At 71.1% G+C, this 55,719-nt stretch carries 53 protein-coding genes, 1 tRNA gene and 1 pseudogene (1 of these 55 only partly in view); 35 read left to right on the top strand and 20 right to left on the bottom strand.

Annotated features, from left to right (window positions below):
- Positions 1-388: the 5' end (the start) of an RNA repair transcriptional activator RtcR gene (gene rtcR / locus LZ198_RS36835; RefSeq protein WP_253976822.1), read on the bottom strand. Its footprint begins 1,247 nt before the window's first position; 388 of the gene's 1,635 nt are visible here — the first part of the coding sequence; the start codon lies at positions 386-388; its stop codon lies off the left edge, out of view.
- A 147-nt stretch (positions 389-535) separates the two neighbouring features.
- Between rtcR and LZ198_RS36830 the strand changes: the two genes are divergently transcribed.
- From LZ198_RS36830 to LZ198_RS36810, 6 genes and pseudogenes are all read left to right on the top strand, one after another.
- Positions 536-1,771 (top strand): RtcB family protein, encoded by a 1,236-nt coding sequence (locus tag LZ198_RS36830; RefSeq protein WP_253976821.1) that lies wholly within the window; start codon positions 536-538, stop codon positions 1,769-1,771.
- Between the two features lie 185 nt (positions 1,772-1,956).
- Entirely contained in the window at positions 1,957-2,973 is a 1,017-nt protein-coding gene (gene rtcA, locus LZ198_RS36825; RefSeq protein ID WP_253976820.1) for an RNA 3'-terminal phosphate cyclase, read from the top strand.
- Positions 2,974-3,053: 80 nt separating this feature from the next.
- Positions 3,054-3,173, top strand: a pseudogene (locus LZ198_RS43070) (formamidopyrimidine-DNA glycosylase); the annotation flags it as partial.
- 72 nt (positions 3,174-3,245) lie between these two features.
- Positions 3,246-3,380, top strand: coding sequence for a zinc finger domain-containing protein (locus LZ198_RS43065; RefSeq protein ID WP_256560249.1), 135 nt, complete (start codon positions 3,246-3,248; stop codon positions 3,378-3,380).
- Between the two features lie 108 nt (positions 3,381-3,488).
- A complete protein-coding gene (locus tag LZ198_RS36815) occupies positions 3,489-3,731 on the top strand; it encodes a hypothetical protein (RefSeq protein ID WP_253976819.1) in 243 nt (80 codons plus the stop codon).
- 23 nt (positions 3,732-3,754) lie between these two features.
- Positions 3,755-5,131, top strand: a complete 1,377-nt coding sequence (locus tag LZ198_RS36810; RefSeq protein ID WP_253976818.1) for a sigma-54-dependent transcriptional regulator — start codon at positions 3,755-3,757, stop codon at positions 5,129-5,131.
- Between the two features lies 1 nt (position 5,132).
- Here LZ198_RS36810 and LZ198_RS36805 read toward each other — a convergent pair whose 3' ends face one another.
- Positions 5,133-5,849 (bottom strand): hypothetical protein, encoded by a 717-nt coding sequence (locus tag LZ198_RS36805; RefSeq protein WP_253976817.1) that lies wholly within the window; start codon positions 5,847-5,849, stop codon positions 5,133-5,135.
- Positions 5,850-5,954: 105 nt separating this feature from the next.
- Here LZ198_RS36805 and LZ198_RS36800 point away from each other — a divergent pair, with 105 nt between their 5' ends.
- The 5 genes from LZ198_RS36800 (at position 5,955) to LZ198_RS36780 (ending at position 11,002) form a co-directional block, all read left to right on the top strand.
- Positions 5,955-7,235, top strand: coding sequence for a response regulator (locus LZ198_RS36800; RefSeq protein WP_253976816.1), 1,281 nt, complete (start codon positions 5,955-5,957; stop codon positions 7,233-7,235).
- A 58-nt stretch (positions 7,236-7,293) separates the two neighbouring features.
- Positions 7,294-8,043: a YebC/PmpR family DNA-binding transcriptional regulator gene (locus LZ198_RS36795; protein ID WP_253976815.1), complete on the top strand. Its 750-nt coding sequence runs from the start codon at positions 7,294-7,296 to the stop codon at positions 8,041-8,043.
- Between the two features lie 23 nt (positions 8,044-8,066).
- A complete protein-coding gene (gene ruvC / locus LZ198_RS36790; RefSeq protein ID WP_253976814.1) occupies positions 8,067-8,642 on the top strand; it encodes a crossover junction endodeoxyribonuclease RuvC in 576 nt (191 codons plus the stop codon).
- On the top strand, positions 8,639-9,250 hold the full coding sequence (gene ruvA / locus LZ198_RS36785; protein WP_253976813.1) for a Holliday junction branch migration protein RuvA: 612 nt from the start codon (positions 8,639-8,641) through the stop codon (positions 9,248-9,250). Before ruvC ends, ruvA begins: the two co-directional genes overlap by 4 nt.
- 279 nt (positions 9,251-9,529) lie before the next feature.
- Positions 9,530-11,002: an ELWxxDGT repeat protein gene (locus LZ198_RS36780; RefSeq protein ID WP_253976812.1), complete on the top strand. Its 1,473-nt coding sequence runs from the start codon at positions 9,530-9,532 to the stop codon at positions 11,000-11,002.
- 13 nt (positions 11,003-11,015) lie between these two features.
- Here the strand turns inward: LZ198_RS36780 and LZ198_RS36775 are convergent, their stop codons facing one another.
- Complete coding sequence (locus tag LZ198_RS36775) at positions 11,016-12,095, bottom strand: MBL fold metallo-hydrolase (RefSeq protein ID WP_253976811.1); 1,080 nt, start codon at positions 12,093-12,095, stop codon at positions 11,016-11,018.
- Between the two features lie 432 nt (positions 12,096-12,527).
- Here LZ198_RS36775 and ruvB point away from each other — a divergent pair, with 432 nt between their 5' ends.
- From ruvB to LZ198_RS36745, 6 genes are all read left to right on the top strand, one after another.
- The gene (ruvB, locus tag LZ198_RS36770; RefSeq protein ID WP_253976810.1) at positions 12,528-13,559 is read left to right on the top strand and encodes a Holliday junction branch migration DNA helicase RuvB; all 1,032 of its coding nucleotides are present in this window, start codon (positions 12,528-12,530) and stop codon (positions 13,557-13,559) included.
- A gap of 14 nt (positions 13,560-13,573) precedes the next feature.
- The gene (locus tag LZ198_RS36765; protein WP_253976809.1) at positions 13,574-15,073 is read left to right on the top strand and encodes a hypothetical protein; all 1,500 of its coding nucleotides are present in this window, start codon (positions 13,574-13,576) and stop codon (positions 15,071-15,073) included.
- A gap of 485 nt (positions 15,074-15,558) precedes the next feature.
- Positions 15,559-16,515, top strand: coding sequence for a UDP-3-O-acyl-N-acetylglucosamine deacetylase (gene lpxC, locus LZ198_RS36760; protein WP_253976808.1), 957 nt, complete (start codon positions 15,559-15,561; stop codon positions 16,513-16,515).
- A 48-nt stretch (positions 16,516-16,563) separates the two neighbouring features.
- The gene (locus LZ198_RS36755) at positions 16,564-17,652 is read left to right on the top strand and encodes a thioredoxin domain-containing protein (RefSeq protein ID WP_253976807.1); all 1,089 of its coding nucleotides are present in this window, start codon (positions 16,564-16,566) and stop codon (positions 17,650-17,652) included.
- Positions 17,653-17,676: 24 nt separating this feature from the next.
- Positions 17,677-18,912: a DUF4388 domain-containing protein gene (locus LZ198_RS36750; RefSeq protein WP_253976806.1), complete on the top strand. Its 1,236-nt coding sequence runs from the start codon at positions 17,677-17,679 to the stop codon at positions 18,910-18,912.
- Positions 18,913-18,968: 56 nt separating this feature from the next.
- Complete coding sequence (locus LZ198_RS36745) at positions 18,969-19,604, top strand: hypothetical protein (protein WP_253976805.1); 636 nt, start codon at positions 18,969-18,971, stop codon at positions 19,602-19,604.
- 125 nt (positions 19,605-19,729) lie between these two features.
- On the opposite strand, the gene LZ198_RS36740 is transcribed toward LZ198_RS36745, so the two are convergent.
- Positions 19,730-21,325 (bottom strand): leucyl aminopeptidase, encoded by a 1,596-nt coding sequence (locus tag LZ198_RS36740; RefSeq protein WP_253976804.1) that lies wholly within the window; start codon positions 21,323-21,325, stop codon positions 19,730-19,732.
- A gap of 138 nt (positions 21,326-21,463) precedes the next feature.
- On the opposite strand from LZ198_RS36740, the gene LZ198_RS36735 reads away from it, so the two are divergent.
- The 3 genes from LZ198_RS36735 to LZ198_RS36725 all read left to right on the top strand — a co-directional run bounded on the left by LZ198_RS36735 (position 21,464) and on the right by LZ198_RS36725 (position 23,754).
- Positions 21,464-22,357 carry a hypothetical protein gene (locus LZ198_RS36735; RefSeq protein WP_253976803.1) on the top strand — a complete coding sequence of 298 codons (894 nt, stop codon included), beginning with the start codon at positions 21,464-21,466 and terminating at the stop codon, positions 22,355-22,357.
- Between the two features lie 126 nt (positions 22,358-22,483).
- Positions 22,484-23,266, top strand: a complete 783-nt coding sequence (locus LZ198_RS36730) for a sulfite exporter TauE/SafE family protein (protein ID WP_253976802.1) — start codon at positions 22,484-22,486, stop codon at positions 23,264-23,266.
- The gene (locus LZ198_RS36725; protein WP_253976801.1) at positions 23,263-23,754 is read left to right on the top strand and encodes a hypothetical protein; all 492 of its coding nucleotides are present in this window, start codon (positions 23,263-23,265) and stop codon (positions 23,752-23,754) included. Before LZ198_RS36730 ends, LZ198_RS36725 begins: the two co-directional genes overlap by 4 nt.
- A gap of 64 nt (positions 23,755-23,818) precedes the next feature.
- Here the strand turns inward: LZ198_RS36725 and LZ198_RS36720 are convergent, their stop codons facing one another.
- The 3 genes from LZ198_RS36720 to fabF form a co-directional block, all read right to left on the bottom strand.
- The gene (locus LZ198_RS36720) at positions 23,819-24,691 is read right to left on the bottom strand and encodes a tetratricopeptide repeat protein (protein WP_253976825.1); all 873 of its coding nucleotides are present in this window, start codon (positions 24,689-24,691) and stop codon (positions 23,819-23,821) included.
- 2 nt (positions 24,692-24,693) lie between these two features.
- On the bottom strand, positions 24,694-26,325 hold the full coding sequence (locus LZ198_RS36715) for a helix-turn-helix domain-containing protein (protein WP_253976800.1): 1,632 nt from the start codon (positions 26,323-26,325) through the stop codon (positions 24,694-24,696).
- Between the two features lie 338 nt (positions 26,326-26,663).
- Positions 26,664-27,908: a beta-ketoacyl-ACP synthase II gene (fabF, locus tag LZ198_RS36710; protein WP_253976799.1), complete on the bottom strand. Its 1,245-nt coding sequence runs from the start codon at positions 27,906-27,908 to the stop codon at positions 26,664-26,666.
- Positions 27,909-28,097: 189 nt separating this feature from the next.
- Here fabF and LZ198_RS36705 point away from each other — a divergent pair, with 189 nt between their 5' ends.
- From LZ198_RS36705 to LZ198_RS36680, 6 genes are all read left to right on the top strand, one after another.
- Positions 28,098-28,622 (top strand): PaaI family thioesterase, encoded by a 525-nt coding sequence (locus LZ198_RS36705; protein WP_253976798.1) that lies wholly within the window; start codon positions 28,098-28,100, stop codon positions 28,620-28,622.
- Positions 28,623-28,636: 14 nt separating this feature from the next.
- Complete coding sequence (locus LZ198_RS36700) at positions 28,637-29,236, top strand: TetR/AcrR family transcriptional regulator (RefSeq protein WP_253976797.1); 600 nt, start codon at positions 28,637-28,639, stop codon at positions 29,234-29,236.
- Positions 29,237-29,476: 240 nt separating this feature from the next.
- A complete protein-coding gene (locus LZ198_RS36695) occupies positions 29,477-30,895 on the top strand; it encodes a hypothetical protein (RefSeq protein ID WP_253976796.1) in 1,419 nt (472 codons plus the stop codon).
- Positions 30,896-31,072: 177 nt separating this feature from the next.
- The gene (locus LZ198_RS36690; protein ID WP_253976795.1) at positions 31,073-31,333 is read left to right on the top strand and encodes a hypothetical protein; all 261 of its coding nucleotides are present in this window, start codon (positions 31,073-31,075) and stop codon (positions 31,331-31,333) included.
- Between the two features lie 120 nt (positions 31,334-31,453).
- Entirely contained in the window at positions 31,454-32,299 is an 846-nt protein-coding gene (bufB, locus tag LZ198_RS36685; RefSeq protein ID WP_407667495.1) for an MNIO family bufferin maturase, read from the top strand.
- The gene (locus LZ198_RS36680; RefSeq protein ID WP_253976793.1) at positions 32,296-33,021 is read left to right on the top strand and encodes an HvfC/BufC N-terminal domain-containing protein; all 726 of its coding nucleotides are present in this window, start codon (positions 32,296-32,298) and stop codon (positions 33,019-33,021) included. The genes bufB and LZ198_RS36680 overlap by 4 nt, the downstream gene beginning before the upstream one ends.
- Before the next feature lie 34 nt (positions 33,022-33,055).
- Here LZ198_RS36680 and LZ198_RS36675 read toward each other — a convergent pair whose 3' ends face one another.
- Genes LZ198_RS36675 through LZ198_RS36660 form a run of 4 tightly spaced genes read right to left on the bottom strand, consistent with a single transcriptional unit; the run spans position 33,056 to position 37,212 of the window.
- Complete coding sequence (locus LZ198_RS36675) at positions 33,056-34,147, bottom strand: carboxypeptidase-like regulatory domain-containing protein (protein WP_253976792.1); 1,092 nt, start codon at positions 34,145-34,147, stop codon at positions 33,056-33,058.
- A 17-nt stretch (positions 34,148-34,164) separates the two neighbouring features.
- Positions 34,165-35,805 carry a caspase family protein gene (locus LZ198_RS36670; RefSeq protein ID WP_253976791.1) on the bottom strand — a complete coding sequence of 547 codons (1,641 nt, stop codon included), beginning with the start codon at positions 35,803-35,805 and terminating at the stop codon, positions 34,165-34,167.
- Positions 35,806-35,817: 12 nt separating this feature from the next.
- On the bottom strand, positions 35,818-36,630 hold the full coding sequence (locus LZ198_RS36665; RefSeq protein ID WP_253976790.1) for a hypothetical protein: 813 nt from the start codon (positions 36,628-36,630) through the stop codon (positions 35,818-35,820).
- Between the two features lie 6 nt (positions 36,631-36,636).
- Positions 36,637-37,212, bottom strand: coding sequence for an RNA polymerase sigma factor (locus LZ198_RS36660; RefSeq protein ID WP_253976789.1), 576 nt, complete (start codon positions 37,210-37,212; stop codon positions 36,637-36,639).
- A gap of 163 nt (positions 37,213-37,375) precedes the next feature.
- On the opposite strand from LZ198_RS36660, the gene serC reads away from it, so the two are divergent.
- The 4 genes from serC to LZ198_RS36640 all read left to right on the top strand — a co-directional run bounded on the left by serC (position 37,376) and on the right by LZ198_RS36640 (position 39,744).
- Positions 37,376-38,464: a 3-phosphoserine/phosphohydroxythreonine transaminase gene (serC, locus tag LZ198_RS36655; RefSeq protein WP_253976788.1), complete on the top strand. Its 1,089-nt coding sequence runs from the start codon at positions 37,376-37,378 to the stop codon at positions 38,462-38,464.
- A gap of 40 nt (positions 38,465-38,504) precedes the next feature.
- Positions 38,505-39,062 (top strand): chalcone isomerase family protein, encoded by a 558-nt coding sequence (locus tag LZ198_RS36650; RefSeq protein WP_253976787.1) that lies wholly within the window; start codon positions 38,505-38,507, stop codon positions 39,060-39,062.
- A gap of 183 nt (positions 39,063-39,245) precedes the next feature.
- On the top strand, positions 39,246-39,494 hold the full coding sequence (locus tag LZ198_RS36645) for a GlsB/YeaQ/YmgE family stress response membrane protein (RefSeq protein WP_253976786.1): 249 nt from the start codon (positions 39,246-39,248) through the stop codon (positions 39,492-39,494).
- A gap of 177 nt (positions 39,495-39,671) precedes the next feature.
- Positions 39,672-39,744 (top strand) — tRNA-Gly (locus LZ198_RS36640).
- 45 nt (positions 39,745-39,789) lie between these two features.
- Here the strand turns inward: LZ198_RS36640 and LZ198_RS36635 are convergent.
- From LZ198_RS36635 to LZ198_RS36625, 3 genes are all read right to left on the bottom strand, one after another.
- Positions 39,790-40,338 (bottom strand): biotin transporter BioY, encoded by a 549-nt coding sequence (locus tag LZ198_RS36635; protein ID WP_253976785.1) that lies wholly within the window; start codon positions 40,336-40,338, stop codon positions 39,790-39,792.
- Positions 40,339-40,589: 251 nt separating this feature from the next.
- Positions 40,590-41,072, bottom strand: coding sequence for a hypothetical protein (locus LZ198_RS36630; protein ID WP_253976784.1), 483 nt, complete (start codon positions 41,070-41,072; stop codon positions 40,590-40,592).
- Between the two features lie 283 nt (positions 41,073-41,355).
- Entirely contained in the window at positions 41,356-43,089 is a 1,734-nt protein-coding gene (locus LZ198_RS36625; RefSeq protein ID WP_253976783.1) for a SulP family inorganic anion transporter, read from the bottom strand.
- A 237-nt stretch (positions 43,090-43,326) separates the two neighbouring features.
- On the opposite strand from LZ198_RS36625, the gene LZ198_RS36620 reads away from it, so the two are divergent.
- The 3 genes from LZ198_RS36620 (at position 43,327) to LZ198_RS36610 (ending at position 47,364) form a co-directional block, all read left to right on the top strand.
- Positions 43,327-44,835, top strand: a complete 1,509-nt coding sequence (locus tag LZ198_RS36620; RefSeq protein WP_253976782.1) for a HAMP domain-containing sensor histidine kinase — start codon at positions 43,327-43,329, stop codon at positions 44,833-44,835.
- Entirely contained in the window at positions 44,832-46,259 is a 1,428-nt protein-coding gene (locus tag LZ198_RS36615) for a sigma-54-dependent transcriptional regulator (RefSeq protein ID WP_253976781.1), read from the top strand. The genes LZ198_RS36620 and LZ198_RS36615 overlap by 4 nt, the downstream gene beginning before the upstream one ends.
- A 67-nt stretch (positions 46,260-46,326) precedes the next feature.
- A complete protein-coding gene (locus tag LZ198_RS36610; RefSeq protein ID WP_253976780.1) occupies positions 46,327-47,364 on the top strand; it encodes a PA0069 family radical SAM protein in 1,038 nt (345 codons plus the stop codon).
- Between the two features lie 48 nt (positions 47,365-47,412).
- Here the strand turns inward: LZ198_RS36610 and LZ198_RS36605 are convergent, their stop codons facing one another.
- Entirely contained in the window at positions 47,413-49,386 is a 1,974-nt protein-coding gene (locus tag LZ198_RS36605; RefSeq protein ID WP_253976779.1) for an ABC transporter substrate-binding protein, read from the bottom strand.
- A 200-nt stretch (positions 49,387-49,586) separates the two neighbouring features.
- Between LZ198_RS36605 and LZ198_RS36600 the strand changes: the two genes are divergently transcribed.
- Entirely contained in the window at positions 49,587-50,426 is an 840-nt protein-coding gene (locus LZ198_RS36600; protein WP_253976778.1) for a discoidin domain-containing protein, read from the top strand.
- 40 nt (positions 50,427-50,466) lie between these two features.
- Here the strand turns inward: LZ198_RS36600 and LZ198_RS36595 are convergent, their stop codons facing one another.
- The 4 genes from LZ198_RS36595 to prfA all read right to left on the bottom strand — a co-directional run bounded on the left by LZ198_RS36595 (position 50,467) and on the right by prfA (position 54,255).
- Complete coding sequence (locus tag LZ198_RS36595; RefSeq protein WP_234065168.1) at positions 50,467-50,856, bottom strand: zf-TFIIB domain-containing protein; 390 nt, start codon at positions 50,854-50,856, stop codon at positions 50,467-50,469.
- Positions 50,857-51,001: 145 nt separating this feature from the next.
- Entirely contained in the window at positions 51,002-52,273 is a 1,272-nt protein-coding gene (gene murA, locus LZ198_RS36590) for a UDP-N-acetylglucosamine 1-carboxyvinyltransferase (protein ID WP_253976777.1), read from the bottom strand.
- A 12-nt stretch (positions 52,274-52,285) separates the two neighbouring features.
- A complete protein-coding gene (prmC, locus tag LZ198_RS36585; protein WP_253976776.1) occupies positions 52,286-53,167 on the bottom strand; it encodes a peptide chain release factor N(5)-glutamine methyltransferase in 882 nt (293 codons plus the stop codon).
- A complete protein-coding gene (gene prfA, locus LZ198_RS36580; protein ID WP_253976775.1) occupies positions 53,164-54,255 on the bottom strand; it encodes a peptide chain release factor 1 in 1,092 nt (363 codons plus the stop codon). The genes prmC and prfA overlap by 4 nt, the downstream gene beginning before the upstream one ends.
- Before the next feature lie 165 nt (positions 54,256-54,420).
- Here prfA and LZ198_RS43060 point away from each other — a divergent pair, with 165 nt between their 5' ends.
- A complete protein-coding gene (locus tag LZ198_RS43060) occupies positions 54,421-54,543 on the top strand; it encodes a hypothetical protein (RefSeq protein ID WP_256560240.1) in 123 nt (40 codons plus the stop codon).
- Between the two features lie 8 nt (positions 54,544-54,551).
- Here the strand turns inward: LZ198_RS43060 and LZ198_RS36575 are convergent.
- Positions 54,552-55,719, bottom strand: a 1,168-nt coding sequence (locus tag LZ198_RS36575; protein WP_253976774.1) for a CapA family protein, incomplete at its 5' end; no start/stop codon positions are given.

Raw genomic sequence — 55,719 nt, 5'->3', positions numbered from 1 at the left:
GCAGGAACATGCAGATCTGCACGATGTGCGTGCCCGTGGTGATGTGGACCAGGTAGTCCTCCTCCTCGGGGTTGAAGGGATAGGCGCGCGCGTAGTCGAGCAGCGCGCCGTAGGTCTCCTCCAGGTCCCACGGGTTCGCGATGTCCAGGGGCGTGGGGCGCACCTGCGTCTCCGGGGAGATCTGCCGGATGTCGGCCAGGACCGTCGTCACCAGCCCCGAGGACTTCGGCGAGTGCAGCAGCTCCAGCCGGTCCACCACCAGGTCCTCCTGCTGGCACAGCGCCACCGTGGGGCGCCACTTCGTCCAGCGCTGCGGCCCCTGACCCGTGTCCAGCGTCGTCCCGAGCATCCCCAGGACCACCGTCGGTTTCCTGCGCGTCTTCGCCATACAGATAGGAACCTTATCTCAGGAGATAGATTCGAGCACGCCTCGAGTGTCGGTTCCCTCTGGAACCGGGTTGGCACGCCGGCTGCTTTGGGTCCCTGCGTGCCTGGGACATCGAGCCTGGGCGGACGACCGGAAAGGTGAAGGGCCATGGAGCGCAACAACGCGAGCTACGAGGTGCTGTCGGACGAGGCGGGTCGCCCCATCAAGTCGTGGACGGTGGGCGTGCCGTTCGAGGACGAGGCCAAGAAGCAGCTGCGGAACCTGCGCGGGCTGCCCTTCATCCACAAGTGGGTGGCGGTGATGCCGGACGTGCACCGCGGCTACGGCGCGACGGTGGGGAGCGTGGTCCCGACGGTGGGCGCGGTGGTGCCGGCGGCGGTGGGTGTGGACATCGGCTGCGGGATGATCGCCGTGCGCACGACGTTGCGCGCGGACCAGCTCCCGGACTCGCTGCGCGGGGTGCGCTCCGCCATCGAGCGGACGGTGCCGCACGGCCGTACCGACAACGGCGGCCGTAACGACGTGGGCGCGTGGCGCGTGGCTCCGGCCTCGCATCAGGCGGAGTGGGCGCGGCTGCAGGTCGGCTACGACCGCATCGTCGGGAAGCATCCGCGCATCGGCCGTGGGCCGGACCTGGCGCACCTGGGTACGCTCGGCACGGGGAACCACTTCATCGAGATGTGCCTGGATGAGTCGGACGGCGTGTGGCTGATGTTGCACTCCGGCTCGCGCGGGGTGGGTAACCGCATCGGGAGCCACTTCATCGAGCTGGCGAAGGAGGACATGCGCCGCTTCTTCATCCACCTGCCGGACGCGGACCTGGCGTACCTGCCGGAGGGCTCGGCGAACTTCGATGACTACGTCTTCGCGGTGGAGTGGGCGCAGGACTACGCCGCGACGAACCGGGCGCTGATGCTGCGCGGCGTGGTGGATGCGCTGCAGTTGAGCGGTGAGCTGCCGCCGTTCGAGCTGTCCGACTCGGCGGTGAACTGCCACCACAACTACATCTCCCGGGAGCATCACTTCGGGAAGAACTGCTTCGTGACGCGCAAGGGCGCGGTGCGGGCGCGCGAGGGTGACCTCGGCATCATCCCCGGCAGCATGGGGGCGCGTTCGTACATCGTCCGCGGGAAGGGAAACGCCGACGCCTTCCATTCCTGCAGCCACGGCGCGGGCCGGGTGATGTCGCGTGAGGCGGCGAAGAAGCGCTTCACGCTGGAGGACCACGCGAAGGCCACCGCGGGGGTCGAGTGCCGCAAGGACGTGGACGTGATTGACGAGACGCCGGCTGCATACAAGCCCATCGACGCGGTGATGGCGGCGCAGGCGGACCTGGTCGACGTCGTCCACACCCTGAAGCAGGTGGTGTGCGTGAAGGGGTAGTCCAGAGGCACTGACGACAACCCTTTCTCGCGAGGTGGCCATGCCGGGATGAAGACACCGAGGCGCCCGCTCTCCCCAAGAGGCCGAAAGGCCGCCAGCGTGGGAGGGCGGGCGCCGCTATTTCGTGGAGAGGTGTCAGGATGTCCGGACGGGTCCGTGGGTCGCGGCAACGCGGGAGGCAGCACATGGTGCGCATCGATGGTTCCAAGGGCGAGGGCGGAGGACAGGTGCTGCGTACGTCGCTGGCCCTGTCGTTGGTGACGGGGACGCCCTTCACGATGACGAACGTCCGCGCGGGGCGCGCGAAGCCGGGCCTGTTGCGACAGCACCTGACGGCGCTCAAGGCGGCGGAGGCGGTGGGGGCGGCGGAGGTGTCCGGCGCGGAGCTGGGGTCGAAGGAGGTGACGTTCCGTCCGCGCGCCCTGGCCGCGGGCAACTACCACTTCGCCGTGGGCTCGGCCGGCAGCGCGACGTTGGTGTTCCAGACGGTGCTCCCGGCGCTGTTGATGGCGTCCGCGTCGTCCACGCTGATGCTGGAGGGGGGGACGCACAACCCCGCGGCGCCGCCGTTCGACTTCCTGACGAAGGCGTACCTGCCGCTCCTGCGGCGCATGGGCCCTTCGGTAGAGGCGACCCTGGAGCGCCCGGGGTTCTTCCCCGCGGGTGGCGGGAAGTTCCGTGTGGACGTGCGGCCGGCCCCGCTGGCGCCGCTGACCCTGTTGGAGCGTGGGCGCGTGGTGCGCCGCGACCTCAAGGCGTCGGTGGCGATGATTCCCTTCGACGTGGCGAAGCGGGAGATGGACCGGGCCAACGCGCTGTTGAAGTGGCGCCCCGACGAAGTGCGCTCGGAGGAACTCAAGCGCTCCACCGGTCCGGGCAACGTCCTGGTGGCGGAGGTGGAGAGCGAGCACGTCACGGAGGTCTTCACGAGCTTCGGCGAGCGCGGGAAGCCCGCGGAAACCGTCGCGGAGGAAGTGGCCTCCGAGGTGAAGCGCTACCTGGACGCGGAGGTGCCGGTGGGCGAGCACCTGTGCGACCAGCTCCTCCTGCTGTTGGCGCTGGCGAAGGGGGGGACGTTCAGGACGCTGCCGTTCGACGGGCACGCCCAGACGCAGGTCGACACGATGGCGCACTTCCTCGACGTGAAGGTCGACGTGCGCCAGGTGTCTCGCGAGGTGTGCGAGGTCGAGGTCCGGGGTTGAGTCCACGCGTCCTCCAGGCGCTGGCGCTGGAGTGACCTGCTGGAGGACGCGGAAGGGCCCCCTGGCCCGGCAACCGGGACGCGGATGAGAGCCTGTGGCAGGCGGGGGTCGACCCTCGGAGGCTCGCGACCTCCCTGTCCACCGGTGAGCTGGCGCGGCTGCACGTGGCCATCCGCGCCGTCCTGGACGAAGGCCTCCGCCTGCGCGGAACCCAACGCGACCTGTTCGGTGTCCGGGGGCGTGCCCGACACCGGCGCAACGTCTTCGGTCGGATGGGCGCACCCTGCCCGCGTTGTGGAACGCCCATCGCGCACACGCGGGTCGGAGGGCGCAACACGTTCTGGTGCCCGACGTGCCAGCCCGAAGAGGGCATGCCCTCCGGTCCGTTCCAACCGTCCCTGCTTTGAAATCCACCTCGGACCCGGATGCCTCCCCCTCCTCACGGGCAGCAGGAAGGCCCGTGCCCCCGGAAGGGGCCGGTGCGCGACGGGGCCGACGGCTGTTATGAAGCGGGGGTGTCCGACGTCTCCGAGCCCACACCGTCCGCCCTCGACTCCGCGCTGGCCCGCGCCAGCGAGGAGCTGGGCTTCCCCAGCTACTATCAGTCCTGTGTGCGTCCGCTGTTGCGCAATCCCGAGGGGCGCTGGCCGCGCTGCTGTGGAGGTGGCTGTGAGCCGTGCGCCCAGACGCTCATCCAGGTGGCGCAGCGGACGCTGGAGCTGCTCGGGACGCCTCGGCAGGCGCCCCTCCCGGACTGATGTCAGGAGGCCGTGAGCCGCGTATGTCCCCCCCGCTCCCGTTGCTGCTCGTGGATGACGATGCCGCCTTCCGGAAGGTGTACGGCGGGCTGCTGCGAGGCGCCCGCTACGAAGTGGTGGAGGCCGCGGACCGGCCGGCCGCGCGCGCCGCCTTCGACGCCCGCGCCTTCCCCGTGGTGCTGCTCGACCTGATGCTTCCGCCGGACGGCAGTGTGTCGGCGGGGCTGGAGGGACTGGCCGCGCTGCTCGAGGCCCGGCCCGACACCAAGGTCATCGTCGTGTCCGGAGCGGGCGACACGCGCCACTCGCTGGAGGCGGTGCGGCTGGGGGCCTACGACTTCCTCACCAAGCCCGTGGACCCGGACGTGCTGCTCGTCGTCGTGCAGCGTGCCTTCGCGCGCGTGGCGCTCGAGCGGCAGGTGGAGTCGCTGCGCACGTCCCTGTCGCAGGCGGGGGCGGACGTGTCGCTGGTGGGCCAGAGCGCGTCGTTCCTCTCGGCCGTGTCGCTGGCGGAGCGCGTCGCCGCGAGCGACCTGCCGGTGCTCGTCACCGGAGAGAACGGCACGGGCAAGGAGCTGGTCGCGCGCACCGTCCACCTCAAGAGCCGCCGCCGCTCCGGGCCCTTCATCCCGGTCAACTGCGGCGCGCTGCCGGAGACGCTGCTGGAGAGCGCGCTCTTCGGCCACGTGAAGGGCAGCTTCACGGGCGCGACGAGGGACCACCGCGGCCTCTTCGCGGAGGCGGACGGCGGTACGCTCTTCCTCGACGAGCTGGGCGACATGACGCCGGCCCTCCAGGTGAAGGTGCTGCGCGCGCTGGAGACGGGTGACATCCTCCCGGTGGGCATGGACCGGCCGGTGCACGTGGACGTGCGGCTCATCTCCGCCACGCACAAGGACCTGGGGCGGATGCTCCAGGAGGGTACCTTCCGCGAGGACCTCTACTGGCGCGTGAAGGGCGTGGAGGTCCGCCTGCCGCCGCTGCGCGAGCGCGCGGTGGACCTCCCGCTCCTGGCGAAGCACTTCCTCAACCAGTGCGCGCACCTGACGCCGGATGGCCGGGCGCGCCTCCTGTCGGACGCCGCGGCGGACGCGCTCGTGTCGCATGCCTGGCCGGGCAACCTGCGCGAGCTGCGCCATGAGATGCAACGCGCCACCGTGCTCGCGGGCGAGCGGCGCGAGGTCCAGCCCGAGGACCTGTCCTTCACCGGCAGCGAGCGGCCCCGCGCCAGCGCCGCCCCCGGCGCCACCACGCTCGCCGCGAAGGTGGAGGCGCTGGAGCGCCGCGAAATCGAGGAGACCCTCAAGCGCTGCGGCGGCAACCGCACGCACTCCGCGGAGGCGCTGGGGCTGTCGCGCCAGGGCCTGCTCAAGAAGCTGGAGCGCTTCGGCCTGACGTGAGTCAGAACAATCGCGCGCCCAGGCCCACCCTCAGGTTCCAGCCCAGCCGCGTATCGGACACGCCCTGCCGCTCGCGGAAGGACTCCACCCCGAGCTGTCCCGCGACGAGCACGGACAGGTCGTTGCCCAGGTAGACCTCCGCGCCGCCGCCGCCCAGCACCTGGACTCGCCGCGAGTCGGACTTCGACAGCCCCACATCCACGGGCACGTCGACGAGCCCCAGCACCGTCACGGTCTCCGCCACCCGCCACCCGGTGATGAGCCCGGGAGACAGCCGCAGCAGCACCCCGGAGAAGTTGTCGTCGTCCATGTACGTCGCGCCGGAGTTGAACACCACGCCCAGCCCCAGCGTCGGCGCCATCGTCAGCGCGCCGCGCTCCAACACCTTCACCCGCATGCCCAGCTCCAGCGCGGCGGACAGTTGGAACCAGTTCATCCGGGCCCGCGCCTCCAACTCGAAGCCGGAGATGCCCTGCCGGAAGCCCACGCCCAGCTCCGGCGCGCCGGCATAGCCGTAGAGCGACGTCGCCCCATCCGGCAGCGTCACCGGCGCCAGCACCGCGCCCAGTCGATCCTCCGACGACGGGGGCTCCAACCCCGCCTCCCTCGTGCCGACGGCGCCGGACTCCCCGGCCGTCGCGGGCGGCTCCTGCGCGACGGAGGGGGCGGCGAACAACAACGCGGGGAGCAGGGAGGCCAACGAGGCAGGGCGCGTCATGCCGTGCACCCTAGCGCGACGGATGTGTGACGGAAACTCAACGATTCCAGGGACTTGTGTGCATGTTGCGTGTCTGGCAGGCTTCACTGGAAGAATTCGATATTCATGGTTGCCGCGCTTCCACAGCCGCTCGCGCGCGAGGACGGTCCGGGGCTCTCGGAGGCTCCCGGGGGCCATTGCGGTCCGCGGGTTCGACGCAGGCCGCCACGGGTGCTGGTGGTGGACTCGGACGCGGAGGCGCAGTCGGCGCTGGCCGCGGGGCTGGTGGCGGCGGGCCTCGAGGTGCTGCTCGTCGCGGGCTTCCAGTCGGCGATGGAGGCCCTGGCTCCGGAGGCGGGGCGGCCCGGGTTGGTGCTGTCCGAGGTGGAGCTGCCGGACGGTGACGGCTTCAGCCTGTGCGGCCAGATTCGCGCCGAGGCGCGCACGGCGAAGCTGCCCGTGATGTTGCTGGCGCGGCGGCCGGAGGACTTCCACCGGGACCTCGCGGGCGGGGTGGGCGCGGACGACTACCTGGAGCGGCCGGTGCCCGTCGAGGACGTGGTCGCGCTGGCGCGACTCCAGGTCGGAGGGCGGACGGGGGACGCGACGTTCGAGTCGCACACGGAGGTGCTGCGCCTGCCGGACGTGGCGCGGGCGCTCTTGTCGGGTGTTCGCTCCGGCCGCGTGGCGCTGGCGGAGGGCGCGGGCTGGTTCGCCTTCCGGCACGGGCTGGTGGTGGACGCCGTCTTCCACGGCGAGCGGGGCAGCCTCGCCTTCCGCCGCATGCTGGGCTTCGGCGCGGGGGCGTTCGCGGTGACGTTGGGGCCGGAGCTGCACAAGGGCTCCTTCACCATGGACCGCGCCTACCTCCGTGACACGGTGCTGCCGGGCCTGGCGCGCTTCGACGCGCTCCGGGAGCGGGGACTGCCCCTGGCTTCGCGACTGACGGTGGACTTCGCCAGGCTGGCGCGGGAGCTGCCCTCGCTGCCGGAGGACGTGGGCGAGGTGGTGCGGCTGTTCGACGGGCGGCGCACGCTGCGCGCGGTGCTGCTGGAGTGCCGCTATCCGGAGGCCGTGGCGTACGAGGCGGCCACCCGCCTGTTCTCGCTCGGGGTGTTGGTGCCCGCGTGCCTCGTCGAGGAGCGGGAGCGCGTGCGCGGCGGCGTCGCGGTGCCTGGCTTCTTCGAGCCCTCGCCGTCCGTGGCGCCGGTCGCGCCCGCGCGCCTGGAGGTCTTCGTCCCCACCGAGCCGGGCTACACGCTGGAGGCCGCCCCGCTCCGTCCTCCGCCCCGGCCCCTCACGCTGGTGGAGGTGTCGTCCTCGGCGCCGCTGGTGCTCGCGTTCCCCGGCCCGTCCACGCGCGCGCCCCGGACGGCCGACGAGGACCCGGACGAGCGCGAGGGCTGAAGGGTTTGACTCCGCGCCCCGGGCTGGGCGACAAGGCCGGCCAGAGGGCGACACCTTCATGTCCGGTCACAATCGGTGGTCGAAGATCAAGCGCCAGAAGGCCGCGATGGGCGCGACCAAGGGCAAGCTCTACTCGAAGGTCATCAAGGAGATCACCGTGGCCGCGCGGCTCGGTGGGGGTGACCCGGCGGGCAATGCCCGGTTGCGCGTGGCGCTGGCGGCGGCCCGCGAGGCCAACATCCCCAAGGACACCGTCGAGCGCGCCGTCAAGAAGGGCACGGGCGAGCTCGAGGGCGAGAGCTACGAAGAGGTGATGTACGAGGGCTACGGCCCCGGCGGCGTCGCGGTGCTCGTCGAGTGCGTCACCGACAACCGCAACCGCACCTCGGCGGACGTGCGCTCCGCCTTCGGTCGCCACGGCGGCAACCTGGGCGCCGAGGGCGCGGTGGCCTGGATGTTCCAGAAGAAGGGCATCGTCACCGTCAAGCCCGGCCCCGAAGAGGACACCGTCATGGAGAAGGCGCTCGAGGCGGGCGCCGAGGACGTGCTCACCCAGGGCGCGGACGGCTTCGAGGTGCGCACCGCGCCGGCGGACCTGCACACGGTGGCGGTGGCGCTGGAGGGCGCGGGCCTGGCCCTGGGCGAACAGAAGTGGGGCTACCTGCCGCAGAACACCGTCCAACTCGACGGCGACAATGCGAGGAAGATGCTCAAGCTGATGGACGCGCTCGACGAGAACGACGACGTGCAGAACGTGCACGCCAACTTCGAGATCGACGAGTCCCTGATGGAGTCCCTGTCGCAGTAGCGACGGGTGGAACGGAGCGAATCGTGCGCGTGCTCGGGGTGGACCCCGGTAGCCGCTTCATGGGCTACGGCGTGGTGGAGGAGAAGCGAGGCAAGCTGGTGCACGTCGGCCACGGCGTCATCAAGGTGGACGAGTCCGCGCCGCTCGCCGCGCGCCTCAAGGACCTGCACGCGGCGCTGTGCATCGAACTGGAGCGCTTCCGGCCCCAGGCGGTCGCGGTGGAGGGCGTGTTCACCTTCCGCAACGCGCGCAGCGCGCTGGTGCTGGGGCATGCCCGGGGCGTGGCGCTGCTGGCGGCGGCCCAGGGCGGGCTGCCGGTGTTCGAGTATCCGCCCGCGAAGGTGAAGAAGTCCGTGGGCGCCGGCGGCGCGGATGGCAAGGACGCGGTGGCGCGGATGGTGCGCACGTTCCTGGGCCTGGAGGCGGCGTCGCTGGGCCGCGCGGACGCGAGCGACGCGCTGGCGGTGGCGCTGTGCCACCTCAACCACGGCCGGGCCGCGGTCCCCTCCGTGGGCTCGACGGGCAAGAAGCGCAAGGGCGCCGCGGCGCTCCTGGCGGACAGACTGGCGCCGTCCTACCGGCGCCCGGAGGCGGGATGATCGCGCGGCTGCGGGGAGTGGTGCTGGAGAAGGACGCCGAGGACGCCGTCGTCGACGTGCAGGGCGTGGGCTACCGGGTGAACCTCTCCACGCTGACGCTCGGAAAGCTGCCCGTGGAGGGGCAGCCGGTGGAGCTGCGCATCCGCACGGTGGTGCGCGAGGACGCCTTCGAACTGTTCGGCTTCCTCAGCAAGGCAGAGGAGGACGTCTTCCTGCTGCTCAACGGCGTCTCCCGCGTGGGGCCTCGCATGGCGCTCGGCGTGCTGTCCGGCATGGAGGTGCCGGAGCTGGTGGCGGCGCTGTCGCGCGGCGAGGTCTCCCGCCTGGCGAAGATCCACGGTGTCGGGAAGAAGACGGCCGAGCGCCTCGTCCTGGAGCTCAAGGACAAGATGAAGACCGTCCACCTGGAGGCCGTGTCCCGCGGCACCGCGCCCGCACCGGTGGAGGGTGGGACCCAGTCGGACCTCGTCTCCGCGCTGCTCAACCTGGGCTACAAACCCCCTCAGGCGGAGAAGGCGGCGGAGCTGGCCACCAGTCGCCTGGGCGCCGACGCCTCCTTCCAGGCCCTGTTCCGCGAGGCCCTCAAGTCCCTCAGGGCCGGTGGATGACGGGCCTGGAACGTTCCCTCCTCCCCACCGACTGATGTGGCCGGGAAGCGGTTTTCCCGGAACTGCCCGCACAAGCCTCTCTCCTTTGAGAAAGCGAAACGGTCGGGGGCGCGACGACCCCGGTGTCGGCCTGGCATCAAGGGTCGGCCCGCGTCGCAGGATGGAAGACATCTCGGGGCGAAAGCTCACCTCTCCTGGCTGGTCGATTCCGCCAGTGGTGACACTTTCCAGCCACAGCGGTGGAAGCAAAGTCCCCACCCAGGACAAGGAGTTGCTCACATGAAGGCAAGGCATGGCATCCGGATGCTCGCGTTCGTTCTCTTGGGGAGCGTCGCGGGTGGGTGTGGCCCCGTCCCCGAGGGGAGGGGCGGGCAGGCCGAGGTGGAGGCGCTCCCGGTGGAGGCCGTGGCGGAGTCCGGGGAGGGCGTGCAGAAGGCGGCGCGCCAGGGGCCGTCCGGGCTGAAGCCGGAGGGCCTGGTGGGACACGACGGGCGGGTGTTCTTCAGTGGAGACGACGGCGAGAGCGGGCGCGAGCTGTGGATGAGCCCGGGCGAGTCCGCGTGCGCCGTGTTGGTGAAGGACATCCGTCCCGGGGCGGCGGGTTCGGTGCCGCGCTTCCTCACGCCGCTGGGCAAGTGGGTGTACTTCGTCGCGGACGACGGCGTGCACGGGCCGGAGCTGTGGCGCACGGATGGCACGGCGGTGGGCACGACGCTGGTGAAGGACGTGCTGCCGGGCGCGCTCGGGGCGGCGCCGAGGGGGCTCACGGCGGTGGGCGAGCGGCTGTACTTCACCGCGGAGGACCGGGAGCACGGCCGCGAGCTGTGGCGCACGGACGGCACGCCGGAGGGCACGGTGCTGGTGCACGAGTTCGCGCCGGGGCCCGCCTCGCTCCCGCTGCTGGAGCTGACGGCCTGGGAGGACCGGCTCGCGCTGACGTCCTACGCGGATGACGAGGCGGTGCTCTGGACGGTGGAGTGGGACGACACCGCGCGCCGCGTCTTCGCGACGCAGGTGGGCGTGCTCGTCTCGCTGCGCCCCGCGGGGGGCCGCCTGTTCTTCCTGCGCGACGCGGGGCTGGACGAGGGCGAGCTGTGGGTGACGACGGCGCAGGAGGGCGGCGCGCAGCGTCTGCGGACGTTCCCCGGGGAGCTGCCCTCGCAACTGACGGTGATGAAGGGGGTCGTCTACTTCCTGGCGGGTGCGGAGGCGGGGCTCGGGAGGCTCGGGGACGCGCTCCACGGCGGCGAGCTGTGGCGCAGCGACGGCACGCCGCGGGGCACGCGCATCGTCCGCGACATCCGGCCCGGGCCGGCGGGCTCGATGCCCTCGAACCTGGTGGTGATGGACGGGGTGCTGTACTTCGCGGCGGACGACGGCTTACGCGGGCGCGAGCTGTGGCGCACGGACGGCTCGCTGCTGGGCACGTGGCTGGTCTGGGACATCGAGTGGGGGGCGGGGAGCAGCGCCCCGGACCAGTTGGTGGCGCGCGACGGTCGACTCTTCTTCGCCGCGACCACCGCGCGCTACGGGCGCGAGGTGTGGACGAGCAACGGCTGGTTCTGGTGGACGTACCTGCTCACGGACATCGCGCCCGGCGCGGCGTCGTCCGACCCGCGCTCGTTCGTGTTCGTCGGGCCGGAGGTCTTCTTCCTCGCGGGGGACGGCATGAGCGACGTGTCGCTCTGGGCGCTGCCCCTGCGCAGCGGGGACTCCTGCGCGCGGCCGTCCCGGATCCAGGCGGAGCAGTGAGCCCGGCCGGGACTCAGGCGGCGCGCCGCGCCGACGCGGTGGGGCGCACGTCGCCGAAGTTGGGGGCGGGCAGGACGATGGTCGGCGACAGCCCCGGCGCGAGCATGCTGGCCGTCAAGAGCGACGACGGGTGGAAGTTGACGAAGGTCGGGTCCACGGACGAGGGGCCCGCGAAGAGCTTCTCCACCACCATGGAGCTGTACTGTTCGAGGGAGTCCTCGCGCGTGTTGCCGTTGAGGACCACCTCCCAGCCCATGTGCTCGGCGAAGCGGCGCACGCCGGGGATGGACGACAGCAGGGGCGTGTAGCTCTCCGTGGCCACGCCGTTCTCGCTGGTGACGAACACCTCGCGCGAAGTCGCCACCGCCAGGGACATGTTCCCGCGCGTGTGGCCGGGGGTGCTGAGGATGGCGGCGCCCTGGCCCAGCCACGTGTCCCCGTCGAGCAGCACCACGCGCTCGGCGGGGATGTCGGCGCCGTTGGGGACGAACCACACGGCCTGCATCGGGTGGAGGTCCTTCACCATCTCCCACTCGGCGCGCTGCACCAGCAGTTGCGCGCGGGGGAAGTAGGGCGGAGCGCCGTCGCCCCCCAGCCACCCGCGCAGGTCCTGCACGTGGAGGTGGTCGAACGCGAGGTAGTCCACGTCCGCGGGCGTCAGGCCGAGCGACGCCAGGTGGCTCTGCACGGTGCCGTGCCGGGTGGACATGAGCTTGTCGGAGACGAAGGCCCCGTAGCGCTCGCGCAGCGAGCTGTAGAAGGGCGCGGCCATGCCCCGCTCGTAGTCGCTCGGGTTGAAGAGCAGGGTGCGGCGGTCGCCGCGCGCGTCGACGAACTGCACCACCTGCATGCGGTTGGTCATCATCACGTAGGGCGCGGGCGAGAGCGCCGCCCCGCTGAAGGCGAACAGGGCGGGGTAGGGGAAGGTGATGAGGTCGCAGGTGGCCACGGCCGCCACGGGGCCCTGTTGCGTGAACTGCTCGCGGGCCTGGAGCGCCGCGCGACGCAATTTCTGCAGGCGGGGGCCGGGCAGGGACTCCGCGCGGGCCTCGGCGAGCAGGGGGAGGGGACGGAACGCGGGGCTCTGGCTCATGGGGTTCACCGTGTCAGCGAGAGGTCGGACACCGTCGAGGGGCGAGCTGCAGGTCCATCGTAGGAGGGAGGCGGCGCTCGCGCATGTTCACCCGCCCGCGAGGTGGGGTGCCCGTCCTCGTCGCGCCGGCGCACCCGAGCGTCCGCCAGTCCACACGTCCTGGCGCGGACCCAAGGCGGGCGGGGCTCAATCCGGCGTGAGGGCGTCTGCCGCCGCGAGGCGGTCTCCGGTCTCCAGTCTCCGGGGCGCGCGGGCGGCTCGGGGGGAGGAGGTCGGGGGCGGCGCGGGCGCCGGGAATCCACTGACTTCCCCGGTCGGGGACGCCTGCCCCGTCGTGGGGCGAGGAGGAAGGCCGGTCATTTGGACCGCGAAGCAACCCGTGTGGCGTCGGCGGATGTGGGCGACACGCGCGGGCTTCCTGTATAGGGTCGCATGGTCATGGCGAGGAAGTCCGACACTCTCTCCGAAGAGGTCCTCCCGGAGGACGTCCGGCTCGAGGCCTCCCTGCGTCCCCGCTCGTTCGACGAGTACGTGGGACAGGGCGCTGTCGTCGAGAAGCTCAAGGTGTACGTGCAGGCGGCGCGTGCGCGTGGCGAGGCGCTGGACCACTGCCTGTTTTCCGGCCCGCCCGGTCTGGGCAAGACGTCGCTGGCGCACATCATCGCCAACGAGCTGGGTGTGGGCATCTACGTCACGAGCGGCCCCGCGCTGGAGCGCAAGGGCGACCTGGCGGGGCTGCTCACCAACCTGAACGCGCGCGACGTCCTCTTCATCGACGAGATCCACCGCCTCAACGCCGCCGTGGAGGAGTACCTCTACCCGGCCATGGAGGACTTCCGGCTGGACATCACCATCGACACCGGGCCGGCCGCCCGGGCGATGAAGATCGACCTGCCGCCCTTCACCCTCATCGGCGCCACCACGCGCACGGGCCTGCTCACCTCGCCCCTGCGCGACCGCTTCCAGATCCAGGAGCGGCTCGAGTACTACGACTCGGAGTCGCTGGAGCTCATCCTCCACCGCTCCGCGCGCATCCTCGGCATCCCCATGGAGCGGGACGCGGCGCACGAGGTGGCCACGCGCTCGCGCGGCACGCCCCGCATCGTCAACCGGCTCCTGCGCCGGCTGCGCGACTTCGCCCAGGTGGAAGGCAACGGCCGCATCACCCTGGGCCTGGCGAGGAAGTCGCTGGACCGGCTGGGCGTGGACGCCAGCGGCCTGGACGCCATGGACCGGAAGATACTGCTCACCATCATCGACAAGTTCGGTGGCGGCCCGGTGGGCGTGGAGACCATCGCCGCCAGCGTGGGCGAACAACGCGATACCATCGAGGACGTGTACGAGCCGTTCCTCATGCAGGAGGGTTTCCTCCAGCGCACGCCCCGGGGACGGGTCGCCACGCATCGCGCCTACCAGTACTTCAAGAAGCAGCCACCGCCCACGCCCCAGGGCAGCCTCTTCTGACCCGCTAGAGAGCCATGAGCCAGGCCCCCACCCCCGCCTCTCCCGCTTCCGGCACCCCTCCCCCGCGCGTCGCGCGTGACTTCTACGCCGACCTGATGCGGGCCTCCCAGACGTCGCGCGCGGGCTTCCTCGCCGAGCGCGAGCGGTGGCTGCGCGGCGTGCCCGTGGAGGGCCGCGAGGAGCTGCTCTTCGAGTTCGAGATGCTGCTGCGCGCGGTGGAGCGCTACCTCAACCTCACCACCGTGGTGGACGCGAAGGACCGGCCGCTCGTCACGCGGGACTTCCACGAGGAGCTCGTGGACGTGCGCGACGCCATGGACCGCGCCATCCGCGTGGCCCGCAACCTCCAGGACCCGGACAGCGACCAGAAGATGGTCTTCCGCAAGTACGTGGAGACGCAGCTCGCGGACGACCGGGTGCGCCGCGCCCTCATCGAGGAGGAGCTGGACCAGGAGACGCCGCCGGAGAGCCTCTTCGTGTTGCGCGAGGCGCTCGACGCGCTCCGCAACCTGCTCGACCACCTGCTGCAACTGCCCACCGCCCGCCTCAACCTCTTCCAGGACGTGGGCAAGCTGGCCCTGCGGGAGATCATCCTCAACCGCTACTTCCGCCCCTTCCGGCCGCTGGAGTTCCGCGTCGAGTACGACCGGCTGCGCTCGGTGCGGCTGCTCGACACGCTGGGCGCGCTGGGGGAGGAGGCGCGCACCGCCTTCACCACCGCGTTCCTCGGCCTGTTCCGCCTGCTGCACTACCTGGCCTACGTGGACCCGGAGAACCAGCCCACGCCGCCCCGGCGCGTGCGCGTGCTGCTCGCGCTGGTGCGCAGCGAGACGCATGCCCTGGCCGCGTGGATGCACTCGGACCTGTCGCCGCGCGCGGGCGCCAAGCCGCTCCAGGCCGCCGCGCTGCGCGCCGCCCGCGACCTGGCCCGGGAGACGGAGCGCATCGGCCGCGAGGTGCTCGCCCAGGTGGACCGGGAGCCGGACGCCGCCGCGCGCGCCGCCGGCGCCTTCACCACGCTCCTGCGCGCGCAGGTCGTCGCGCTGGTGGAGGCCCTGGCCCCCAACGGCGGGCTGAACGAAGGCGTCTTCGACGGCCTGGTGAGCCCCCAGGACGCGGCCCTGCGGCTGCGCAAGGACCTGTGGGTCTACGCCCAGCTCTGCCGCGTCGCCGAGGGCCACCTGCGCAACGACGACGTGCCCGCCGCCGAGCGCGCGCTGGACGCCATCAAGTCCTTCCTCACGTACTTCCACGACGGCGGCTACCAACTGCTGCGCTACGCGGACTACGACGCCTTCGACCGCTTCACCGCGCTGCTCGTGGAGCTTCCCTGGCCCCCGGAGGGCCCCGGCATCCGCGCCCGCCTCGCGGAGGACCTTCGCCGCTTCGGCCAGACTCTGGAGTCCACCTTCCACGCCGTCAGCCGCCGCACGCTGCTCCAGGGCCGCGGCTTCGACCGCCAGGAGGCCGAGGCCCTGCGGGACCGCTTCTTCCCCGCGCCCTCCGCGCGCTGAGGCCCGCCCCAGCCACGCCGCCCGGGTCCGCTCACGCCCCGCGTGTGGCGCAACCCCGGGCGGGGAACACTCACACCAGGGGTGTTTGCTTCCAACCACTTCCTTGCGCTATGGACCCGCCCGTGTTGCATGAAAGACACGCTTCCTTGCCGGGCGCGTCATGGTGAAGGGCGGCGGAGGACACGGCGGAAGAATCCCGGACACCGATGTCGTGGTTTCGGGTGAATTCACCGGTGGCCTCACGGGGGGCGGGTTCCGGACCCTGTCCGAAACCCTCTGCGCGGTCAGAAATTCGTGAGCGGTTCCGAAGGGTTGGTCGCACTCCAGTCCCTCGTGACAGGCTCCGGCGTGTTACGTCATCGTGGCATGCCGATTGCTGAATATGCGCGTCGCGTTAGACCACTGTTGAACGATTCCGGTGCCCTCTGGCGAGATGGGTGACTGGAAGCCCCGCAGCACGAGAGCAGCCACGAGGCGACACCCACATGCCCCCGTCTTCCTACAACCAGCGCACCCTTTCGAAGACCGTCAGCCTCCAGGGCGTTGGGCTCCACTCGGGCGTGAAGGTGACGCTCACGCTGCGTCCGGCGCCGGTGGGCCACGGCATCGTCTTCGTGCGCACGGACCTGGCCCGGCCGGTGAGCATCCCCGCGCTGGCCGAGTACGTGGTGGACACGTCGCTGGCGACCACGCTGGGCCGCGACGGGGTGCGGGTGGGCACGGTGGAGCACTTCATGTCGGCCATGGCCGGCATGGGCATCGACAACGCGCGGGTGGAGCTGGACGGCCCGGAAGTCCCCATCATGGACGGCAGCGCCGCGCCCTTCGCGGCCCTCATCCAGGAGGCGGGCATCCGCGAACTGGACGCGCCCAAGGAGCTCATCGTCATCCGCAAGGCCGTGTCCGTGTCGGACGGTGACAAGCAGGCCACGCTCGCCCCCGCGCGCCACTTCCGCATCAGCTGCACCATCGACTTCGAGCACCCGGTCATCCAGGGCCAGGAGTTCGACCTGGACTTCAGCGACCGCGAGTTCTCCCGGGAGATCTCCCGCGCCCGCACCTTCGGCTTCCTGCGCGACGTGGAGAAGCTCAAGAAGCTGGGCCTGGCGCGCGGCGGCTCGCTGGACAACGCCATCGTCGTGGACGAGGTCTCCATCCTCAACCCGGACGGCCTGCGCTTCCCGGACGAGTTCGTCCGCCACAAGATCCTCGACGCCATCGGCGACGTGTCGCTGTTCGGCCGGCCCGTCATCGGCCACCTGACGGCGTACAAGACGGGCCACGCGCTCAATCACAAACTCGTGCGCAAGGTCCTTTCCGACCCGAGCTGCTATGAGATCGTCCACGCGCGTCGTCGCGACGTGGAGGGCCTGGAGCTGGGCCTGGACCTGGGGCTGTCCGGACGCACGGGTTCGCTGGAGCTGGAGCCGCTGGTCGCCTGATTGCCATTTGCTTGCAGGTCGGGGCTGGCTCGACTAAGTCGCGGCCCTATGCCCATGCGTCCCACCCCTGTCATCCTCGCCGCGCTCCTGGCGGCTTCGCTCACGGCCGGCTGCAACAAGGAGAAGGCGCCGGCCACCGCGCAGGCGCCCGCCGCCGCGCAGGCCGCGGGTGAGCCCACGCCCGAGACCGTCGTCGCCACCTTCGGCGATGGCCAGAAGATCACCTACAAGGAACTCAACGAGCGCATCCAGGAGCCGCTGGCCAACCTGGAGAAGCAGAAGTTCCAGCTTCGCAAGCGCGGCCTCGAGGGCATGGTGACCGAGCGCCTGGTCGACGCCGAGGCCAAGAAGCGCGGGCAGACGCAGGAGCAGTTCCTCAAGGCGGAGATCGACGACAAGGTCCCCGCGCCCTCCGACGAGAAGGTCAAGGAGGTCTACGACGGCGCCGCGGGCCAGCTGCCCCCGGGTTCGACGCTCGAGGCGATGAAGCCGCAGATCGTCGAGTTCCTCACCCAGCAGCCCAAGCAGGAGCGCGCCCAGGCCCTCTTCGCGGAGCTGCGCAAGAACGCCAACGTGCAGATCACCCTGCCGGAGCCGCCGCGTCCGCCGGCCGAGCGCAAGCAGGTGGCCGCCGTCGGTCCGTCCAAGGGCCCGGACACCGCGCCCATCACCATCGTCGAGTTCAGCGACTTCCAGTGCCCGTTCTGCAGCCGCGCCATCGGCACGGTGGACGAGGTGATGAAGGAGTACGACGGCAAGGTGAAGCTGGTGTTCCGCCAGTTCCCGCTCGACTTCCACAAGGAGGCGCAGAAGGCCGCCGAGGCCTCGCTGTGCGCCAACGACCAGGGCAAGTTCTGGGAGATGCACGACAAGCTGTTCGCCAGCCAGTCCGCGCTCCAGGTGGACAACCTGAAGAAGTACGCGGGCGAGCTGAAGCTGGACCAGGCCAAGTTCGACAAGTGCCTGGACTCGGGTGAGAAGGCCGCCACCGTGAAGAGCGACATGGCGGATGCCCAGAAGGTGGGCGTCACGGGCACGCCGGCGTTCTTCATCAACGGCATCATGCTCTCCGGCGCGCAGCCCATCGACGAGTTCAAGAGCATCATCGACGCCGAGCTGAAGACGGCGCAGAAGTAGTCTTCGAGGAAGGGGGACACGGGGGTGGCGCAGAAACCCAAGGCCACGCCCCGCGTCGGTGGCGAAGCGACTTCTCTGGAGTTGGAGAAGCCGCTGTCCACCGGACTCTCTTCGACCCGTCCTCTCGCGGCCTGGTTCCACGGGCCCGAGGGGATGGTCCTCCTCCAGGAGCCGTCCGGCCTCGCGGGCTTCTTCGCGGGCAGCCTGGGCACCCTGTCGATGGAGGAGGTCTTCGCCCACGTCCTCTCCGGCATCCGCAGCGGCCTGCTCGCCGTGCAGCACGGCACGGTGCGCCGCACGGTGTCCTTCCGGGACGGGCAGGTCGTCTTCGCCACGTCCACGGAGCGCTGGGAGCGGCTGGGCGCGGTGATGGTGCGGCTGGGCATGGTGACGCAGGCGCAGCTCACGCAGGCGCTCTCGCGTGTCACGCCGTCGCGGCGCATCGGCCAGGTGCTCACCTCCGAGGGCATGGTGTCCGAAGCCCATCTCTACGGCGCCATGACGTTCGTGGTGCGCGAGGTGGTGCTGTCCCTGTTCGAGATGACGGAGGGCAGCTTCCTGTTCGTCGAGGGCCCCGCGCCCATGGCGGACGTGGTGAAGCTGCCCGAGCGCACGCGCGACCTGGTGCTCACCGGCATCAAGCGCTCGGAGGAGGTGGCGCGGCTGCGCCGCCGCTATCCCGAGGACATGCGCGCGAGCCTGGGCCCCGCGGGCGTCCGTCCGGGCGAGGAGCGTCGCTTCCAGCGGTTGGGGGCGGGCCTGTCCGTGACGGAGCTGCGCGGCGCCTTCGAGGGGGGGCCGCACGCCTTCTATTCCTGGCTGGACGAGTGTGTCGTCGGCGGGCACCTCGTGGTGAAGCCCGCCGCGCCGCCGCCCGCGCCGGGGCCCTCCGTGGAGGGCATGGCGTGGGAGCTGCTGTCCGCGGAGGAGCGCTACAACCTGCTCCTGTCCCTGGTGCACCGCGCGCTGCGCGACGCGGGCGAGGACGTGGACCTCCTGCGGGGCTTCCTCGAGGCGCCGCCGTCCGGACTGGAGGAGGCCTACGCCGGGGTGACGCTGGGGCCCGACGGGCGCGTGGACGTGGCGCGGCTGCGCGCCAACCTGCCCGGCGCGGACGAGGCGGTGGCGCGCGCCATGACGCTCGAGGCGCTCGACGCCATCGTCTCCTACGCGCTGTTCTCGGCGCGCAATGTGTTGCCTTCCGAGGTCGCGGAGCGCTTGTCCAACACCTACCGCACCCTGCAGGGAGGGCTGGCCTAGCAGGCGCCCCGTGCCCACGTTCGCGTCCACGGCCATTGCGGCGGGGGACGATGGACATGGGCGGTTTGCGGAAGCTGGCGTGGGCAATCCTGGTGCTCGGCACCGCGTGCAGCGGCGCGCGCCAGGCGGGGAAGGTGGACGCGGCCGCCGCCAGGACGCAGGGCGTCGGCGGCTCCGGGATGGCGGGCGCGCTGCCCGCGTCCGCGAACACCCCCTACGTGGACGAGGAGCTGGGCTTCGAAATCGTGCGCCCCAGCGACGAGTGGCAGTTGGACGAGACGAACGAGCGCACCCCGGAGGGCCTCTCCATCCCCGTCGTGCTGCGCCACCCGCCCTCCGGCGCGCAGGTGGTGCTCCAGGTGGCGCCCGCGGTGGCCACGCCCACGCAGTTCGCAGAGCGGCTCACCGAGGGGCTGCGCCAGCAGCCCGGCTTCACCACCACGGACCCGGTGCCCTTGTCGCTGTCCGACAACGCGGTGGGCTTCGACTTCCAGGTGGGGGATGGCGTGCATGGCCGCGTCGCCGTCCGCGACGGGCGCAAGGGGCACGTGTTGATGATGCTCGCCACCTGGCCCGCCCAGGCGGTGGCGTCCGTGATGCAGAACGTCGACGCCCTCATCGAGGGCATCCGCCCGCTCCCCGACCACAAGACGCCGCCGGGCACGCTGCCCCAGGCCCGGCGCGCGCGCTGAGCGAGAACCCGGGCCTTCGTGTGTCGGGGGCTCGCCAGGAGGCGGCTGCTGGGTCGACGTGGCTCGCGATGATGCACGGTGGCGCCGTCAGGGACGTCCCCTGACGGCACCCCGGAGAAGCCGCTTCAGCCGCGAGCGGCCTTGCGCGCGCCCTTCGCGGCGCGGGCGGGCTTCGCGGGCGCGGCGACCGCCGGCTCGCTCTCCTGTGCCTTCGTCCGCAGCCGCACCCACTCGACCAGGGTGCGCACGCCGACGCCCGTGGCGCCCTTGGACAGGTAGCCGCGCTCCTTGGGGCTGTTGGACGGACCGGCGATGTCCAGGTGCACCCACGGCGTGTCGCCCACGAACTCCTTGAGGAAGAGCGCGGCGTTGATGGAGCCGCCCCAGCGCTCGCCGGAGTTCTTCATGTCGGCGACCTCGGAGCGCAGCGCGTCCTTCTGCAGGTCGCTCACCGGCATGCGCCACATCTCCTCGCCCGCGTTGCGCGCGGACTGGAGGACCTCGTTCACCGCGCCGTCATGCTCGCCGAACGCGCCGACGATGTAGTTGCCCAGCGCGACGATGCAGGCGCCGGTGAGCGTGGCCAGGTCGATGACGGCGGACGGCTCGTGCTCGCAGGCCCAGGTGAGGATGTCGCCCAGGACGAGGCGCCCCTCGGCGTCCGTGTTGGTGATTTCCACCGTCTTGCCCAGCCGCGACGTGAGGATGTCACCTGGCTTGTATGCGTTGCCGGCGGGCATGTTCTCGCACGCGCCGATGAAGGCGTGCACGGGGAAGGGCGGCTTGAGCGCGGCGATGACGCGCATGGCGCCCAGCACCGCGGCGGAGCCCGCCATGTCCGTCTTCATGTCCACCATGCCCTCGGTGGGCTTGAGCGACAGACCGCCGGAGTCGAAGGTGATGGCCTTGCCCACCAGCGCCAGCGGCGGGCGCTTGGCGTCGCGCGCGTTCTTCGGCGTGTACTCGACGTGGATGAGGCGCGGCTCCTCGGTGCTCCCGGCGGTGACGCCCAGGAACATGCCCATCTTCAGCTTCTCGATTTCGCGCTGGCCACCGATGGTGACCTTCAGCCCGTGCTGCTTCGCGGACGCGCGCGCGGCCTCGGCGAGCACCGTGGGCGTCACCGCGTTGGGCGGCTCGTTGACCAGGTCGCGGGCCCAGTTGGTGGCCTCCGCCACGCGGCGGCCCAGCGCCAGCGCGTCGTCCAGCTCACGCGACTTCTCCGCGCCCTCGGGCAGCACCAGCGCCACCTTGGCCGGGCGGGGCGCGCTCTTGTCCTCGCGCGCGGCGGACTTGTACTTGTCGAACCGGTAGGCGCCCAGCTCCAGGCCCTCCGCGATGGCCCGCACCGCGTCCGGGGCCGCGTCGGTGGTGGGCAGCGCCACCGTCAGCGACGACACCTTGAGCCGCTGGGCCGTCTTCGCGGCGCGGCCGGCGGCCAGGCGCAGCACCTCCGGGGTGAAGCGGGCGCGGTTGCCCAGGCCCAGGAGGAGCACGCGCTCCGCCGTGACGCGGCCGAGCGTGTGCATCACCAGCGATTGGTCCGTCTTCGCCTTGAAGCCCTCCTGGGTGGCGGCGCCCCGCAGGCGGCCCTCCAGGGCACTGTCGGCCGCGGCCAGCGAGGCCGGGCCACCGTCGCCCAGCTCGCCCTCGAAGAGGGGAATGACGAGCAGGTCGCCATTCACACGGGTGGCGTCGCCGGAGACGAAGCTGAAATTCATGGGCCGATGAACTCCTGAACGGGAGAGGGGAAGGACGTGAAGGCCGCGGACTGTACCCCCCACCTGATGCCTCGCAAAGCGCTGGATGTCATCCGGGTGGTTGCATTGGCGTTGGGGGCTGGGTAGCAGTCAGGGGCCATGCCCACCTTGCTGATGCACCTGACCGCCATCGAACGGTTGGCCGCCAACCCCGGCGAGCTGCCGGCGGATTGGGTTCGCGCGTTGTCGGAAGACCTGCCGTACGCGCGCTTCGGCGCGGCGCTCCCGGACCTCCCCCTGTGTGAAGGCGTACGAGGAGGCCTGGCCGCCTTCCTGCCGGAGCGGGAGCTGCCGCTGTTCGCGCGGCTGTACCACGAGCGCGCCCCGGTGGGCTTCGGGCTGAAGATGGCGGAGCTGGTGGCCACCGGCGCGCTCGTGGGCACCGAGCCGGGGCTGGCCCTGCTGGCCGGTTACTTCACGCACCTGTGCATCGACCGGCGCCTCAACCCCGTGGTGGAGGCGCTCGTCGTGCGCCACCGTCGACGCGGCGAGCGCGCCCTGTCGGCGCACCGCGACATCGAGTGGGCGCAGACGCTCTTCTACCTGCGCGAGCTGCACGGGGTGGAGCTGCTCGGCTCGCCCCGGCTGCGCGAGAAGTGTCAGGTCGTGAAGAGTCCGGGCTTCCCGTGGCGCGGCATCGGCCGGGGCATCTACGAGCTGGTGCGCCTGTCGTCGCAGGAGCGCGTGGGCCAGGCGCCCTCCAAGGCGGAGGTGGATGGCTGGGTGCGCGGCCTGTACGTTTCCGGACTCTTCCTCTCCAGCCCGGTGGGCCGCACCCGCGCGCTGCCCGCCTTCGCGCACCTGTCCTTCCAGGAGCTGTACCGCAACGACACGTTCGACTTCTCGCAGGAGGTCGAAGGTGCGCTGGAGTCGGCGCGTGGCGTCCTGCGGAGGTTGCACGGCTACATGACGAGGGGCACATTCACACCCCGTACGCGCGCCCGCTTCCTGGAGGCGTTTCCCGAAGGGAACCTGGGCGTACGCGCGGCGTAGCGTGGGCGCATCCGTCCCTCGGGGGCAGCCCAGGTTCGCGCGCAGAGCAACCGTGCTGCCGAGCCGATCGCTCGACGGGGAATGCCGCTGTCCGAAGTCCGGGGCCGCTCCTATCCTCGGAGAGGCATGACGGTTCTCCTCCTCATCGGCGTGGGCGGGCTCGCGGGGACACTGGGCGCGATGCTGGGTATCGGAGGTGGCATCGTCCTGGTGCCCGCGTTGGTGTTGGGCTTCGGCCTGCCGTTGGAGGAGGCGGTCCCCGCCAGCCTGATGTGCGTGGTCGCCAACTCGTGCGCGGCCGCGGCCGGCTACGTGGACAACCACCTGAGTGACATCCGCCTGGGGCTGACGCTGGAGCTGGCCACGGTGCTGGGCGCCATCGTCGGAGGGATGGTGGCGGCGCTCATCGCGCCGGCCATGGTGGCGGTCGTCTTCGGCTTCTTCACGCTGTACGTCGCGCTGCAGATGATGCTGGTGCGCTCGCCGCGCCACGAGCCCTCGACGCTGGACGACTACCGGCCGACGAACTACCCGCTCGGCATCTCCGGCTCGTTCGTGGCGGGCGGCCTGTCCGCGCTGCTGGGCGTGGGCGGCGGACCGCTGAAGGTGCCGCTGATGAGCTACGGCATGCGCGTGCCCTTCAAGGTCGCCAGCGCCACCAGCAACCTGATGATCGGCGTGACGGGGGCGGCGAGCGTCGCCGCGTACGCGCTGCGCGGCCACCTGAAGCTGGCGCTGGTGTCGCCGCTGGTGGTGGGCGTGCTCGTGGGCGCCTCCATCGGCGGGAGGCTGATGCCGCGGGTGCCCACGGCGGTGCTCAAGAAGCTCTTCGCGTTGGTGCTGCTGACGGTGGCCGGACAGATGTTGTGGAAGGGAGGGGCGGGATTGTGGCCGAACGTGTGGAAGTGAGTGGGGGAGAGCCGGATGGCTCGGTATCGCCGCCGGTGACCGCGGCGGTGGTCGCGGAGCCGGCGGCGAGGTTGGGTCGCAACACGATGATGGCCGCGGCGGCGCGCGCCGAGGCCCCGGCGCTGGACGCGGAACCCGTCACCGCCGCGGAGCTGGACGTCCCCTCGGGTGACTCGGTCCCCGCGAGGGACCGGACGGTGGCGGGGGAGCGGTGGATCGCCCGCGTCCTGCGGGTGGGCGCGGTCCTCAGCGGCGCGATGTTCGTGCTGTCGCTGGGACTGGAGGCGCTGCCCGGCACGGAGGAGACACACGTCGCCATCGACCAACTGCGCAAGGCGGCGGCCTCCCTGCTCCTGGTGACGCCCGTGGCGCGGCTGGGCGTGGCCGGGACGCTGCTGGGGCTGCGCGGGGAGTGGCGCTACCTGGCCATCTCCGCCGGCGTGCTGGGGCTGCTGGCCCTCGCGGTGGGGGCCGGCATCCAGGCGTGAGTGGCGCGCTGCGCGTGGACTCCCAGGGCCCGCGGACGCGAGGCCTGGGGAGCCCCGCGCGGCTTCAGGCGCCTCGCGCCGTGAAGTGGGCGAGGATGTTGCGCACCTTGGCGACCTCGTCCATGCGGCCCTGCTCCTCGTAGAGCGGCAGCACCGCCTCCAACTGGACGCGCGCGGCGGCCAGGTCCTGCGTGTAGTAGCAGGACAGGCCCAGGTCCCAGCGGGCGCGCGCCTCGTACACGTGGTCGTGCAGCTCCTGGTAGAGCTCCACCGCGCGCAGCAGGTGCGTGCGCGCCGGCTCGTGGTTGCCGAGCAGGCCCTCGGACTCGCCCAGCAGCAGGTGGCCCAGCGCGAGCGCCTCCGGGTCCTCGCCCTGCTCCAGCAGGGGGATGGCCTCCAGGAAGCGCTTGCGGGCCGGCTCGTACTCGGCCTTCTCCATCCGGATGTCGCCGATGTCGAGCAGCAGCCGGGCGATGCGCTCGTTGTTGCGCGTCTGCCGGTAGAGGATGAGCGCCTCCTGGTACTTCTCCTCGGCCGCGTCGGGCTGCCCCAGGGCGCGCAGGGACTCGCCGATGCAGGCGCGCGACAGCGCCTCGCCGTCGCGGTCCTTCGTCTCGTTGAAGAGCTTGGCGGCCTGGGCGATGAGCTCCACCGCGCCGCGGTGGTCCTCGAAGTGGGCCTTCACCACGCCCAGCCCGAAGCACGCCTGGGCCTGGCCGGGCTTGTTGCCGGCCTCCTTGAACAGGGCGAGCGCCTCCTCGTAGCACTGCCGGCTGGCGGCGTGGTCCTCCAGCATGCCGTGCAGCTCGGCGAGCCCCACCAGCCCCTGGCCGATCTGCGCGGGGGTGCCGGTGATGCGCGTGGTGGCGAGCGTGTTCTTCTGCTTCTGGAGCGCCTCGAGGAGGTGGGCGCGTTCGGTGTCGTCGGACGGGTGCATGCTCAAGCGTCGCCACCCTTGCGGCGCCGGGCCGCCTTGTCCAACGAATCATGCTTCTCGCTCCGGTCAGCGCCATTGACGGCCGCGGGCGGAATCACGTGCGCGCCGCTGGGGCCCGGCGCATGGCGCTCCTTCTCGTGCTTCTCGCCCTGCTCGTAGCCCAGCAGCGGGGAGAAGAAGCAGTCCTTCTTGGTGTACTCGTCGAAGGCGAAGGCGAAGCGGTAGCTGGCGGCCGCGCGCTGGTTGCAGTCCGTGCGCTCGCAGAAGCGGCAGGAGATGCCGGAGGGGATGGCGTCCTTGCGCAGGTCGTTGGTGGGCAGGCCGTAGGCCAGGTACTTGGCGTTCTCCGCGTGGGTCCCCAGGCCGATGGAGTACGCGGTGCCCTTCACGATGGAGCCCTCGGTGGGCTGCAACTGCACCTTGGCGAAGCAGAAGTACGTCGTGCCGTCCGGCATCATGGAGTACTGCCGGGTGAGCTGGGACGGGTTGAGGAAGGCCAGGTGCACGGCCCACTTGCCGCAACTGCCGCCGCCGGTGGCGAAGCGGATGCCGGTGCCGCTGTAGCGCTTGGAGATGTTGCCGGCGATGTCCGAGCGCAGGAAGTGGAAGGGGATGCCCGGGCGCTTGGGGTCCGACAGGTTGCACAGCCGGTGCGCCACCGTCTCGTAGGTGGAGCCGAAGATGCTCGACAGCAGCTCCACGTCGTAGCGCGTGCGCTGGACCTCCTTGAAGAAGTCCCCGTAGGGCAGCATCAGCGCGCCGGCGAAGTAGTTCGCCAGGTTGACCTTGATGAGCCGCTGCGTCTCCGCGTGCCGCGTGCGGCCCGCGCCGAGGATGCGCTCGACCAGCTTCTCGCGGTCGAGCATCAACAGGCCGATGGACGCGGCGATCTGGAACTTCAGCGGCTGCTCGGTGAGGTCCGGCGACAGCGTGAGCGTCTGCTCCTCCGGGTCCAACCGGCGCACCACGGACGAGCCGCTCGGCGCGGGGTCGAAGTGGACGCGGTAGCCGAAGCGCTTCTCCAGGAGCTGGATGAGCTGGCCGCTGGTGAGCTGTCGCTCCATGCTGACGTCCCGCCGCAGCTCCTCCGCCTGCTCCTCCAGCTCCGGGAAGTAGTTGCGGTGCGTCTCCAGGAAGTCGCTCACCTCGTCGAACGGTGAGTAGTCGAACCGCACGCCCGGCACCGTGCCGTTGCCCGCGCCAGCCTGCGTGCGCGTGCGCTCCTCGACGTTGAGCTGCGCGAGCACGTTCTCCAACTGCGTGCGCGTGTTCTTGTAGAGGTTGAAGAGCGCGGCCACCGTGCCGGCCAGCTTCGGCTCCGCCGACAGCGACTGGAGCGACTCCGGGTCGATGTCCAGGCTCTTGAGCAGCGGCTCGTCGAGCAGCTTGGCGAGCGCCTCGTCCACGCGGCCCTCGCCCAGCGTGGACATGAACTGCTCGGGGTCCTGGTCGAAGTACCGCAGCGCCTTCCACAGCAGCGGGAAGGGCATGACCCGTTTGCCCTTCTCAATGAGGTTCAGATACGCGGGCGATACCCCGAGGTCCTTCGCCGCGTCCGCCTGCTTGATGTTGCGGGCAAGACGCAGCCCCCGGAGCTTCAAGCCCACGTTGGCGTTCAGTGCGTTGTCGTTCATGGCCGAATCGGATCCATGGAGCGTCCTGGCCCGGCTCCCTGGCTCCTCACAACCACTCTGCAAATCGATTTACCGATTTGCAATCAACGTTTTTCTTCGGGCGGACCCCTGTGCTGCGGCCGACGGACCGGCTGTCCACCATCCGCACTTCGACCATGGAGGGGATGTATCTACATGTAATTATTGTGCTTTATGGCGGTGGCGATGTGCGTCGAGGCAGGTTTCTGACGCACGTTGTCAATCGCTTTACCGCCGCGTCGCGGCATCGTGACGTGGGCGGTCGGTAAACTGGATTTCACGGTTTACAGCGATGGAGTCCGCGGTCGTTGGGGCGGCAGTCAGGCGATCATCCGCCGGAAGACGAGGGACACGTTGGTGCCTCCGAAGCCGAAGGAGTTGCTCATCACCGCGTCCACGCGGGCCTCGCGCGCGGTGTTGGGGACGCAGTCGAGGAGGATGCGCGGGTCCTGGTGGTGGAGGTTGATGGTGGGCGGCAGCACGCCGCGGGTGAGGGCGAGCACGCTGACGACGGCCTCCGCCGCGCCCGCCGCGCCGTTCATGTGGCCGGTCATCGACTTGGTGGAGGAGATGGCGACCGAGCGCGCGGCGTCGCCGAAGACGCGGGCGATGCCCTCCATCTCCAGCACGTCGCCGATGTCCGTCGAGGTGCCGTGGGCGTTGATGTAGCCGATGTCCGCGGGACGCAGCCCGGCGTCGTTCAGCGCGGCGCGCATGCTGCGCTGGGCGCCCTCGTGCTCGGGGGCGGGCTGGGTGACGTGGTGCGCGTCGGAGCTGGCGCCGTAGCCCACCAACTCGGCGAGGATGCGCGCGCCCCGCGCCCGGGCGTGCTCCAGCTCCTCGAGCACCAGCATGCCGGCGCCCTCGGCGACCACGAACCCGTCGCGATCCACGTCGAAGGGCCGGCTGGCGGTCTCGGGGGAGTCGTTGCGCGTGGACAGGGCCTTCATCGCCGCGAAGCCGCCCACGCCCAGCAGGCTGATGGGCGCCTCGGAGCCGCCCGCGACGGCCGCGTCGAACTCACCGCGCTGGATGCCGCGCAGCGCCTCTCCCAGCGCGTGGGCACTGGTGCTGCACGCGGAGTTGGTGGACCACGACGGGCCCTTGAAGCCGTGGCGCAGGGTGACGTACCCGGGCGCCATGTTGATGATCATCTGCAGGATGAAGAACGGGCTGATGCGGTCCGGTCCCTTCTCCATCGCGCGCCGGTAGGTCTCCTCCAGGCTGGAGATGCCGCCGATTCCCGAGCCGATGATGACGGCGACGCGCTCGGCGTTCTCCGGTGTGGCCTTCAGGCCCGAGTCCGCCAGCGCCATGTCCGCGGCCACGACCGCGAACTGGGCGAAGCGGTCCATGCGGCGCGCCTCGCGTCGCTCGATGAAGGACTCGGGGTCGAAGCCCTTCACCTCACCGGCGATGCGCGAGTCGAGCCGGCTCGCGTCGAACAGCGTGATGGGCCCCACGCCGCTGCGCCCGTGGATGAGCGACTCCCAGCTCGCCTCCACCCCGATACCGCACGGGCTGATGAGCCCCATGCCCGTCACCACCACGCGTCGCTTCTGCATCCGCTGCTCCCTTGCTCGCCATGGGAGCGACGCACGGCCCCGGCCCGCCGTCCGCCCTCTCCCCATGAACTGGATGGCGGATTGTATTATGGAGATAATCAAATGGCGGCAAGCGGAGTTCACCAGGAAGTGCTCCACTGGTCCCACATGGAATGATGGACATCATTTGAATACCGAGGAGAGCCATCGATGAGCGAGGGACAGGGTTCGGCGCGGACGCGGACGGTGACGTGGAGGGACTACCGGGAGGGCGTGGCGGCGGCGAAGACGCTGTCCGGGTTGGAGTACCTGAAGGCCATCGTCCGGGGAGAGGTGCCCGGGGCGCCCATCGCGGCGCTGATGGGCTTCACGCCCGTGGAGGTGTCGGAGGGGCGCGCGGTGTTCGAGGTGGAGCCGGCGGAGTATCACTACAACCCCATCGGGACGGTGCACGGGGGACTGGCGGCCACGTTGCTGGACTCCGCCCTGGGGTGCGCGGTGCACTCCACGTTGCCGGCGGGTTCGGGCTACACGACTTTGGAGCTCCACGTGAACATGGTGCGCGCCATCTCCCATGACACGGGGAAGCTCTGGTGCACCGGAGAGGTCATCCACGTGGGTGGGCGCGTGGCCACGGCGCAGGCGAAGCTGACCGACGCGGCCGGGAAGCTGTATGCCCACGGCACGACGACGTGCATGTTGTTCCGGCCCCCGGGAGCGGGAGGCCGCGAGTAGGAGGAGACGAGGCGATGCGGTACGCACCCGAGCACAAGCAGGCCACCCGTGAGCGCATCCTCTCCGCCGCGGAGACCCTCTTCCGCAAGGAGGGCTTCGGCGGCGCGAGCGTGGAGCGGGTGATGCGCGCCGCCGGACTCACGGTGGGCGGCTTCTACGCCCACTTCGCCTCGAAGGACACGTTGCTCGCGGAGTCGGTGCGCGCGTTCTTCGGGCGCCAGCAGTCGCGGTGGCTCGGCGGACTGGAGGAGCTCCGGGGCGCCGAGTTCCTCAGCCACTTCGTGCGCCGGTATCTCAACCACCACATCCGGGACAACATGGAGACGGGCTGCATCATGCCGTCCGTGTTGTCGGACCTGACGCGCGGCACGCCGGAGTCCCGTGAGGCGCTCGCGGAGGGGTTGGAGGCGCTCGTCGGCGCCGTCGGCGAGCGCGTGCCGGGGGAGGGCACCACCGAGCGCAAGCGCGCGCTCGCGACGGTGGCGCTCCTCTTCGGCGCGATGACGCTGGCCCGCGCGACGAAGCCGTTGCCGCTCTCGGATGAAATCCTGGAGGCCGCCCGTGACTTCCTGCTCGCGGGGCGGGCCCCGGTGGAGGGCGCGAAGAAGCGTTGAGCCTCGCGGGTGGAGGTGGCCTCCGCTGCGCGACACCCGCCGTGAGGCAGCGCCGAGTCCGTGCAGGCGGCGACGGGCGCAACGCGAGCATGGAGGCATGGCCATGGTCGCGGGGAGCGGGTGAGGGAGGCGACGGGCTCGTCCGCGTGGGGCGTTGCCTCGCGAAGGGATGATGCGCCGCGGACAGTCGGCGCATCCTGGCACGCGTCTCGGAGCGGTGCGGGGTAGGGTGGACGGACGATGCCCTGCCCACGCATCCGTGTCGTCCTCGGCCTCCTGTCATGGCTCGTGCTGTCCTGCGTGCGCGTGCCTCCCGCCACGCCCCCCGTTCAACGCGTGGCCCTCCGCTACCACGTCACCTACGTGCGTGTTCCCGAGCACGCGTTGGAGGTGGAAGTGGTGCTCATGCCGGGCGCCCCGCGCTACTTCCGCTTCACCCAGCCGGGCGGCGTGGACGTGGTGTCCGCGTATCGCGAGGAGGGGACGCGGCTCGACGTGGAGGTCGTCGACGGAGGCGTCCGGGTCCCCTCCGGCGTTCGCATCCTGCGCTATCGCTATGCCCTGGAGGCACGCATCCGGGGGCGCGGGCCAGACCTGCATTCAGGCCTCGGCGAGGGCGATGCCTGGCACGTCGCGGGCCGCGCATACCTCCTCCGGCCTCACGAGGTGTCCCCTGGCCTCCGCGCGGAGCTGAGCGTTTCGGAGGCGGAGGCGTTGCTGCCCTGGAGCCCGGACGCGCGCGGGGTGTACCACCTCCGGGGCGAGGACCTGGTCGACTCCGGCTTCCACGGCTTCGGGGGCCGTCGCTGCCAGGTCGTGCTGGTCGACGCGGTCATCGACGTCGCGCTCCTGGGCCACTTCACCCACCTTTCCGACGCGCGCGTGTGTGGCTGGTTGGAGCAGGCCGCGAGCGAGGTCCGCACCGTGCGCCGCGCCTTTCCGCATCCCCGCATCACCGTGCGGGTCATCCCGGTGCGGGGGCGCGACGCGCCTCTCTTCGGCATGGTCCTGTGGAGCTCGCCTCCGAGCATCTCGCTGCTCCTGGGTGAGGCGTCGACCGAGGCGTCGCTCACGCGCGATTGGGTCGCGCTCCACGAGATGCTCCACCTCACGCATCCCGCCCTCCTTCCGCGCGTGTCGTGGTTGTCGGAGGGCTTGGCCACGTACTTCACGGAGCTGGCGCGCGCACGCTCGGGACGACAGAGCGCGCAGCGCGCGTGGGAGGAGCTGGTCGACGGCTTCGCCCGCGGGCGTCGCTCCGCGCGAGGGCGCACCATGGAGCAGGTCGTCGCGAGCAGCGATTTCTCACAAGGGACGTACTGGAGCGGTGCGCTCTTCGCGCTTCATCTCGATGTGGAAATCCGCCGTGCCACTGGAAACACGCGTCACTTGGAGGATGTGTTGGAGTTGCTCGCGGAGCGAGGGACCACGTCGACGTTGGGGGCATTCGGAGTGGCCGTGGATTCCGTCGCGGGCGAGCCCGTGTTCGATGCGCTGCTGGCGCGTCATCTCTCGCGGCCTGCTTTTGTGGAGATGGAAGGTCTGCTAGAAGCGCTGGGAGTGACGGTGGGCGTCGCGGGAGTCAGTCTGGTCGAGGCCCGGGACAGCACGTTGCGTGATGCGCTGGATGGTCCGCGAACCTCCGGCATCTCGCGCTGAAACTTCCAGGGATGTAACCGGTCCTCGGTGCGTTCCGTATCGGATACATCCGCGAATCACCCGGCATCCGTAATGAGCGTCCGAGAGTCCAGATTCACACGGTCATCGGAGACCGGGACCGCTTCGTTCCATCTCATGTCGTTCCCCCCAACGCAGTACTGAAAGGAAGCAAGCACCATGAACGCGAAGGCTCTTGCGGCGATCGTCGGCACCCTGTCCCTGGCTTCTCTCGCCACCGGCTGTGCGTCCACCAAGGCGGCGGAGGGCCAGCAGGCCACCTCGGAGAAGGGCGCCGAGGGCAGCTGTGGTGCCGCCAAGGCCACCGAGGCGAAGGGCGCCGAGGCCGGCTGCGGTGAGCAGAAGAAGGACGCCGCCGCCACCCCTGAGAAGGGCGCCGAGCACGGCTGCGGCGCCGGCGGCTGCGGCGGCAAGAAGTAGAAGTCCTCACGGGTGTGTCGAGGGCGGGTAGGTCCACCCGCCCCGCGCCCCTGCCGGGCGGTGGGAACAGTCCTCCCCACCGCCCGGTTCCATTTCGCGACGAGAGGAGTCCTCCCCGTGGTGGCGACGTACGCGCAGAGACACGGACTCGGACCGCTGGGCGCGGGCATCGGCCTGCGCAGGAGCTTCTACGAGGAGCTGCCCCGCACCCGCCGCTCGCTCGACTGGGTGGAGATCATCCCGGAGAACTTCCTGTCGCTCGGAGGCCGTCCCCAGCGCGCGCTGGATGCTTGCGTCGAGCGCTGGTCGGTGCTGCCCCATGGCGTGGGGCTCGACATCGGCGGCCCGGACGCGCTGGACGTGGACTACGTCACCGCGCTGGCGGCGCTGGTGAAGCGCGTGGACGCGCCGTTCTTCTCGGACCACCTCTGCTACTCCCGGCTGGGGGGCGTGTACCTGCACGACCTGTTTCCGCTGCCCTTCTCGGAGGCCACGGTGGAGCACGTCGTGCCCCGCGTGCGCGAGGTGATGGCGCGCGTGGAGAAGCCCTTCCTGCTGGAGAACCCCAGCTACTACGCGAACATGCCGGGCGGCACCCTGCCCGAGGCCGACTTCCTCCGCCACGTGGTGGAGCAGGCGGACTGCGGCATGCTGCTGGACGTGAACAACGTCTACGTCAACGCACGCAACCACGGCTATGACGCGCGCGCCTTCGTGGACGCGCTGCCGCTGGAGCGCGTGGTGCAGATCCACCTCGCGGGCCACACGACCTATCCGGACGTCATCATCGACACGCACGGCGACCGCGTCTGCGACGACGTGTGGTCCCTCTATCGCTACGTCCTGGAGCGCACCGGCCCGGTGTCGACGCTCATCGAGTGGGACCAGGACATCCCCTCCCTGGACGCGGTGCTGGACGAGGCGGACCGCGCGCGGGGCGTCTTGACGGAGGTGGCCGCGCGATGAGGCCGACGCTGAAGCACTTCTTCGACAGCATGGGCAGCTACCTCGCCCGCCCGGAGCAAGACACCCTGGACCGCCTCTTCGCCGAGCACCCCGGTTGGGAGGCGCCGCGCTCGCGCGTGGCCCTCTACGGTGACTTCGTGCGGGGGCACGTGCGCACCAGCCTGGAGAAGCTCTTCCCGCTGACGCGGGGCGCCGCGGGGCCGGAGGTCTGGGACTCCCTGGTGGAGGGCTACACGCTGACGCGGCCCGCCCGTCACCACGAGCTGAATCACCTGGGCGAGGGCTTCGCCGCGTTCCTCGCGGACGAGGGCTCGCGTCGGGGGCTCGCGCCGTACCTGCCCTCGCTCGCGCGCTTCGAGTGGTCCGACTTCGCCGTGTTCGCCTCCCGGTCGCCCATGCCCCCGAGCGTGGAGGGGCTGACGGCCAATCCCACGCTGGTGGTGCTGGAGCTGCCGTTTCGCATCTGCGCGTATGTGCGCGCGAAGGGGCAGGGGGCTCCGCCGGAGCCAGGGGAGGAGCTGGCCCTCCTGTGGCGGCACCCGGCGCAGCTCGTGACGTACTTCATGGCGGCCACGCCCCACGCGTTGCTCGCGCTGAAGATGGCCGTGGAGGGGCTGCGCGCGGCGGACGTGGCGGCGGCGACGGGCGTGGCGGAGGCCGACATCGCGGACGCCGTCTCGCGACTGGCGCGTGACGGCCTGGTCCTCGCGCCGGGCTCCTGACGCGAAGTCAGCCCGGGTGGGCACCGCGCGCGCGTCAGCGGCGCACGGAGCAGATGAGTCCGACGCTGGAGTCCTCGCAGCGCGACTCGCCCGGGCACTCCAGGTCCTCGGCGCAGGGCACGGTGCAAAGCCCGTCCACACAGACGCCCGTGGCGAGCCCGAGCGAGCGGCAGCGCGCGTCGTCCGCGCACTCCGCGCCGAACTGGGCCAGCGCCTGGCAGCTCAGGAAGCGGTTGGGGTCCGGCAGGCAGCGCCCGCGCTGACACGTGAAGCCCGCCTCGCAGCGGCTGGCGGCGATGTCCTCGTTCTCGCCCTGGTCGTCGAGCGACTCGGTGCACTCCTTCACGCAGGCCGTGTCGCCCTCGGGGAGCAGCAGGCAGACGGCGCCACCTCCGCAGCGGCCTTCCTTGGTGCACGCGCCACACTCGGGCCCGGCGGCGCCGCAGCGGAAGCCCTTGCAGCGCATCCCCTCGCCGCACTGGTCGTCCTCGACGCACTCCACGCACTGCCCCGAGTTCCTGCACACCAGCCCATCCGCGCACCCCGTCAGCGAGCAGCGGTTGCTGAACTCCGCGTTCAGCTCCAGCTCGAGCCGCAGCTCCTTCTTCTCCCCCTCGCCCACGCAGGCGGTGGACTGGGCCTCGGGGAAGCTCGAGCCCACCAGCGTCAGCGCGTAGCACCCGTCGGGGAGCGGCCCCACCCGCAGGCGTCCGCCGCCGTCCAACGGCAGGCCGGAGAAGGGCGTGCCCTGGACGGCCACCTGCGCGCCCGCCATGCGCTCGCCGTGGGTCGCCCGCACCCGCAGCTCGAGGAAGCCCGCGACGCGCGGGGCGACGCGCTTGACGTCCACCCGCTGTCCGCCGGCCACCTTCACGGAGACGCGCGTCGCCTTCTCCGCCGTGGCGATGATGAACAGGTCCACCGGCCCGGTGGGGACGCCTTCCAGGGTGAAGCGGCCCAGGCCGTCCACCGTGGTGGAGACCTCCGGGCGGTCCACCAGGGACACCGTCGCCACCGCGGGGTCGAACTCCGTGAGCTGGCCCTGGATGGTGCCCACGCGCAGCGGTGCGTTCTCCAGGTTGCCGCACGCGCCCAGCCCCGCCAGCAGCAGGACGCTCATCGCCATGTGCAGAGTCGAGCGCATCAGAAGCGGTACCCCACACCGGCCCAGCCACCGGTGAAACCCACGGCCTGTCCCTCGCCATCCACCACGACGTAGGTGAGCATGAGCTGGGACTGGGCCGTCAGCTCCAAGCGCTCTCCCACCCGCAGCACCATGCCCGCCACGACGCCGGGGCTGACCGTGAAGTAACGCTGGCCTCCGACGTCGCTGTCTCCTTCAAAGGACCGCCCCAGGTACAGGCCGGCCACACGTGGACCGGCGAACAGCGTCAGCCGCTCCCACCGCCAGAGGTAGGGCAGGGCCACCCCGGCCGTCAGGGTGGTGTATCGGAAGGGGACATCGCCGTCCGCCTGGAGTCGCAGCTCGCGCCGTCCCTTGCTGAAGCCCACGTCGAACAGCAGTCCGAAGTCGCGCAGCGGCCGGTCCTCCAGTCGCAGGGAGAGGGCCGCCTCCGGCGCCAGGGGCAGGAGCTCCGCCCGGCTGCGCGCGTCCGCGAACGTGAAGAACCCACCGAGCAGCGACAGGGACCGCCGAGGGAACGCCTCCGCCAGCAGTTGCTCCAGGGGCAGGCGCTCACCCGCGGACACCTCCACGTCGCGCCGCACCAGCACCGCGTCGCCCTTGGTCAGCTCCACGGTGCGCTTGCCGGGTACCACCGCCGCGCCCCCGGGCAGCTCCGTGCGCGGCTCGCCGTCGACCTTCAGCGTGAAGCCGTCCAGGCGCGGGTTGTAGGAGAACAGCTCCGGGCGGCCCGTGCGGGCGATGCTGCCGGACAGGATGACGGGGTCGGCGCCCACCTCGAGAATCTCCGCGGAGGGCCGCTGCCTGCCCTCCGTGAAGGCGAACGTGCGGCGCCGCGCGTAGTCGTGCGCCTCCGTGGCGGTGACGGCCCCGTCCCCGTTGCGGTCCGCGCCCCCGCCCAGCCCCTCCACCAGGAAGTGCGTGTAGATGTCGTTGCGCAGGCCCTCGTCCTCGCGGGCCGTCTCGCCCCAGTCACAGGCGGCGAACACCATGGCCGCGCGCGACGACTCCTCGAGCGGCCGCGCGTAGAAACCGGACTTGATGCCGGACAGCTCCTTCTCCAGCTCCTTGGGCAGCAGCGACTTGCCGTTGCCGCTGTGACAGGAGGCGAGCACCAGCAGCCTGCGTCGGCTGGGCAGCGCGTCGAACTCCGCCTTCAGCATGTCCATGGGCAACGCCGTCTGGGCGATGGCCCGGTAGGACGCGTCGCGGGTCACCAGGTAGCGGCGCAGCTCGCCCGTCGCGTCGCGCGCCAGGGTGCCGTGCGCGGAGAAGTAGACGACGACCACGTCGTCGGGGCGGTGGGCCTCCGCGCGCAGTTGCTTGAGCGCCGCGAGGATGGCGGCCCGGGTCGTCTCCTCCGGCTTCGTGAGGACGCGCACCTGGTCGAACCGGCCCTTCGTCGGGTCGAGCATGGCCGCGGCCAGGTCCGTCGCGTCCTTGGCGGGGTAGCGCAGGCCGCGCCACTGGGGGTCGTCGAACTCGGAGATACCCACCAGCAGCGCCATGCGCCGCGGTGTGTACGCCGTGGACAGCGCCTCCTCGTCCAGGCGCAACGGCACCACTCCGCCCTTGTCCGGGGACATCGTCCCGGCACATGCGGTCAGGCCCGCCAGCAGGATGGGGAGGAGGCGCTTCACGTTCACCCGGGTTCAGGGGGGATTCTCGCCGCTCCGCACTCGGACGTCGAACCGGGAGATGGCCAGCGGGCTCGAACCCCCCGGCTCGTCGGGGTGTGCCAGCGCGGCCCGCACCTGGTCCAGGGAGGGGTCCATCCCACCCGGGGCCGCCACCAGCCACAGCGTCACCGGGCCCGCCTCGTCCTCCAGGCTCACACCCGCCAGGCCCTGCGGCCCCCGCAGGTCGTGGGTCCCCGCCTCGAGCGGGAACTGTCCCAGGAGGAACGGCGCCTCGTCGCCCCGCTGCTCGAGCAACTGCGCCGTGCCCGCCTCCGTCGCGTGGTAGCGCAAGAGGAGCACGTCGCCCGGCGCCACCCCGCTGCCGGGGTCCAGCCGCCGCAACGCGCCATCCGCGCCCCGCGCCACCACCGCCACCAGCTCCAGCGCGATGCGCCCCTGGACACCCTTGATGCCCTGGGCCGGGGTCGTGTCCGTGTCGCTCTCCGGCGCGGGGCGCCGCAACCGGGGGACCACCACCACGGCGAGCAGGCAGGCGGCCAGCACGCCCGCGACGAACCCCCAGTGACGGGCGCTGGGCCGGTGTGCGCGCAGCTCCTTCTGGATGCGCGCGAAGCCCACCTCGTCGAGCGCGGGCTCGGGGCGGGGCGGGGCCAGGCCCAGGAGGAGCTGGTCCGTGAGGCCGTCGAGCAGGTCGGGGCCGGCGTGGGTGGCGAGGAAACACTCACACGCCTCGCACTCGGTGGCCAGGTGCTCGCGGAAGTACGTCACCGCCTCCGGCTCTCGATGGGCAAGGGCGCGCAGCGCCTCGTCATCCAGGTGTCTCATGGCCACTTACTCCCAACGACCGGCAAGCACGCGCCGGAGCAGCTCTTTCTTGATACGGCCGCGAAAGCGTTCGAGTCGCATCGTCACCGCGCTCTTTCCCACCCCGAGCTGTTCGGCGATCTCCCGGGCCGTCAGCTCCCCCTCGACGTAGAAGAGTTGCACGGTCCGCTTCTCGTCGCCCTCGGGCAGGGCGGCGATGAGCTCGCGCACCACCGCGATGTCGCGTTCCAGTTGGAGCGAGGGGGGCAGGGGTGGGACCTGCTCGGGGTCCGGGTCCGCGATGTCCTCTTCCAGCCGGCGCAGGCTCGCCTTGCGCTCCAGTCGCGTGCGCGCCCGGTTCCGGGCGATGGCCAGCAGCCACGACTCGAATGCGCCGACCTCCTTCAGGCGGGGCAGGGCGCGAAAGGCCCGGACGAAGGTCTCCTGGACGACGTCCTCCACCTCATCCGGGTCCAACTGGGCAAACCCCGCCACCAGCCTCACCACTCCGGGGCGAGACCGACGGTACAGCTCGCTGAAGGCGGACGTCTCCCCGCTCGCCGCCCTCCGCACCCACTCCGCCAATCCCTCCGTTGCACCCACCTGTCCTCCAGACCCCCAAGCCGGCGTGGTGGCCACGCGCACCGGGAGTGCTGCCCGACTTCGCGGGGAAGCAGGCATGTCGGGGCGCTTCCTACTGGCTCCCGGGGGGGCTTCGGGGGGAAGAATGCGCCCACGTCGTTCCATTTCCCCGAGGACCTCGACCATGCGCGTCATCAACTTCAATCCCGGCCCCGCTGGATTGCCGCTCCCGGCCCTGGAGCGGGCCCGGGACGAGCTGCTCGACTTCGAGCACAGCGGCATGTCCGTGATGGAGCACAGCCACCGGGGTCGGGAATACGAGGCCGTCCACAACGAGGCCATCGCCCTGTTGACGGAGCTGTTGGGAATCCCCACCAGCCACCAGGTCCTGTTCCTCACCGGCGGCGCGTCGCAGCAGTTCGCCCAGGTTCCGATGAACTTCCTCACCCCCGGCACGAGCGCGGACTACCTCATGACGGGCGTGTGGAGCGAGAAGGCCTTCGAGGAGGCGAAGTACTACGGCACGCCGCGTGTCGCGGTGACGACGGTCCAGCCGGACAAGCACTACACGCGCGTTCCGCACCAGGACGAGCTGCGACTGGACGCGAAGGCCGCCTACGTCCACATGACGAGCAACAACACCATCTACGGCACCCAGTGGCACACGTTCCCGGACGTGGGCGCGGTGCCGCTGGTGGTGGACATGAGCTCCGACTTCCTGTGGCGCAAGCAGGACGTGGGCGGCATCGCCCTCCTGTACGCGGGCGCGCAGAAGAACCTGGGGCCGTCCGGCGTGACGGTGGTGGTGGCCGCCCGGGACTTCATCGCCCGGGGTCGCAAGGACATCCCGAAGGTCTTCCGGTACGGCATCCACGCGGAGAACAACTCGCTCTACAACACGCCCCCCACGCTGGCCATCTACCTGGTGCGCAACGTGCTGGCGTGGATGAAGTCGGTGGGCGGCCTGGCGCAGATCGAGGCGTGGAACCGGCAGAAGGCGGCGCTGCTCTACGGCGCCCTGGATCAGCACGCCGGCTTCTACCGGGCCCCGGTGGAGCGCGCGTCCCGTTCAGTGATGAACGTGGTGTTCCACCTGCCCACGGAGGCGCTCGACGCGGCGTTCGTCGCCGAGGCCAGGACGCAGGGCATGGTGGGGCTCAAGGGGCACCGCACCTCGGGTGGGATCCGGGTTTCCACCTACAACGCGGTGACGGTGGAGAACGTCCAGGCGTTGACGTCCTTCATGGAACATTTCGTGAAGACCCACGGGTAGTCTCCGTCGAAGGCAGAAGAACCACCTGTCTGGAGGAGTCATGAAAGCCACGCTGTCCGCCGTCGCGCTGTGTCTGCTGCTCGCCACGCCCGCGCTCGCCAAGGAGGTTGCGGGGGTGAACTACCCGGAGACCTCCACCGTCGATGGGAAGGCGCTGAAGCTCAACGGGGTAGGCCTGCGCAAGAAGTTCGTCATCAAGGTCTACACCGTGGGCCTGTACGTGGAGAACCCGTCGAAGGACGCGGCGGAGCTGATCTCCTCGGATCAGATCAAGCGCGTGCGCATGTACATGCTGCGCGACCTGGACAAGAAGACCATCACCGAGGCCATCTCCGAAGGCTTCAAGAAGAACGCCGGCGCGAAGATGGCGGCGCTCCAGCCCAAGCTCGACTCGTTCAACGCGGCCATTCCCGACCTGAAGAAGGGTGATGAGCTCATCCTCACCTACGTGCCGGGCAAGGGCACCGAGGTCCACAGCAAGAGCGGCCAGACCCTCTCCGTCGAGGGCAAGGACTTCGCCGACGGCCTGTTCTCGGTCTGGCTCGGCAAGGACCCGGTGGATGGCGGCCTCAAGGACGGCCTGCTCGGCAAGGACTGAGCCGTTCCACGTCGGAGTCCGACGCCCCGTGTCTTCCCCGGAGGACACGGGGCGTCATCGTTTTCGCGTCCGCCCCGGGGTGCTTGAAATACGCCAGGGGGTCGGACGTAGTAGTACGCGACGGGCCCGGCCGTACGGCGACGGCGGGACACGAGGCGACAACCAGCCGGTCAGGAGGAAGTCATGGGAATCTGCGCGTGGCTGGTGCTGGGCGGAATCGCGGGCTGGCTGGCCAGCATCATCAAGGGCACCAACGCGAAGATGGGCATGTTCGCGAACATCGCCACCGGCATCGTCGGTTCGATGATCGGCGGCTGGCTGTTCAACCTGCTGGGCGGCCGGGGCGTGACGGGCTTCAACATCTACTCGCTGGCGGTGGCCACGGTGGGCGCGGTCATCCTCATCTCCATCATCCAGGCCATCCGGAGATAGGGCTCCTCCGGCGGGACGCCTGCGCTCGACGACGCGCTGTCAGCCCGGGAGGTGGCGGCGCGTCCGGAGGCGGGTGAGCGCGTTCTGGGGACGACACGCCGGTGGTTTCGGGTGCCGGCAACGTCCTTGACGCTCGGGGGGCCATGCGGTACATCGGCCCTCGTTGGCGCAGCAGGTGCGGTGGTAGCTCAGCTGGTAGAGCACGAGCTTCCCAAGCTCGGGGTCGCGGGTTCGAATCCCGTCCGCCGCTCTCGAAAAGGCCGGTAACCTTCACGGGTTGCCGGCCTTCGTGTTTTCAGGCCTCGCGCGACGCCACGAGTCGCCACGCCAGGGGCAGCAGCGTGCCCGCGATGGCGGCCTTGAGCAGTCCGCCGGGCAGGAAGGGCCAGAGGCCGACGCCGAGCGCCTTGGCGAGGTCGAGCCGGGCCACGATGGCGAGCCAGGGCACGCCGACGACGAACACCAGCAACTGGCCGACGATGAACAGCGGCAAAGCGCTCCACGGTCGCCGGTCGAGGCCCCGGCGGGCCGCGAGGCCCACGAACAGGGCCGCTGGGATGAAGCCGACCAGATAGCCGCCCGTCGCTCCGAGGATCCGCCCGACGCCGCTGGCCCCGTCTGAATAGAACGGCAGGCCCGCCGCGCCCAGCAGGAGGTACAGCACCTGGGCGGCCGTGCCTCGTCTGGGACCCAGCGCGGCGGCCGTGACGATGACGCCCAGCGACTGGCCGGTGATGGGGACGGGGGACCCCGGGACGGAGAGGGAGACCTGCGCGAGCAGCGCGGTGAGCAGCGCGCCCGCGAGGACGAGCGCCGCGTCGTGGACGCGGGTGCGAGCGACCACGTCGGCCAGCACGAGTGGGGTGGAGCGGTTGACGATGGCGGTGGTCAGGCGGGGCCTCCGGACTCGGGCACCGCGGGGGCACGGCGCGCGGACGGGGTACACGCTTGGGCCGGGCGGCGCAACGCCGGCGACCTCCGTGGTCCGTGCCGGGCCAGGGCGCGAGGGTGTCGCCGGATGGAACGTTCACGGCTGGGAGAGAGGCCCTGGCGTGCCTCCCTCCCGATGGTCCGCGTGGGTCCGCTCGAATGCGCTCAGTACGCGACGACGGTTCCCGGCGTGGTGCTGGTGAAGAAGTCCGGGAAGGTCGCCACGAAGTTGCTTCCGCTCCCCGTCTCGCCGGCGATGACCCCCGACTTGGTTCCACCCGCCGTCAGCGTCGTGCCATCCGTGCCGATGGCGAGATACGACAGCGAGGTGTTGCCTTTCCCCAGGTACACCGCGAGCCCCGTGGTCCGCGCCACCGTCATCAGCTCAGGCTCCACGTGCTTGATTCCCACGGTCGTGGGCGAGCTCCCGCTGTAGTTGGTCTTCACCGTGTAGCCCGCGGCCACGCCCAGGTCGTTCGCCACCAGCGACAGGCTGGGCGTGGCGATGGTGGAGCTGGCGAGCCAGACCTCGGCGGCGGGCCACTTGCACGTGTCGGACTCCAGCCGGTACAGGGTGATGTCGTGGATGGGTGGCACCGTGCCGGCTCGCACCGCCGAGGCGAGCTGGAAGACGCACCCGCGAGACACCGCCGTGACCAGGGCGGACTCCTGGGTGCCGGGGTCCTCGACCCATCCATCCGAGGGAACCTCACCCCCACAGGCGGAGAGGACCCATGCGGTACAAAGAAAGACAGCACGTCTGGATGACTCCATGATGTGACGACCCCCTTGTGTGTGTGAAGCCGTCCCACGCTAGCAGCCTTGAAAGTCATTGCGCCTGTCTTTCGGTCCGGCGGTGGGGCGCACATGCGTGGTGAACGGTTGCCTCCTGGACGACACCCGTTTCCGATGTGGGCCCACGCGGGCGCGCTCACGTCTCCTGTGGGACCTGGGCTCCCTGCGCGGAGGACACCCGGGTGCCCTCCCGCTTCAGGTGCTCGAAGACGTCCTCCATCGATTCCATCAACGTGTGGGGGCCCGCGCCCTCCCACGTCTTCGCCTCCTCCAGCAGGGTCGCGACACCCCGTCGCGCGCCCGCCACGAGGACCCGGCCACCGCGGGCGGTCAGGATCTCCGACAGCTCGCGGATGGCGCGCAGCCCTGCGGCGTCCATGTACTTCACGCCCGAGAGGTCCAGCACCAGGTGCCGCGGCCAGAGGGGGCCCTGGAGCGTCGCGCTCAGGTTGCCGCAGGAGCGGACATCCAGGTCGCCGCGGATCTTCAGGAGCTGCACGGGCGGTCGCGGGTCCATGTCCACTCCCGCCGCGCCGAGGCTGCGGAAGAGCGGGCGCCCATCGAGGCGGAGGAAGAGGCTGCGGATGTGGGCCCTGGGCCTCGAGAGGAAGCCTCGCGTCAGCGCGAGCACCACGCCGGCGGCGAGGCCCGGGAGGAAGCCCAGCGCCGCGATGAGCACCGCGGTGGCGACGGCCACCGTCGCCTTGCCCGCGTCCTCGGCCAGCAGCGCGCGCAATCCGCGCAGGTCCAGCAGCCGCGTGCCGACCACGACCAGGATGGCGGCGAGCGCGGCCATCGGAATCAGGGCGACCAGCGAACCCGCCAGGATGCATGCCCCCAGCAGCATCACCGCGTGCAGCACGGAGGCGGCGCGCGTGCGGCCACCCGCCTGGACGGACACGGACGAGCGCACGATGGCGCCCATCACCGGCATTCCCCCGAACATCGCCGAGCTTGCGTTGGCGAATCCCTGGGCCACCAGCTCCTGGTCACCGTCCGTCCGGTGGTCCGCGAGGCCCGGCAACTGGTCCAACGCCCTCGCCGAGAGCAGCGAGCCGAGTGACGCCAACACGGTCAACGCCAGCACGTCCGGCAGGAGCGCCCGGAGATCCAGTCCGGCGAGTGACGGCGCGACGGGCACGGGCAGGCCGGTGGGCAGCGCGCCCACGCGGACAAGCCCCTCTGACAGGACTCCCAGGCCCGACACCGTGGTGGCCACGACCAGCCCCACCAGCACCGCGGGGATGGCCCGGTGGAGCTTGGGGAGCAGGAGCATGCAGGCGACGACCACGATGCCCACCGCCACGGAGGCCCCGTGAACGGACCAGGCGGACCCACTCGACGGGAGCACCAGCGCGCGCGCCGAACTCGTGCCCTCCGTCACCGCGCCGAGCAGCCGCGGGAGCTGTCCGTCGAGCAGCAACAGCCCGATTCCCGCGGTGAAACCCCGTGTCACCTCGGCGGGCATGAACTGCGCGAACCGGCCCGCGCGAGACAGCCCGAGCACCACCTGGAGCACACCGCACAGCAGGGTGGCCACCACCACTCCGGCCACGCCGTGCTTCGTGGCGATGAGCAACACGGTGGGGACGAGCGCGGCCTCCGGCCCCGTCACCTGGAGCCGGCCTCCTCCGAGCATCGCGGCGATGACGCCAGCGACCGCGCCGCTGACGAGGCCCACTTCGGGGGGCAACCCGGAAGCGACCGCCAGTGCGAGGTTCAACGGGAGCGCGACACACGCCACCGTCAAGGCGGCGCTCGCGTCACCTGGAAGCGTTCTCGGGGACACCATCTGCTTCCACTCCGTCCACAGTTGCTTCGGACGGTGGGTCCATCCCCGGGGCATCTTGAGCGTGGGTGTCTCGACCATGCCGGCGCCGATTTCATGGACCGTGCCGACCGCGCTCCTCGACTGAAGCCTGATTCACCTGTCGGCCAATCCCGACGCTCCGCCGCCATGAATCGGCCGACACCTGTCTGTCGGAGCCGACACGAAGATTCACGAGGGGAACATTCGCTCGAAATTGCTGCGCGCCGTCCACGGTCTCAATAGAAGAGGTGTTTCCCGGAAGTGGCGCGCCCCGCACGTGTGCCCAGCATCCCGCCCATGCGACTCGCTCACCGCCTGCTCATCTCCCACGCCCTCATGACCGCGGTCCTGTTGGTCGCCGCCGCCTTCTCGGGGGTGGCCATCGTCCGCATGACCTCCCTCCTCACGGAGGTGCGTGAGGAGCAGCTCGGTGGGGTCATCAACGAGGAGGCCGTCCATCAGGCCGCTTGGAGCGTGGAGGTGGCCGCGCGGCAGGGCTTGTTCGCTTGCGAGCACAACGCCGGAGACGTGCCCGCGGCCGCGGACGTGCTCAGGCAGCGGCTCGCTTCCTTGGAAGAGCTCATCACGCGCTACGGAATGTCCACGCAGCCGCTCCTGTTGCGCGCGGCCGAGGGTTTCCGAACGTACGCAAGCCACATCCTCGAGGGTGATACCTGCGAGCGGCTCCAGAATCCGGTCCTGCGCAACGAGCGCCTCCGTCTGGCCGAGCAGCTCACCGACGCGTGGATCAACACCACGCTCGCGCTGCACTCGGCCATCCGGCAGCGCGAGCAACGGGCGCGGGAGATCGGCTCGTCCGCCATCGCGGTGGGGCTCACGTTGGGGGCGATGGCGGTGGTGGCCGCGTGGGTGGTGGCGCGGTGGGTGGCCCAGGGCGTGACACGTCCGTTGGGGCAGTTGTCCTCCCTGGCGCATCGGGTGGGGGACGGCAACTTCGCGCCGCTGCCCGCCGTCTCCGGGCCCAGCGAGGTGCGCGCGCTGTGGGCGGACCTGGACCGGATGCGAGGCCGGCTGTCGGAGCTCGACCAGCTCAAGGATGCCTTCGTGGCGTCCGCGTCCCACGACCTGCGGACCCCGCTGGCGCGGCTGCGCACGGCCATCGGCTTACTGGCGGATGGCACCACGGGTCCCTTGACGGCGCAGCAGCAGCGCGTGGTGGAGCTGGCGCGCGTGGCGTGTGAGCGGGAGATCCGCCTCGTCACCGCGCTGCTGGACCTGACGCGGGTTCAGGCGGGCAAGGCCGTGCGGCGCGACGAGGGCTGTCGGCTGGACGACGTCATCACGCGCGCCGTCGAGGAGGTCTCCGAGCTGGCGGAGGAGCGGGGCGCGCTGCTCGTGCTCCAGGCCGAGGGGACGACGCCCCCCGCCTCCATCGACGCGGCCCTGGTGGAGCGTTCGCTGGTGAGCCTGATGACCAACGCCGTGCGCGTCTCCGCTCCCGGGCAGCGTGTCTTCGTCACCCGGACCCTCTCCGCCCACGGCCCGGAGGGCGAGCCCGGGACGTGGGCGAGGGTGGAGGTGCGGGACGAAGGGCCCGGTGTCCCCGAGGATGCGCGCCCGCGCGTCTTCGAGCCCTTCTTCACCCGCGCGGTGGGCGCCGCCAACGCGGACGGGCTGGGCCTGGGGTTGCCGCTGGCCCAGCGGATGATGCGAGCGCTCGGCGGGGACGTGCTGCTGCTGGAGAACGCGAACCCGGGCGCGAGGTTCGCGCTGGTGTTGCCGCTGGGGCTGGGTGTCCCGGCCTCCACGACGACGGATACGACGGTGCAGAGGAACGACGGATGACGCGCCCCCGCGGTGGACATGTGTTGGTGGTGGACGACGACGCGGAGCTGTGTGAGCTCATCTCGCTGCGGCTGGAGGCGCGTGGGATGAAGGTCACCACCGCGCTCACCGCGGCGCGTGGCCTGGCGCTGTTGGAGACGGAGGCGGTGGACGCCGTCGTGCTCGACCTCCGCCTGGAGGATGTGGACGGGCTGGAGGTGCTGGCGCAAATGCGGGCGAGGGTGCCGGACCTCCCCGTGGTCATCCTCACCGCGCACGGCACCATCGAGACCGCCGTCGAGGCGATGCAGCGCGGCGCTTATGGCTTCCTCACCAAGCCCTTCCAGGACCACGAGCTGGTCCAGAAGCTGTTGCACGCGACGGAGCGCAGCGACCTGCGGCGGGAGCTGGCGGACCTGCGCCGCATCGTCGCGGGCACCACGCCCGAACGACTGCTGGGCACCAGCCCCGCCATCGCCGAGGTGCGTGATCGCATCGCCCGCGTGGCTCCCTCCGAGGCCACGGTCCTCATCCTGGGCGAGTCCGGCACCGGCAAGGAGCTGGCGGCGCGGCAGGTCCACGCGCTGTCCCGCCGCGCCAACGGCCCCTTCATCGCCGTCAACTGCGGCGCGCTTCCGCCGGAGCTGCTGGAGAGCGAGCTGTTCGGTCACGTGAAGGGCGCCTTCACCGGCGCCACGCAGACGCGCGAGGGCCTGTTCGGCGCGGCGCGCGGCGGCACGTTGTTCCTCGACGAGGTGGGCGAGGCCGCGCCCCGGGTCCAGGTGAAGCTGCTGCGCGTGCTCCAGGAGCGGCGCTTCGCCCGGGTGGGCAGCACGGTGGAGGAAGAGGCCGACGTGCGCGTGGTGGCGGCCACCAACCGGGACCTGCGCGAGGAGGTCGAGGAGCGGCGCTTCCGCGAGGACCTCTACTACCGGCTCGCGGTGCTGCCCATCGTCATGCCGCCGCTGCGCGAGCGCCTGGAGGACATCCCGATTCTCGCCACGCGGCACCTGGAGCAGGCCGCCGCGCGCAACGGCATGCGCATGCCCCGGCTGGCCCCCGGCGCCCTGGACCTGCTGAGGACGCACTCGTGGCCGGGCAACGTGCGCGAGCTGGTGAACGTCATGGAGGCGCTGGTGCTGCTGGCGCCCGAGGACGACGTCCGCTCCGAGCACGTGGCCCGCATGCTCGAGCCGCCGACGCCCGCGCGCGCGGCGGCGGACGCCACGCGCGAGGAGGAGCAGGACCTGCTGGACGCTGGCGGCGAGATGCCCACGCTGCGCGAGGCCAAGGAGCGCTTCGAGCGCCGCTACCTGTGCGAGGTGCTCCGCCGCTCCAAGGGCAACGTGGCCGCTGCCGCGCGCATGGCGAGCCGCAACCGGACGGACTTCTACGAACTCCTCCGCCGCCACGGGCTCTCGCCGCGGACGACGAACGGGGCCTAGGGCGTCGCCGCGCGTCTGCCTGCTCGCCGGGCTTGACTGAACGCGTTTTCAGGTCCACCGTGGGCGCGTGAAGGCCCGGCCCATCGACAATCCGCCCAACCCCTGGGCGAGCACCGAGATGGAGTACCTGGACGAGATTCCCCCCTCGAAGCTGGAGGTGTGGGAGGACCACAGCCGGCAGATCGTCTCCGGCAACGACAGCCCCGACATCTGCTTCAGTTGGAGCGTCAACCCGTACCGGGGCTGTCTGCATGCCTGCGCGTACTGCTACGCGCGGCCCACGCACGAGTACCTGGACTTCGGCGCGGGGACGGACTTCGAGACGCGGCTGGTGGTGAAGCCGCGCGCGGCGGAGCTGCTGCGGGACACCTTCGAGCGCCCCTCGTGGAAGGGGGAGACGGTGGTGTTCAGCGGCGTCACCGACTGCTACCAGCCGTTGGAGGCGTCCATGCGGCTGACGCGCGCGTGCCTGGAGGTGTGCGCGGAGTACCGCAACCCCGTGGGCATCGTCACGAAGGGCGTGCTCATCGAGCGCGACATCGACGTGCTCCAGCGCTTGTCACGGGAGGCGCGCCTGTGGGTGAGCATCAGCCTGCCGTTCCACAACGTGGAGCTGGCGCGCGCCATGGAGCCCTATGCCGCCTCGCCCCAGCGCCGGCTGCTGGCCATCCGCCGTCTCTCCGACGCGGGCCTCGACGTGGCCGTGTCCGTGGCTCCCATCATCCCCGGGCTCAACGACGAGGACATCCACCGGGTGCTCAGCGCCGCGCGCGAAGCGGGCGCCACGCGCGCGCACCACACGCTCGTGAGACTGCCGGGGCCCGTGAAGGAGGTCTTCGAGGAGCGGCTGCGCGCGAAGCTGCCCCTGCGCGCGGAGCGGGTGCTGCATCGGATTCGCGAGACGCGGGGTGGGGCGCTCAGCGACTCACGCTTCAAGCACCGCATGCGCGGCGAGGGGCTCTACGCGGAGCAGGTGCACCAGCTCTTCCACACGGCGGCGCGGAAGGTGGGCATCCGCACGTCCTCCATCACCGAGGTGGCGGCGGACACCTTCCGGCGTCCGCCGCGCAAGCCCGTGGACGCGCCCCAGTTGAGCCTGTTCTGAGGCGAGTTCCCGCGGCGAGGCGCCCGCGTGTCTCCGGGCGCCTCGGGCCTATTCGCCCGCCTCCTCGACGGTGAGCTGGTACGAGTCCTGGAAGTTGGCCTCGCGGTTCTTCGCGTCGCGCACCTCGAAGATGTAGACGCCGGGCTCCGCGCTGTAGCGGATGCTCTCCGGCTGGTCACCCTTGGCGCGGTCGGAGGTCTGCACCAGCGACAGCTTCCCGTCCGGCTGCACGCGGTGCAGGTACAGGCCCACGTCCACCTTGAGGATGCCCAGCAGCGTCGCCCTGAGCGGCGTGCGCACCGGCCGGTCGGACAGGTCCAGCCGGTAGTAGTCCGTGTCCTTCACCGGGTACACCGTGCCGCGCACCGCCTTGCCCGGCGTCAGCTCCTGCGCGCGCTCCACCGTGTTGTTCGGCTCGCGCTCCTCGCCGCCGTTGTCCGGCACCGTGGTGATGGAGATGCGGTAGGGCTGCTCCGCGTTCTCGAAGTCCTTCACCCACTTGCCGTCCACCTTCCGCGACGCGCCCTCCACGCGGAACCAGCAGCTTGCGTTGCATGCCACGTTGTTGAGCCGCTCGGGCTCCTTCAGCCCGCCGTCGTTGGCGCGCAGGAGCACCGTCTCCTGCTGGCCGTCGCCCTGGGGCGGCTCCACCATGGACAGCACCAGGTCCAGCCGCTCGACGCCCGACAGCTCCACCTTCGCCAGCACCGGCTCCGTCGTGCGCAGCACGAAGTGGTCCACGTCGCCCTTGGGCGAGATGAAGCCCTCGCGGAAGCTCCCCGCGGTCAGCGGCGTGGCCTTGTACAGCTCGTCGTTCGGCTCCAGCTCCGCGTTGGCGCCGGCCTCCTCCTGCGTCACGGTGAGCGTGTAGGGCGTCGTCGCGTTGAAGGTGCGCCGCGACTCCTTGCCCGTCCCCGTCCAGCCGCCCTTCACCACCACGTAGACGACGCGGTCGGTGGCGCGCACGCCGATGTTGCGCAGCGACAGCGCCTCGCCCTCCTTGCCGCGCAGGGTGAACAGCGGGGCCTCCGCGGCGGACAGCACGGAGATTTCGGGCCGCACGCCCTCCACCGCGGACAGGTCGATCTTCAGCGCCACGGAAGGCGGCTCCGGTGGCGGCGCCGGCGCCACGCCCGCGTCCTGGGGCAGGGCGGCCGTCGCGCCAATCGCTCCTGGCGGCGGCTCACCGCCACCGAAGGTGCCCGTGGGAGACGCGCCCGGGTTCTCCAGCGGCGCGGCGCCCTCCTCGGGCGTGCCCTGGGCATTGCCGCTCTCCGAGCCGGGGGGCGGGACCGGCGCCCCCGGCTGGGTGGGCGCGGCCCCGGTCTCCGGGGTCGTGGGCGAGGTGCCCTGGGCGGGGGGGGGCGTCTCGCCCGTGCCGCTCGGCTCGGGGGAGGGCGGGGGCGTCCCCGTGGGGGCGGCCGCCTCCGGCAGCTCCACCCGGTACCAGTCCTCGTCGCCGGCATGGCCCAGGAAGGCCGTCACCGTCTGGCCGAGCGGCAGCGACACCGCGTCCACCGCCCGGTCATTGGGCTCGTGCTCCTCGCCGTCGTTGGCCGCGCGCATCGCCACGGTGAGGGTGTAGGCCCCGCCCACGCCCTTGCGCGCCGGGGCCACGCGCACCCAGCGCGCGCCCTCGACGTACAGGTTGGGGAAGCGCTCCGGCTTGCCGTCGCCCTCGCTGTTGACGGAGGCCAGCCGGTTGCGGTCCTGGTCGTAGACCTCCAGGGTGATGTCACCCCCGGGCAGTCCCGTGACGCTCACGTCGGCGATGCGCGGGGCGGCGGGGGCGAGCTTGTACCAGTCCTCGTCCGCCTTGTTGGGCTGGGCCGTCAGGTCCGCCGTCACGATGCTGTCCCGGGTGAGGACCAGCGCCTGGTCGGGCCGCTCGTTGGGCTCCTGCTCCGTGAGGGCCTGGGGCCCCGTCTCCACCGGGCCCGCGTCCTGCACGGTGCTCGGCTTGTCCTCCTTGCAGGCTGCCAGCGTCGCGGCCAGCACACAGACCCACCCCCAGCGTCGCATCACGGTCTCCCTTGGCATCGGCCGCATCTCTTCCCCGCCGCGTCCGAGTGTCAAGCACCCCAACATCCGCCGGGGGCCTTTCATCCGGCCCTCCCGTGCGTCCCAGTCCCCGGGCCCGGGGCTCCTGGCGCTCCCCTGGTGCGAGTCCACCCGGCCAGGGACTGGAGCCCCGCGCCTGGGGCGATCCAAGATGGGGCCGCATGCGCCGCCTCCCCCTCGCCCTCCTCATGCTCGCGTCCGCCGCCCCCGCCGCGTCCAACGCGCCGCCGGGCTACGCCCAGGCCTCCGACTACCTGGAGCGGGAGCGCCAGCCCGAGCGCTACGCGCCGTTGAACCTGCTCGACGGCCGCGACACCACTGCGTGGTGCGCCACCGGGGACACCCCGGCCCCCGTCACCATCGGCTTCAAGGACGTCGTCACCGTGGACGAGGTCCGCATCTACACGGGCGACGCCACGGACAAGGCCGCGTACAAGGCCCACGCGCGCGCCCGGAAGCTCATCCTCACCAGCCTCGACACCGCCCGCTCCTTCAAGGTGGAGGACAAGCGCGGACTCCAGAACGTCCCGCTCAGCCCCGCGCTCACGGGCAACCGCTTCACCCTGGAGGTGGTCGAGCGCTTCCCCGGCGCGGAGGCGACGGCCCCCGTCTGCGTCACGGACATCGTCTTCTATTCGGGGGGCAAGGCGCTCAACGGCACCTGGCTGGCGCAGCGGCTGAAGTACGACGCGCGCCTGGCGCCGGTGCTGGGGACCTGGTTCGGGGGCATGGAGGGCGCGCCCGACCGGTTCCTCTCCATCTTCGTGGATGGCACGTACCTCTTCTCGCACGAGCCCCTGGAGGGCGCCGAGCCCACCACCGTGACGGGGACCTATACCCTGTCCGGCACGCGACTCACCCTGGACGTCCCCAAGCAGGGGAAGGCCACGGTGAAGTGGGTGCGCGGTGATTCGGGGGACGGCGCTCGGACGGGGGGCACGCTGGAGCTGGAGGGCGCGCCCGCGGAGAGCTGGGGCCGGGTCTTCCGCAACCAGCCTTGAGCGAGCGAGGGCCGGGGCAGGCGCTGCCCCGGCTGTCCGCCTAGAGCGCCGCCGCCTTCTTCTTGCCACCGAAGTGGCGGAAGAATTCGATGATCTCCTCGACGGCGACCTTCACGTCGGACGCGTCCTGGAACTCCGATTCCAGGAAGATTCCACCGCAGGACTCACAGGTGTCGTAGTGGAGCGGGTGCTGACGGTCTCCCCCGTCCACGCGGATGAGGTCGACCTGGCACTCGGGGCACTGGCCGGTCAACGCCTCCTGGTTCACCTTGCCGCCCTGGCTCTCCAGCCCGGGGAGGTTGTTGTGGAGGAGGACCCGGTTCAGGTCCGCGACGTCGATCCAGAGCCCGCCGCACTCTCCACACTTTCGCAACGTCTGGTCATCCCCCTCGAGATCGGCCATCTCGACGTTGCAGCTGGGGCAATCCATGGGGCGGTTCATTCTCCTGCAAGGGGGGACACGCGTCCCCAGTGGTTCGGAGAATGATAGGTCGCGCGAAAATTCGGATGCAACCCACGTTGCCGCTTCTGTTGGCAACGCGCCTTCCGGGCCCGCCCGCCCCCGTGGTCGTCCCTCAGGCTGTCGCCTTCACTCGACGGATGTCCGCGCCCAGGCCGCGGAGCTTCCGCTCCAGCCGCTCGTAGCCGCGGTCCAGGTGATAGACGCGGCTGACGTCCGTGCGCCCCTCGGCGCGCAGCCCGGCCAGGATGAGGGAGGCGCTCGCCCGCAGGTCCGTCGCCATGACGGGCGCGCCGCTGAGCGACTTCACGCCCTTCACCACCGCCGTGTGCCCCTGGATGGTGATGTCCGCTCCCAACCGGTGCAGCTCCGGCACGTGCATGAAGCGGTTCTCGAAGATGTTTTCGCTGATGACGGATGTCCCCTGGCTCACAGACATGAGGGCCATGAGCTGGGCCTGCATGTCCGTGGGGAACCCCGGATGCTCCGTGGTGGTGATGTTCACCGCCTGGAGGGTGCGGGGGGCCTTGCACCGCAGGCCCCCGTTCTCCGCGGTGATGGTGCAGCCGGCCTCGCGCAGCTTCTCCACCACGGCGTCCAGGTGCTCGGGGACCGCGTGCTTGACCAGCACGTTGCCGCCGGAGATGGCCGCGGCGACCAGCAGGGTGCCGGCCTCGATGCGGTCCGGGAGGATGGCGTGCTCCACGGGCGTGAGGCCCTCCACGCCGTCGATGGTGATGACGGACGTGCCCGCGCCCTCGATGCGCGCGCCCATCTTGTTGAGCACCTTCGCCAGCTCCTCCACCTCCGGCTCGCGCGCGCAGTTCTCCATCACCGTGCGGCCCTTGGCCAGCGCCGCCGCCATCAGCACGTTCTCCGTGCCGGTGACGGTGATGACGTCGAAGTTGACGGTGCCGCCCTTGAGCTGCTTCGCGCGGGCTTCCACGTAGCCTTCCGTCAGGTGGATGTCCGCGCCCAGCGCCTTGAGCCCCTTGAGGTGCTGGTCGATGGGCCGCGCGCCGATGGCGCACCCGCCCGGCATGGACACGCGTGCCCGGCCGAAGCGGGCGACCAGCGGGCCGAGCACCAGCACGCTGGCGCGCATCGTCTTCACCAGGTCGTACGGCGCCTCCGGGGTGACGTGGCCGTTGACGCCGATCTCACAGACGTCCTTCTTGCGGCCGGTCAGCCGCTCCGCGTCGCAGCCCATGGTGCGCAGCACCTTGAGCATGGTGGCCACGTCCGCCAGGTCGGGCACGTTGCGGTAGGTGGAGGTGCCGTCCGCCAGCAGCGCCGAGGCGAGGATGGGCAGCGCCGCGTTCTTCGCGCCCGACGCGGACACCTCACCGTGCAGCTCCACGCCGCCCTTCAAGACGATCTTGTCCATGGTTCTCCGGCCTCAACCCTGTGTCCCGCTGGCCGCGGGCTGTGTCCCAAATGCCATGCGCTCGCGCCGCTCCAGGTCCTTCTCCACGCGCGCGTCCTCGTAACCGGCCGCGCGCAGGAGCTCCAGGACGGCGGGGCCCTGTGTCTCGCCCATCTCCAATGCAAGCAGTCCGCCAGGGGCGAGGAACTTCCGGGCCTCGGACACCACCCGGCGCAGGGCGACCAGGCCGTCCGCGCCGCCGTCCAGCGCCAGCCTGGGCTCGCGCCGCACCTCCGCGGACAGGCCGGGAATCTCCCCGGACGCGATGTACGGCGGGTTGGAGACCACCACCTGGAACAGGGCGTCCGGGGGGAGGGGGGAGAACAGGTCGCCCTGGAGCACCGTCACCCGGTCCGCCACCTGGAGGGCCTCCGCGTTCTCCCGGGCCAGGGCGCACGCGCCCTCGGAGAGGTCCGTGGCGGTGACGGAGAGCTGGGGCCGCTCGGCCGCCAGGCTGATGGCGATGCAGCCGGAGCCGGTGCACACGTCCAGCGCGCGCGCGGGCGCGTCCTTGGGCAGCGCGCGCAGGCACGCCTCCACCAGGAGCTCCGTCTCCGGCCGGGGGATGAGCACGCGCGCGTCGACCTTGAACGGGCGGTTGTAGAACTCCTTCGCGCCGGTCAGGTACTGCGTGGGTTCACCCGCCTGGCGCCGCTCGATGAGGCCGCGGAAGGCGCCCAGCTCCTCCTTGGAGAGCGGCCGGTCCAGGTCCACGTACAGCTTCACCCGGCCCGTCTTGAGGACGTGCGACAGGAGGATCTCCGCCGTGAGGCGGGGCGCGTCCACCTGGCGCTTCTCGAAGTGCTGCGTCGTCCAGGTGATGACCCTGCGGATGGTCCAGGTCTCGCCGCTCATGCTTCCATCGAGGGCTTCGGGGCGCCCGTCTGCGCCTTGAGGGCCTCGGCCTGGTAGAAGGTCCGGCAGGCGGTGATGACGTCCTCGATGTCGCCCATCATGATGGCCGGCAGGTTGTGGACCGTCAGGCCGATGCGGTGGTCCGTCAGCCGGTCCTGCGGGAAGTTGTAGGTGCGGATCTTCTCGCTGCGGTCGCCGGTGCCCACCTGCGAGCGGCGGGTGGAGTCGCGCTCGGAGCGGATGCGCTCCTGTTCGATCTCGTAGATCTTCGCGCGCAGCATGCGCAGGGCCATGTTGTAGTTCTTCAACTGGCTCTTCTCCTGCTGGCACTTCACCACGATGCCCGTGGGCCGGTGCGTCAGCCGCACCGCGGAGTCCGTGGTGTTGACGCTCTGGCCGCCGGAGCCCGTGGAGCGCATGGCCTGGCGGTCGATGTCCGCCTCGTTGATCTTCACGTCCACCTCCTCCGCCTCCGGCATGACGGCCACGGTGATGGTGGAGGTGTGGATGCGGCCCTGCGTCTCCGTCGCCGGCACGCGCTGCACGCGGTGCACGCCGGACTCGTACTTCAGGCTGCTGAACACGGCGTCACCCGACAGCGTCACCGTGGCGTCCTTCACGCCGCCCGCGTTGCCCGGGCTCATGTCGATGATGTCCGCCTTCCAGCTCCGCCGGTCCGCGTACCGGAGGTACATCTGCATGACCTCCTCGGCGAACAGCGCGGCCTCGTCGCCGCCGGCGCCCGCGCGGATCTCCAGGATGACGTTCTTCTCGTCGTTGGGGTCCTTCGGCAGCAGCAGCAGCTTGAGCTCGCCCTCCAGGGCGTCGCGCTGCTCCTTCAGTCCGGGCAGGGCCTCGCGGGCGTAGACCTTCTCGTCCGCGCTGCCCCCGTCCAGCCACGCCTCGACCTCCTTGAGGTCGGCGAGCACCTGACGGTAGGTGCGGAACGTCTCCACCAGCTTTTCCAGGCCGGCGCGCTCCTTGGAGACCTTCTGGAGTCGGGCCGAGTCGGCGAGCACGTCGGGGTTCGACAGGTCGGCGGTGAGGCGCTCGAACCGGCGCTCGACGTCTTCGAGTTTGTCAATCATCGTCGTACCTGGGGGTATTGCCCCTTTGTCCGGCTGCTGGCAAGGGAGGACGGAGTCAAGAAATTCCTTGGCCGCTCGGGCGGAGCCGTGAAAGAAGGGCCGCCCTCACCGCCGCATGCTTCATGATGGCGGTCGGTCTCACTTCACCACACGGAGTCCTTCCACATGGCCGCCCAGAAGGGAAATCGTTCCAAGAAGAAGCTCGCCAACCGCGCCAAGGGCCGGAAGGCCCAGCTCAAGCGTCGCCGCGTGCGCGCCAAGCGGGGCCAGGCGAACAACAAGCACTGAGGCCGGCTTTACTCCCTCCCTTGGGTTCCAGGGGAGGGGGACGGCCGGGCCCACGGCTCCAACTCGGGGAGCATCCGCTCCATCGTCTTGGAGCTGTCGGCCAGCAGGCGCAGCACCTCCTCGGCCGCCTCCCCGCTGACGGGGACGGGCTGGAAGGGGAGCTCCGGGAAGCGGTCGGTGCGCAGGGGCAGGACCTCGCTGGAGAGGTAGCCGCCCGGCGCGAAGCGGCCCTTCCAGAGGGCGCCGCGCTTGTCGCGCGGGTTCCAGTTCCCCCCGAACACGAAGTTGCCCAGCGAATAGACGACGGGCGCGCCCTGATACAGCTCCATGGCCTGGAGCACGTGCGGGTGGCTGCCCAGCACGCCCGCGGCGCCCGCGTCGATGGCCGCGTGGGCCAGCCGGACCTGGTAGGGCTCCGGCACGTACGTCCCCTCGCGGCCCCAGTGGAAGAAGGGCAGCACCACGTCCGCGCGCGCCTTCGCCGCGAGGACGTCCTCGCGCAGCATGCGCTCCATCGCGTCCACGTCGGAGAAGTGGCCGGCCACGCCCGGGGTGGACTCGGTGGCGTACACCTCCGGCGGCTCGATGTTGCGCTCGCCCAGGAAGAAGTAGCCCAGGAACGCCACGCGCACGCCGCCCACCGTGAGGATGGCGGGGCGGCGGGCCTCCGCCAGGTTGCGGCCCGCGCCGAAGTAGGGGATGCGCGCGGCCTCCAGGGTGACGAGCGTGTCGACCAGGCCCTGGGGGCCGTAGTCCATGAGGTGGTTGTTGGCCAGGCTCACCACGTCCACGCCGCCGGCGACGAGCGCGCCCACCAGCTCCGGCCGCGCGCGGAAGTTGAAGTTCTTGGCCAGCTTCTCGCCGCCCTCGGTGAAGGGGCACTCCAGGTTGACGACGAAGAGGTCGGCGGCGTCTCCCAGCGCGCGCACCTCCTTGAAGCCGTAGGCCAGCAGCTCCTCGCGCGGGCGCCCCTTGGCGAGCTGTTCGTCGAAGTACTTCTGGTGGTTGTGGCCGAGCGTCACGTCGCCCCCGACCACCAGGGTGACGGGCCGGGGGGCGGGCGGGCCCGCGGCCGGCGCCGGGGTGGGTGGGGTCGGGGCGTCCCCAGGGGGGGCCTCCCGGGGGGCCGGGGCGGGCGGCGTGGCGGGCGCCTCCGCGACCGGGGGGCGGGGCGGG

The organism is Myxococcus dinghuensis, assembly GCF_024198235.1.
Classification (GTDB): domain Bacteria; phylum Myxococcota; class Myxococcia; order Myxococcales; family Myxococcaceae; genus Myxococcus; species Myxococcus dinghuensis.
This window is presented reverse-complemented; position numbering and strand designations above follow the sequence as displayed.

Bases quoted from the DNA above. Each gene is read 5' to 3' on its own strand.
- prfA (WP_253976775.1), bottom strand. From the start codon at position 54,255: ATGATTGACAAACTCGAAGACGTCGAGCGCCGGTTCGAGCGCCTCACC.
- ruvA (WP_253976813.1), top strand. From the start codon at position 8,639: ATGATCGCGCGGCTGCGGGGAGTGGTGCTGGAGAAGGACGCCGAGGAC.
- LZ198_RS36665 (WP_253976790.1), bottom strand. From the start codon at position 36,630: ATGAGACACCTGGATGACGAGGCGCTGCGCGCCCTTGCCCATCGAGAG.
- LZ198_RS36730 (WP_253976802.1), top strand. From the start codon at position 22,484: ATGACGGTTCTCCTCCTCATCGGCGTGGGCGGGCTCGCGGGGACACTG.
- LZ198_RS36780 (WP_253976812.1), top strand. From the start codon at position 9,530: ATGAAGGCAAGGCATGGCATCCGGATGCTCGCGTTCGTTCTCTTGGGG.
- LZ198_RS36620 (WP_253976782.1), top strand. From the start codon at position 43,327: ATGCGACTCGCTCACCGCCTGCTCATCTCCCACGCCCTCATGACCGCG.
- LZ198_RS36605 (WP_253976779.1), bottom strand. From the start codon at position 49,386: ATGCGACGCTGGGGGTGGGTCTGTGTGCTGGCCGCGACGCTGGCAGCC.
- LZ198_RS36680 (WP_253976793.1), top strand. From the start codon at position 32,296: ATGAGGCCGACGCTGAAGCACTTCTTCGACAGCATGGGCAGCTACCTC.
- LZ198_RS36715 (WP_253976800.1), bottom strand. From the start codon at position 26,325: ATGAACGACAACGCACTGAACGCCAACGTGGGCTTGAAGCTCCGGGGG.
- LZ198_RS36595 (WP_234065168.1), bottom strand. From the start codon at position 50,856: ATGGATTGCCCCAGCTGCAACGTCGAGATGGCCGATCTCGAGGGGGAT.
- LZ198_RS36700 (WP_253976797.1), top strand. From the start codon at position 28,637: ATGCGGTACGCACCCGAGCACAAGCAGGCCACCCGTGAGCGCATCCTC.
- LZ198_RS36615 (WP_253976781.1), top strand. From the start codon at position 44,832: ATGACGCGCCCCCGCGGTGGACATGTGTTGGTGGTGGACGACGACGCG.
- LZ198_RS36735 (WP_253976803.1), top strand. From the start codon at position 21,464: ATGCCCACCTTGCTGATGCACCTGACCGCCATCGAACGGTTGGCCGCC.
- LZ198_RS43065 (WP_256560249.1), top strand. From the start codon at position 3,246: ATGGGCGCACCCTGCCCGCGTTGTGGAACGCCCATCGCGCACACGCGG.
- murA (WP_253976777.1), bottom strand. From the start codon at position 52,273: ATGGACAAGATCGTCTTGAAGGGCGGCGTGGAGCTGCACGGTGAGGTG.
- LZ198_RS36705 (WP_253976798.1), top strand. From the start codon at position 28,098: ATGAGCGAGGGACAGGGTTCGGCGCGGACGCGGACGGTGACGTGGAGG.
- LZ198_RS36720 (WP_253976825.1), bottom strand. From the start codon at position 24,691: ATGCACCCGTCCGACGACACCGAACGCGCCCACCTCCTCGAGGCGCTC.
- serC (WP_253976788.1), top strand. From the start codon at position 37,376: ATGCGCGTCATCAACTTCAATCCCGGCCCCGCTGGATTGCCGCTCCCG.
- LZ198_RS36600 (WP_253976778.1), top strand. From the start codon at position 49,587: ATGCGCCGCCTCCCCCTCGCCCTCCTCATGCTCGCGTCCGCCGCCCCC.
- fabF (WP_253976799.1), bottom strand. From the start codon at position 27,908: ATGCAGAAGCGACGCGTGGTGGTGACGGGCATGGGGCTCATCAGCCCG.
- LZ198_RS36745 (WP_253976805.1), top strand. From the start codon at position 18,969: ATGGGCGGTTTGCGGAAGCTGGCGTGGGCAATCCTGGTGCTCGGCACC.
- LZ198_RS36645 (WP_253976786.1), top strand. From the start codon at position 39,246: ATGGGAATCTGCGCGTGGCTGGTGCTGGGCGGAATCGCGGGCTGGCTG.
- LZ198_RS36795 (WP_253976815.1), top strand. From the start codon at position 7,294: ATGTCCGGTCACAATCGGTGGTCGAAGATCAAGCGCCAGAAGGCCGCG.
- LZ198_RS36810 (WP_253976818.1), top strand. From the start codon at position 3,755: ATGTCCCCCCCGCTCCCGTTGCTGCTCGTGGATGACGATGCCGCCTTC.
- rtcA (WP_253976820.1), top strand. From the start codon at position 1,957: ATGGTGCGCATCGATGGTTCCAAGGGCGAGGGCGGAGGACAGGTGCTG.
- LZ198_RS36675 (WP_253976792.1), bottom strand. From the start codon at position 34,147: ATGGCGATGAGCGTCCTGCTGCTGGCGGGGCTGGGCGCGTGCGGCAAC.
- ruvB (WP_253976810.1), top strand. From the start codon at position 12,528: ATGGTCATGGCGAGGAAGTCCGACACTCTCTCCGAAGAGGTCCTCCCG.
- prmC (WP_253976776.1), bottom strand. From the start codon at position 53,167: ATGAGCGGCGAGACCTGGACCATCCGCAGGGTCATCACCTGGACGACG.
- LZ198_RS36830 (WP_253976821.1), top strand. From the start codon at position 536: ATGGAGCGCAACAACGCGAGCTACGAGGTGCTGTCGGACGAGGCGGGT.
- LZ198_RS36805 (WP_253976817.1), bottom strand. From the start codon at position 5,849: ATGACGCGCCCTGCCTCGTTGGCCTCCCTGCTCCCCGCGTTGTTGTTC.
- LZ198_RS36740 (WP_253976804.1), bottom strand. From the start codon at position 21,325: ATGAATTTCAGCTTCGTCTCCGGCGACGCCACCCGTGTGAATGGCGAC.
- LZ198_RS43060 (WP_256560240.1), top strand. From the start codon at position 54,421: ATGGCCGCCCAGAAGGGAAATCGTTCCAAGAAGAAGCTCGCCAACCGC.
- LZ198_RS36800 (WP_253976816.1), top strand. From the start codon at position 5,955: ATGGTTGCCGCGCTTCCACAGCCGCTCGCGCGCGAGGACGGTCCGGGG.
- LZ198_RS36775 (WP_253976811.1), bottom strand. From the start codon at position 12,095: ATGAGCCAGAGCCCCGCGTTCCGTCCCCTCCCCCTGCTCGCCGAGGCC.
- LZ198_RS36690 (WP_253976795.1), top strand. From the start codon at position 31,073: ATGAACGCGAAGGCTCTTGCGGCGATCGTCGGCACCCTGTCCCTGGCT.
- lpxC (WP_253976808.1), top strand. From the start codon at position 15,559: ATGCCCCCGTCTTCCTACAACCAGCGCACCCTTTCGAAGACCGTCAGC.
- LZ198_RS36765 (WP_253976809.1), top strand. From the start codon at position 13,574: ATGAGCCAGGCCCCCACCCCCGCCTCTCCCGCTTCCGGCACCCCTCCC.
- LZ198_RS36625 (WP_253976783.1), bottom strand. From the start codon at position 43,089: ATGGTCGAGACACCCACGCTCAAGATGCCCCGGGGATGGACCCACCGT.
- LZ198_RS36650 (WP_253976787.1), top strand. From the start codon at position 38,505: ATGAAAGCCACGCTGTCCGCCGTCGCGCTGTGTCTGCTGCTCGCCACG.
- LZ198_RS36755 (WP_253976807.1), top strand. From the start codon at position 16,564: ATGCCCATGCGTCCCACCCCTGTCATCCTCGCCGCGCTCCTGGCGGCT.
- LZ198_RS36695 (WP_253976796.1), top strand. From the start codon at position 29,477: ATGCCCTGCCCACGCATCCGTGTCGTCCTCGGCCTCCTGTCATGGCTC.